The organism is Gordonia sp. PvP123 (genome assembly GCF_040547295.1).
Taxonomy (GTDB): Bacteria; Actinomycetota; Actinomycetes; order Mycobacteriales; family Mycobacteriaceae; genus Gordonia; species Gordonia terrae.
Window position 1 is genome coordinate 173,015 of sequence record NZ_JBEPPN010000001.1, and the last position, 57,671, is coordinate 230,685.

Sequence of the window (57,671 nt, forward strand, 5' to 3'; positions counted from 1 at the left end):
GCGATCACGGTGTAGATCCAGCTGGTCGCCGGGATGAGCAGGAGCGAGCTCACCACGGTGAGCCACGTGTAGATCAGCATCTGCCGGGTGACGCGTTCCTCGGTCGCGATGACCGGGAGCATCGGCACGCCGGCGGCCTTGTAGTCCTCCTTGTAGCGCATCGCGAGCGCCCAGGTGTGCGGCGGCGTCCAGAAGAAGATGACGGCGAAGAGCACGATCGGCTGCCAGCTCAGCGAGCCGGTGACCGCGGCCCAGCCGACCAGGGTCGGCATGCATCCGGCGGCACCGCCCCAGACCACGTTCTGCCAGGTGCGGCGCTTGAGGATGAGCGTGTAGACGCCGACGTAGAAGAGGATCGTCGCCGAGACGAGCAACGCCGAGAGCAGATTGGCGGCGAAGTACAGCACCGCGAACGACGCCGCCCACAGGAGGAGTCCGAAGATGAGGGCGCTGCGGGTCGCGACGGCACGACGCGCCAGCGGACGCCGGGCGGTGCGCTTCATCTTCTTGTCGATGTCCGCGTCGGCCACCATGTTGAGTGTGTTGGCACTCCCGGCTCCGAGCCAGCCGCCGATCAGCGTGAAAGCGATGACCGCGATGTCGACGTGGCCCCGGTCGGCCTGCAGCATGACCGGGATCGTCGCGACGAGAAGCAACTCGATGACACGCGGCTTGGTCAGTGCGATGTAGGCGAGCACCGTCGCACGCACGCGCCCGGCCCACGACTGATCGGCCGGCGCGACCGGATCGGTCGATACCTGCGGATTCGATGCGGTGTCGGTCGAGTGAGATGCGGCGGAACTGTCCCCGCTCACACGCTCCCCTATCCTCACGAACACTCCTCGTCCGCCCGCACAGACGCCCGCGGGCTACTACAGAGCATGGTAGACGTTTGCCTTTGCGAACCGTGAATCGAGGCGGGGCGACGGCGCGAGCGGGCCCACGACCGGCGACGACACCCGAACTCGCCGGTAACCATCGGTCGCCGCGCAGCGTGTCCCCCGCGCCGATTACTCTGGACTCGTACGCGCCGACGATCGTCGGTTGCCCGAATACGGATAGCCCAGTACCGATCGCCCCGAGTACCGATCACCCAGTACAAGACGGACCGAGTACGAATCGCACCGAGCAGGCACAGGAGACAATCAGCATCGTGGCCGACACAGACGAGATCCGCGCATTGACCACCCCCCGTCACCCGGACGACTGGACCGACCTCGACACCCGCGCCGTCGACACCGCCCGGATCCTGGCGGCCGACGCAGTGCAGAAGTGCGGAAGCGGCCACCCCGGCACCGCGATGAGCCTCGCGCCGCTCGCCTACACCTTGTTCCAGCGGGTGATGCGTCACGACCCGACCGACACCGACTGGGCCGGCCGCGACCGCTTCGTGCTCTCGTGTGGACATTCGAGCCTCACGCTCTACATCCAGCTCTATCTCGGTGGGTTCGGGCTCGAACTCTCCGACATCGAGGCGCTGCGGACCTGGGACTCCCTCACACCCGGTCACCCCGAGTTCCGCCACACGCGGGGCGTCGAGATCACCACCGGACCGCTGGGCCAGGGTCTGGCCTCGTCGGTCGGTATGGCGATGGCCGCCCGTCGCGAACGCGGCCTCTTCGACCCCGACGCCGCGCCCGGCAAGAGCCCGTTCGACCACTACATCTACGTCATCGCCTCGGACGGCGACATCGAAGAAGGCGTGACATCGGAGGCCAGCTCGCTGGCCGGCACCCAGCAGCTCGGCAACCTGATCGTGTTCTACGACCAGAACCAGATCTCGATCGAGGACGATACCGACATCGCGCTCTCGGAAGATGTCGCCAAGCGCTACGAGGCCTACGGGTGGCATGTGCAGACCGTGGAGGGCGGCGAGGACGTCGTCGCCATCGAGGCGGCGATCAAGGCAGCCCAGGAGGTCATCGACCGGCCGTCGATCATCTGTCTGCGCACGATCATCGGCTACCCCGCGCCGAACATGATGAACACCGGCATGGCGCACGGCGCGGCCCTCGGCGAAGACGAGGTCGCGGCGACGAAGAAGGTCCTCGGGTTCGACCCGGAGAAGAACTTCGAGGTCACCGACGAGGTGATCGGCCACACCCGCAAGCTGGTCGACCGCGGCGCGGAGGAGCGCACGGCGTGGACGTCGTCGTTCGACGCCTGGGCGGAGAAGAACCCCGACGCGAAGAAGCTGTTCGACCGGCTCACCGCCCACGAACTGCCCGAGGGCTGGACCGATGTGCTGCCCAGCTGGAACGTGGGCGACAAGGACGTCGCGACCCGCAGCGCGTCGGGCAAGGTCCTCGGCGCCCTCGCGCCCGTGCTGCCCGAGCTGTGGGGCGGCTCGGCCGACCTCGCCGGCTCGAACAACACCACGATGGACGGCGAGCCGTCGTTCGGACCGACGTCGATCAGCACCAAGAAGTGGTCGGCGAACCCGTACGGCCGCACCCTGCACTTCGGCGTCCGTGAGCACGCGATGGGATCGATCCTGTCGGGCATCGCCCTGCACGGTCCGACCCGCGCCTACGGCGGCACCTTCCTGCAGTTCGCCGACTACATGCGTCCCGCGGTCCGCCTCGCGGCACTGATGGAGATCGACCCGATCTACGTCTGGACCCACGACTCGATCGGTCTGGGCGAGGACGGCCCGACCCACCAGCCGATCGAGCACCTGGCCGCGCTGCGGGCGATCCCGAATCTCGACGTCGTGCGTCCCGCCGATGCCAACGAGACCGCCTACGCGTGGCAGCACCTGCTGACCCGCCGCAACCACCCGGTCGGCCTGGCGCTCACCCGCCAGAACATCCCGATCCTCGAGGGCACCTCCGCGCAGGGAGTCGCCAACGGCGGATACGTCCTGAGCGACTCCGAGGGCGACCCCCACGTCGTGCTCATCGGCACCGGCTCCGAGGTCCACCTGGCCGTCGATGCGCAGAAGGCGCTGGCGGAGAAGGGAATCAAGGCGCGCGTCGTCTCGATGCCGTGTGTCGAGTGGTTCGACGAGCAGCCGCAGGGCTACCGCGACCACGTGTTGCCGCCGTCGGTTCCGCGCGTGGCGGTCGAAGCCGGCATCGCCATGCCCTGGTACCGCATCGTCGGCGCCGGTGGCGAGATCGTCTCGATCGAGCACTTCGGGGCCTCCGCCGACTACAAGGTGCTGTTCACCAAGTTCGGCATCACCGCCGAGGCCGTGACCGCGGCCGCCGAGCGCGCCGTCGCAGGCTGAGTGCCCACAACCCAAGAGGAGAGAATCGTGACCCAGAACGAGAAGCTCGCCGAACTGTCCGCCGCCGGAGTCTCGGTGTGGCTGGACGACCTGTCCCGGGACCTGATCAGCTCAGGCGATCTCGCGGACCTCATCGCGACCAAGTCGGTCGTCGGGGTGACCACCAACCCGTCGATCTTCCAGGCCGCGCTCTCGAAGGGCAATGCCTACGACGACCAGGTCAACGAACTGGCCGCACGGGGCGCCGACGTCGACGCGACCATCCGGACGGTCACCACCGACGACGTGCGCAACGCCTGTGACGTCCTCGCCCCGACCTTCGAGTCGACCGATGGCGTCGACGGACGCGTGTCGATCGAGGTCGATCCCCGCCTGGCCCACGACACCGACGCGACGGTGGCACAGGCCGTCGAACTGTGGAAGATCGTCGACCGGCCGAACCTGCTCATCAAGATCCCGGCCACCGAGGCGGGGCTCCCCGCGATCAGCAAGGTCATCGCCGAGGGCATCAGCGTGAACGTCACGCTGATCTTCTCGGTCGAGCGCTACGAGAAGGTCATCGAGGCATACCTCGACGGACTCGACGCCGCGGCCCAGGCCGGTCATGACCTCTCGCGCATCCACTCGGTCGCATCGTTCTTCGTGTCTCGGGTCGACACCGAGATCGACAAGCGGCTCGACGCCATCGGCACCCCGGAGGCCGTCGAGCTGAAGGGCAAGGCGGCACTGGCCAACGCGCGCCTCGCATACTCGGCGTACCAGCAGGTCTTCGAGGTCGAATCCCGCTTCCCCGACCTGCTCGCCAAGGGCGCCCGGCCGCAGCGCGCCCTGTGGGCGTCGACGGGTGTGAAGAACCCCGACTACCCGGACACCCTCTACGTGAGCGAGCTCGTCGCACCCAACACGGTCAACACGATGCCGGGCAAGACGATGGACGCCTTCGCCGACCACGGCTGGGTCAACACCGACTCCATCATCGGTCTCGCCGCGGAGTCGCAGGAGATCTTCGACAAGATCGCCGCGATCGGTGTCGACGTCGTCGACGTCTTCAAGGTTCTCGAGGACGAGGGCGTCAGCAAGTTCGAAGACGCCTGGAACGACCTGCTCAGCGCGACCGCCGAACAACTGTCCGCGGCGAACAAGGGCTGAACCCAGGTGGCGGGAGGCGAGGACTCAACCGGGACCGGTCCGTGGACCAACCCGCTCCGTGACCCCCAGGACAAGAGGCTGCCGCGCATCGCGGGACCGTGCAGCCTGGTCATCTTCGGGGTCACCGGCGATCTGGCACGCAAGAAGTTGATGCCTGCGGTCTACGACCTCGCCAACCGGGGCCTCCTGCCACCCTCGTTCGCCCTGGTCGGTTTCGCCCGGCGCGACTGGACCGACGAGGACTTCAGCGCCGTCGTCCACGACGCCGTCCGCGACCACGCGCGAACCGGATTCCGCGAAGAGGTGTGGGAGCGGCTCGCCGAGGGATTCCGGTTCGTGCAAGGCGCTTTCGACGACGACGCCGCCTTCGACAGGCTGCGCGACACGCTCAAGTCACTCGACGCCGAACGCGGGACCGACGGCAATCATGCGTTCTATCTGTCGATCCCGCCCAAGGCGTTCCCCGAGGTCTGCGAGCAGCTCGAGCGCAGTGGGCTCGCCGCCCCGACCGGCGACAGCTGGCGGCGGGTGGTGATCGAGAAGCCGTTCGGTCACGACCTCGAGTCCGCCCGCGAGCTGAACGCGATCGTCAACAACGTCTTCCCGGAGTCGTCGGTGTTCCGGATCGACCACTACCTGGGCAAGGAGACCGTCCAGAACATCCTGGCCCTGCGGTTCGCCAATCAGCTGTTCGACCCGCTGTGGAGTTCGCACTACATCGACCACGTCCAGATCACCATGGCCGAGGACATCGGCCTCGGCGGTCGGGCCGGGTACTACGACGGCATCGGCGCGGCCCGCGACGTCATCCAGAACCACCTGCTCCAGCTGATGGCCCTGATCGCGATGGAGGAGCCGATCTCCTTCGAGCCCAAGCAGTTACAGGCCGAGAAGATCAAGGTCCTCGCCGCGACACGCAACGCCATGCCGATCGACGAGAACACCGCCCGCGGCCAGTACGGCCCCGGTTGGCAGGGCAGCGAGAAGGTGCCGGGCCTCAAGGAGGAGGAGGGTTTCGCGAAGGACTCGACCACAGAGACCTTCGCCGCCATCGCCCTGGAAGTCGACTCCCGCCGCTGGGCGGGCGTGCCGTTCTACCTGCGCACCGGCAAACGGCTGGGGCGGCGGGTCACCGAGATCGCGCTCGTCTTCAAACGCGCGCCGCACCTGCCGTTCGACCAGACCATGACCGAGGAGCTCAGTCAGAACGCGCTGGTCATCCGGGTCCAGCCGGATGAGGGCATCACCCTTCGCTTCGGCTCCAAGGTCCCCGGGTCGGGCATGGAGGTTCGGGACGTCAACATGGACTTCAGCTACGGCACCGCCTTCACCGAGGCCTCCCCGGAGGCCTACGAGCGGCTCATCCTCGACGTCCTCCTGGGTGAACCCTCGCTGTTCCCCGTGAACGAAGAGGTCGAGTTGTCCTGGCGCATCCTCGATCCGGTGCTCGAACACTGGGCCGCGTCGGGGTCGCCCGACACCTACGAGTCCGGGACGTGGGGTCCGCGTTCGGCCGAGGAGATGATGGCCCGCACCGGTCGCGCGTGGCGCCGACCGTGACGAGAAGTCCACACGCCCTCACCGACCGTTCCGTTCAGGAGGCCTCCCGATGATCGTCGAACTGCCCGACACGTCGACCGGAAAGGTCGCGAAGAAGATCATCGAGGTGCGCGCCGCGGGTGGCGCGCTGAGCCTCGGGCGCGTCCTCACCCTGGTCGTGTGCGTCGAACTCGGCGAACCGATGGAAGGTGCCATCGAGGCCGCGGTGGGCGCCAGCCGCGAACATCCCAGCCGCGTGATCGTCGTGTATCGCGGTGTGCGCGAGGGAGACTCTCGGCTCGACGCGCAGATCCGCGTGGGTGGGGATGCCGGGGCCTCGGAGGTGGTGGTGCTGTCGCTTCAGGGTGAGCTCGCCGACCACCCGGACAGTGTCGTGACCCCGTTCCTCCTCCCCGACACCCCCGTCGTCACCTGGTGGCCCGGAAAAGGTCCCGAGAGGCCCGCCGACGATCCACTCGGCAAGCTCGGACACCGGCGCATCGTCGACGCCGGCAAGGCCGACGACTCGGTCGCGGTACTCGCCCAGCGGCTCGCGACCTACTCCCCCGGCGACACCGACCTCGCCTGGACGCACGTCACGCACTGGCGCGCGATCCTCGCCTCCGCATTCGACCGTCCGCCGCACACCCCGGTCACCGAGGTCCAGGTGACGGGCGCGCAGAACTCGCCGTCGGTGGATCTCCTCGCCGGGTGGTTGCGGTCGACCCTGCGGGTTCCGACGCGACGACGCCGCGGCAGTTTCGAGATCCGGCTCCTCCGTGACGACGGCCCGACCATCCTCGCGGTGGACGAGGAGAACAACGCGGTGCTCTCGATGCCGGGCAAACCCGACGGACGCGTGGCGATGGGCCGACGCGAACTGCCCGCCTGTATCGCCGAAGAGTTACGACGACTCGACACCGACGAGGTGTATGTCGAAGCACTCAAGGGAGTGCCCGAGGTCGAGTTCGCAGACGACGCCGAAGGAGTTGCCGCCCGATGACCACCGAGACCCTCGTCTTCGATTCCAAGCAGGAACTGGTCGAGACCGCCGCCACCCGGTTCGTGGACCTCGTCACCCGCGCCCAGGCCGAACGCGGCGTCGCCAGCGTCGTGCTGACCGGTGGCAGCAACGGTATCGGGATCCTCACGGCACTGGCCGCGGACAGCGGCACCATCGACTGGTCCAAGGTCGACATCTACTGGGGCGACGACCGATTCGTCCCCGCCGACGATCCGGAACGCAACTCCGGTCAGGCACGCGAGGCACTCCTCGACAAGGTGCCCGTCGACCCGTCGCGGGTGTTCCCGATGGCACCGTCCGACGGTCCGCTCGGCGACGACATCGAGGCGGCCGCCGCCGACTACGCCGCGATCCTCGCCGGGCGGTCGAGCGACGGCGTGGCACCCGAGTTCGACCTCCACCTGCTCGGCATGGGTGGTGAGGGGCACATCAACTCATTGTTCCCGCACACCGCCGCGACCGCGGAGACCACGAAGTCGGTTGTCGCCGTCGAGGATTCACCGAAGCCGCCGCCCCGCCGGCTCACCCTGACCCTCCCCGTGGTGAACCGCTCGCGGCAGGTGTGGTTCCTCGTCGCCGGGGCCGACAAGTCCGAGGCCGTCGGCGCCGCCCATCGCGGGGCGGATCCGGCCGACTGGCCCGCCGCGGGCGCTCGCGGCACCGAGGAGACGATCTGGTTCCTCGATGACGCGGCCGCTGCCGAACTGACCTGAGTCCCCGGCTAGCCCGAGTTCCGCAGCGCGGTCGCGAGACCGTTCATGGTGAGCTGGATTCCGCGTCGGACGATGGGGGTGTCCTCCCCCGCCCGGAAGCGGCGGAGCAACTCGACCTGCAGCAGGTTCAGCGGTTCGAGGTAGGGGAACCTGTTGTACACCGACCGCTTGAGGGCGGCATTGTCGTGGAGCAGGTCGTCGGTGCCGGTGATCTTCGCGCACATCGCTATCGTGCGTTCGTGCTCGGCGACGATCATGCCGAACACCTTGTCGCGCAACTCCTCGTCGGGAACGAGCTGCGCGTACCGGTGTGCCAGGCCCATGTCGGACTTCGCCAGCACCTGCGCCATGTTCGACATGACGGTGCGGAAGAACGGCCACTTCGCGTAGTAGCGGCGCAGGGTCTCCAGGCGGTCCGGGTCGTCGGCGACCCATTCCTCGAACGCCGACCCCGTGCCGTACCAACCGGGCAGCATCACACGTGACTGCGTCCACGACAGGACCCACGGGATGGCACGCAGATCGGAGATCTTCTCGGTCTGCTTGCGCGACGCCGGACGGCTGCCGATGTTGAGCGCGCCGATCTCCGACAGCGGCGTCGAGGTGGTGAAGTACTCGACGAAACCCGGTGTCTCGTGCACCAGGCGACTGTAGGCGGCGCGGGCCTTCGCCGCGATGTCGTCCATGATCTCGTAGGCCGAGTCGGATTCGTCACCGAGGCCCTCGGTGTCCAGGAGCGAGGACTCGATGGTCGCGGCGAGCAGGGTCTCGAGATTGCGCCGCGCCGCGACCGGCTCGGCGTATTTCGCGGCGATGATCTCACCCTGCTCGGTGATGCGCAGCGAGCCCTGGACCGCGCCCGGCGGTTGGGCCAGGATGGCGTCGTAGCTGGGACCGCCGCCACGGCCGACGGTGCCCCCGCGTCCGTGGAACAGCCGCAACCGAATCCCCGACTGCGAGGCCGCGTCGACCAGATCGAGTTCGGCACGGTAGAGCGCCCAGTTGGCGGCCATGTAGCCGCCGTCCTTGTTGGAATCGGAATAACCGAGCATGATCTCTTGGATCCCGTTCTGGGAGTCCACCATCGCTCGGTAGAACGGGACGTCGAGGACCGCGAGCAGCGTCTGCGCACCCTGCTGGAGATCCTCGATGGTCTCGAAGAGCGGGACCACACGGACCGTACAGCGCGGTGATCCGCCATCGGGGTCGTAGAGGCCGGCCTCCTTGAGGAGGATCAGCGCCTCGAGCATGTCACTCACCGAGGTGCACATGCTGATGATGTAGTTGGGCACCGCCGCCGGCCCGAAGGTCGCAACCGCTCTGGCGGCCGCCCGGACGATACCGAGCTCCTTGGTCGCGAGCTCGCTGAGTTCGGCGTCGGGGCTGGTCAACGGACGACGCGCGCTCAGCTCGGCCGAGAGGATCTCCACCCGCGCGGACTCCTCGAGCGACGCGTAGTCCGGATGCACCCCCGCCCACGCGAGCAGCTCGGCGACCACTTCCTCGTGCGTGTCGGAGTTCTGCCGCATGTCCAGCCCGGACAGGTGAAAGCCGAAGGTGCGCACGGCTTCCCGGAGTGCGAGCAGCCGATCGTCGGCGATCGGGTCGTCGTTGTTGGCGCGGAGTGCGCCGTCGATCACATCGAGGTCGGCGAGCAGTTCGGCCGCGTCGCCGTACGGTTGCCGTCCATCGATCAGATTCTCCTCGCTCGAGGTGAGGAAGTCGCCGTCGAACATGTCCCGCGCGGTCGCCAGCAGACGGGAGCGGATGGCGCGCAGAGCGAGTCGGAAGGGTTCGTCGGCCCCCGGATCGTCGGCGTCGGCCCCGGCGAGGTCGAACAGGGTGTCCGTGGCGTCGATCAGTCGCGCCGACATGCTCAGTTCCTGTGCGAGACTCTCGAGTTCGGACAGGTGGTGTCCGACGGCGGCCTGCGCCGCGAGGGTCGTGGCCAGGGTCACCACGTCGGAGTTCACGAACGGATTGCCGTCGCGGTCGCCGCCGATCCACGACCCCATCCGGATCATCGGATCGTCGGCGAGCCCGGCATCGGGGTATGTCGAGCGCAGCGCGGCGCGCACCGCGGTGTTGATCGCCGGCACGACCTCGAAGAACGACGCGTCGTAATACCGCAGACCCGAACGGATCTCGTCCTGGATGGTGAGACGTTCGAGGCGGATGAGGGCGGTCTGCCAGAGCGTCAGGATCTGACGCCGGATGGACTCGGTGACCTCCGCGTCCTCGTCCGGCATCAGCTCGGTGCGGCCGCGGAATCGCATCAGCTCGGTGATGCGGTTCTGGGCCTCGAAGACGGTGCGGCGGCGAGTCTCGGTGGGGTGTGCGGTGATGACCGGGATCACCGCGGCGTCGGTCAGGGCTCGACCGACCTCGTCGTCGCCGAGACCGGCATCGGCGAGTTTGCGGTAGGTGGCGGCGAGACTGCTGTCCTGGGGCGGATCGCCGGCTCGGACGTGAATGGCCCGGCGCCGCTCGCGGTGGATGTCCTCGGCCAGATTGGCCAGCAACGCGAAGTGACTGAACGCCCGGATGACCGGGACGGCAGTGGAGACGTCGAGATCGACGAACATGTCGGCGAGCTCGGTCCGGTCGATCTCGTTGCGGCGCACGCGGAACGCGGCCACACGGGCGGATTCGACGAGATCGAACACGTCGCGTCCCGAATGTTCTCGGACGACGTCGCCGAGGATTCCGCCGAGGAGGCGAATGTCCTCGCGCAGCGGTTCGGTGAGTGCCCGGCCCTCGTCGTCGACGACGATGTGGTCGACGATGGAGATGGATGGGCGCCAGTCCGGGACTCCCCGTGCGGGGGCGGTTTCACTCATGCCGTCAAGTATCCCGGGACAGCCCGGGCGCGGCATCCCGAGATGCTATCCGGACAGTTTGATGTCGACGCCCACGCCGACGATGAAGATCACCCAGATGAGTCCGACGAAGATGGTCAGCCGGTCGAGGTTGCGTTCGACGACGCTCGAGCCCGACAGGCTCGACTGGACACCGCCGCCGAACAGCGACGACAGACCGCCACCCTTGCCGCGGTGCAGCAGGATGAGCACGATCAGCAACACGCTGGTCACGATCAATCCGATGTCGAGTGCACCTTGCACAGTCACGAGTCGCAACGCCCTTCCGTAAAGCCCCTACATACAGCTGTGGCAGGCCGGCCCGATCGACGAAGTGAATCGACTCGAGGCCAACCTGCCACAGTGTACGCGTGGGTATGACCCGTCAGGGCAAGGGGCCACCCGCGGCGATCGCCGACAGCGTCGCGAACTCGTCGGACTTCAACGATGCGCCGCCGACCAGAGCGCCGTCGACGTCCGGACGTCCGACGAGGTCGCCGACGTTCTTCGCGTTGACCGATCCCCCATAGAGGATGCGCACCGACGCCGCGGTCTCGGCGTCGGCGATCTCCACCAGCGCCTCGCGAATGGCCTTGCAGACCTCCTGGGCGTCGTCCGCGCCGGCCACGCGGCCGGTGCCGATCGCCCAGACCGGCTCGTAGGCGATGACGGTCTTGGCGATCTCGGCCGCGGACAGACCGGCGAGCGAGCCCTTGAGCTGCGCCACGTTGTAGGCCACGTGCTCCCCGGCCTCACGGACGTCGAGTCCCTCTCCGATACAGACGATCGGGGTGAGGTCGTGCTTGAGGGCCGCCTTGGTCTTGGCGAGCACGATCTCGTCGGTCTCGCCGTGCAGCGTGCGACGCTCCGAGTGTCCGACGACCACGAACGTGCAGCCCAGCTTGGCGAGGAACGCTCCGCTGATCTCGCCGGTGTAGGCGCCCGAGTCGTGCTGTGACAGGTCCTGCGCTCCGTAGGTGAGCAGGAGCTTGTCACCGTCGACGACGGTCTGCACGCTGCGGATGTCGGTGAACGGCGGGATCACCGTGACGTCGACCTTGTCGAAGTACTTCGCCGGAAGGGCGAAGGCGATCTTCTGAACCAGCGCGATGGCCTCGAGGTGGTTGAGGTTCATCTTCCAGTTGCCCGCGATGAGCGGTTTACGAGTTGCCATGGTTCAGCTCTCCAGAACCTTCAGTCCGGGGAGTTCCTTGCCCTCGAGGTACTCCAGCGATGCGCCACCTCCGGTGGAGATGTGCGAGAAATCGGAGTCGGGCAGACCCAGGGTGCGCACCGCGGCCGCCGAGTCGCCGCCGCCGACCACGGTGAACGCGCCGTTTCCGGTCGCGCCCGCGATGGCCTCGGCGACACCACGGGTACCGGCCGAGAACTTCTCGAACTCGAACACGCCCGAGGGGCCGTTCCAGAAGATGGTCTTGGCACCCGAGAGGACCGCGGCGAATCGCTTCACCGACTCCGGTCCGATGTCCAGACCCATCCAGCCGTCGGGAATGGAGTCGGAGGCCACCGTGTCCGACTCGGCGTCAGCGGCGAACTTGTCGGCCACCACGACGTCGACGGGCAGGTGGATCACGTCGCCGAACCGCTCCAGCAGGCTCTTGCAGACATCGATCTGATCTTCCTGCAGGAGCGACGTACCGACCGAATGGCCTTGTGCGGCAAGTAATGTAAACGCCATGCCGCCGCCGATGACCAGCGTGTCCACCTTGGGAGCCAAGGCCTCGATGACCCCGAGCTTGTCCGAGACCTTCGACCCGCCGAGGACGACCGCGTAGGGACGGGTCACCTCGTCGGTGAGCTTCGACAGGACGTCGACCTCCGCGGCCACCAGCTCCCCCGCGTAGTGCGGGAGCAGCTTGGCGACGTCGTAGACCGACGCCTGCTTGCGGTGCACCACCCCGAAACCGTCGGAGACGAACGCGCCGTCGTCGCCGACAAGCTCGACGAGCGCCTTGGCGAGCTTCTCGCGTTCGGCGTCGTCCTTGGAGGTCTCCCGCGGATCGAAGCGGATGTTCTCCAGGAGCAGGACGTCACCGTCGGTGAGACCCTCCGCACGGGCGAGCGCGTCGGTTCCGACGACATCACCGGCCAGCTGCACGTTGCGGCCGAGTTCCTCGCCGAGACGGGCGGCGACCGGCGCCAGCGAGAACGCCGGATCCGGCTCACCCTTCGGACGACCCAGGTGCGCGGTGATGATCACCTTGGCACCGGCGTCGATGAGTGCGTTGAGCGTCGGCAGGGACGCGAGGATGCGACCCGGATCGGTGATCGTCGACCCGTCGAGCGGGACGTTGAAATCCGACCGGACCAGCACACCCCTGCCCGAAACACCTTCGTCCAGAAGGTCTTTCAGAGTGGGAACACCCATGAGGCGTTGACTCCTAAGGTCGTTGGGGGCGGGTCAGAGCGACTTGCCGACGAGACCGATGAGGTCGACGAGGCGGTTGGAGTAGCCCCACTCGTTGTCGTACCAGGACACGACCTTGGCCTGGTCGTCGATCACCTTGGTCAGGCCGGCGTCGAACAGCGAGCTGTGCGGGTCGGTGACGATGTCGGACGAGACGATCGGCGCGTCATAGTACTTGAGGATGCCCTTGAGCGGACCGTCGGCAGCCGCCTTGAGCGCCGCGTTGATCTCGTCGGCTGTGGCGGTCTTCGACAGCTGCGCGGTGAGGTCGGTGACCGAACCGGTGGGGATCGGGACGCGCAAGGCGTAGCCGTCGAGCTTGCCCTTCAGCTCCGGGAGCACCAGGCCGATGGCCTTGGCGGCACCGGTCGAGGTCGGCACGATGTTGATGGCCGCGGCGCGGGCGCGACGCAGGTCCTTGTGCGGGCCGTCCTGCAGGTTCTGGTCCTGGGTGTAGGCGTGGATGGTGGTCATCAGGCCCTTGACGATGCCGAACTCGTCGTTGAGGACCTTCGCCAGCGGGCCGAGGCAGTTGGTGGTGCACGACGCGTTGGAGATGATGTTCTGGCTGCCGTCGTACTTGTCGTCGTTGACGCCCATGACGATCGTGATGTCCTCATCCGACGCCGGAGCGGAGATGATGACCTTCTTGGCGCCGGCGTCGAGGTGCCCCTGCGCCTTGGCGCGAGCGGTGAAGATGCCGGTCGACTCGACGACGACGTCGACGCCCAGGTCGCCCCACGGGATCGCGGCCGGGCCTTCCTTGACCTCCAGGGCCTTGATCTTCTGCTCACCGACGACGATGGTGTCGTCGCCCTCGAGGGTGACGTCATCGGCGAGGCGACCGAGGATGGAGTCGAACTTCAGCAGGTGTGCGAGGGTCGCGTTGTCGGTCAGGTCGTTGACCGCGACGATCTCGATGTCGGTGGTGCCCAAAGCCTTTTGCGCTTCGACGGCGCGGAAGAAGTTGCGGCCGATCCGGCCGAATCCGTTGACGCCTACCCGAACAGTCACAGTTGTGCTCCTTAGCGGTATTCATGGTCGGGCCTGGTGGTCAAGCCCTGTCTGGCCGCGCGTGAGCGGTCAGCGAAAGCACACCTGAGTGGTCACGCCTCCGCGCACGTCGCCACCAGCCTAGTAGGCGACCCTGTGCTCGGCACACCGCAGGTCCGGGTCGGGCACACCGGTGGTCCTCCGGCGCGTGACTCAGGCCTCGTCGAGCAGCTCGGAGGTGACCGCGGATTCGGTGTCGGGGATGCCGTCCTGGCGCGCCTTCTTGTCGGCCATCGACAGCAGCCGCCGGATTCGACCGGCGACGGCGTCCTTGGTCATCGGCGGGTCGGCGAGCTGGCCGAGCTCTTCCAGTGACGCCTGCCGGTGCGTGATGCGGAGCTGCCCGGCGGCGATGAGATGGTCGGGCACCTCGTCGCCGAGGATGACCAGCGCGCGTTCCACGCGGGCCGCGGCCGCGACCGCCGCACGCGCCGAGCGACGCAGGTTGGCGTCGTCGAAGTTGGCCAGGCGGTTGGCGGTCGCGCGGACCTCCCGCCGCATCCGGCGTTCCTCCCAGACGAGCCTCGTGTCGTGGGCGCCCATGCGGGTGAGCAGCGCCCCGATGGCCTCGCCGTCGCGGATGACGACCCGATCGGCGCCGCGGACCTCACGCGCCTTGGCCGTGACACCGAGTCGCCGCGCCGCGCCGACCAGGGCGAGCGCCGCCTCCGGTCCGGGGCAACTGACCTCCAGGGCCGACGACCGGCCCGGTTCGGTGAGCGAGCCGTGGGCGAGAAACGCTCCGCGCCAAGCGGCCTCGGCGTCGGCGACACTGCCGCCGACGACCTGTGCGGGCAGGCCGCGCACCGGCCGGCCACGCAGGTCGAGGAGTCCGGTCTGCCGGGCCAGGCCTTCGCCGTCCTTGGTGATCCGCACGATGTAGCGCGCCGACTTGCGCAGTCCGCCGCCCCGCAGGACGTGGACGTCGGAGGCGTAGCCGTACAGGTCGTGGATCTCGCGTCGCAGCCGGCGGGCCACGTTGCCCATGTCGACCTCGGCCTCCACCACCACGCGGCCCGCGACGATGTGCAGGCCACCGGCGAATCGAAGCAACGCCGACACCTCGGCTCTCCGGCAACTCACCTGAGTCACCGACAGGCGACTGAGTTCGTCCTTCACCGCCGCCGTCATCGCCACCGGTACCTGTCCTCCTGTCAACAGACCACACGTCCCTCGAAGAATCGCGGAGACTTCGCCTGGGTCAGGCGTCCGCTCGGCCAGAGTAACGGGTCAGTTCACCTTCGCACAGTTCGTTCACCACGGCGGCGACTTTCGCCGGGTCATGGACCTGTCGGCCGGGCACCGCGACGTCCCCGACATTCAGCTCGGCGCCGAACAATCCGGCCGCCCGCACCAGGTGGTCACGTTCCCGCCCGGCGGGGACCGACGACGCGTCCACGAGGACGTGGTCGACCCGGAACGTGTTCGCGTGCGCGTGCAGCACATGGAGGTGCCGCTCGACCGAGAACCCCGGCGTCTCCCCCGGCTCGGGTGCCAGATTGACCACCAGCACCTTGCGAGCGTGGCTGCGCTGCAGTGCCTTCAGCTGCTCGGGCACCAGCACGTGCGGGATCACACTGGAGAACCAGGAACCCGGCCCCAGCATCACGAGATCGGCCGATTCGATTGCCGCGAGGGCTGATTCGCAGGCCGGCGGATCGTTCGGCAGCAACCGGACCCGGCGAACCTTGCCGGGTGTGGTGGCCACGGCCACCTGGCCGCGGATCTCGCGACTGATCCGCGGGTCCGCCTCGAGTCCGGAGACGTCGGCCTCGATGTCGAGCGGCACGGTCGACATCGGCAGCACGTGCCCCGTGATGCCGAAGATGGCCCGCAACTCGGCGAGCGCCCCGACCGTGTCGCCGAGGACCTCGGTGAGCCCGGCGAGGAGGAGGTTGCCGATGGGATGTCCGGCCAGTGCCCCGCGGCCGCCGAATCGGTGCTGCAGGACCTCGGCCCACAGCTCCTGTCGACGGCGGGCGAGCGGATCGGCGGTCGGCGAGTCCTCGAGCCCCGTGGGGGTACTCATCAACGCGGCGAGCGCCATTCGCAGGTCGCCGGGCGGGATGAGTCCGAGCTCGGCACGCAGCCGCCCGGACGATCCGCCGTCGTCGGCGACGGTGACCACCGCGGTGATGTCGGCGCTGAGGTAGCGCATCGCGGTCAGCGTGGCATAGAGGCCGTGTCCGCCGCCGAGGGCGACGATGCGGGGCTCCCGGGCACTCATTCGCGCCCCAGGTCGCGGTGCATCACCCGGACGTCGTAGGACGCGGTCCCGGCGTCGTCGACGGCGCGGCGCAGGCGAGCCGACAGTTCCTCGGCGATGGCCACACTGCGGTGTTTCCCGCCGGTGCACCCGACGCTGATCGTCATATAGCGCTTGCCTTCCCGGAGATAACCCCGTCCGACGATCGACACCAGACCGGTGTAGAGGTCGAGGAATCCGTCCGCGTCCGGCTGACCGAGGACGTAGTCGCGGACCGGCGCCTCCCGGCCGTTGTGATCGCGCAACTCGTCGATCCAGTGCGGGTTGGGCAGGAACCGGACGTCGGCGACGAGATCGGAATCGATGGGCAGCCCGTACTTGAAGCCGAACGACTGCACCGCGATCGAGAGCCGGGGTTCGGTGTCACCGGGCGCGACGCCCTCGACGATCGCGCGGAGTTTGGCCGCGGTCAGCGCGGAGGTCTCCACGACCAGGTCGGCGACGTTCTTGATCGGGGCCAGGATCGCGCGCTCGCGGGCGATCCCTTCGACGAGGGTCTCCTTGCCCTGCAACGGGTGCCGCCGGCGTACCTGTTCGAAGCGCCGGACCAGCACCTGGTCACTGGCGTCGAGGTACAGCAGCCGGGTGCGAATCCCGGACTGCCCCAGGCTGTCCCGCAGTTGTTCGAGCTGGTGGGCGAGGTTGTCGTCGGAGGCGCGGAGCACCATGGCGAGCCGGGTGATGGCGGGATCGTCCGCCCGGACCATCCCGACCATCGTCGAGATCAGTGACGGGGGCACGTTGTCGGCGACGTACCAGCCGTCGTCCTCCAGCACGTTCGCCGCGGTGGACCGCCCCGCACCGGACATCCCCGTCACGAACAGCACCGTGAAATCGGTTCCGGTCTGCGTCGCGGTCACCGTGCTCTCCCCTTCGGTGTGGTCACTCATCGCCACCACGTCCCGCGTCACCGGTCGCCACCGTCATCTCCTTCTCGGCTCCCGCCGGGGCCGGGGTCGGGGTCTGTTCGGGCGCCGGGGTCTCGTCGGAGAGCGCGGTCTTGACCGCACGCGCCGTGGTGAGACCGATTCCGGGCACCTGGGATATCTCGTCCAAGGATGCCTCACGGAGCCGCGCCACCGACCCGAAGTGGGTCACGAGCGCGGTGCGGCGGGTCCGGCCCAGACCGGGGACGCCGTCGAGCACCGACTCGGTCATCCGCTTGCTGCGCTTGCTGCGGTGGAACGTGATGGCGAAGCGATGCGCCTCGTCGCGCACGCGCTGCAGCAGGAACAGGGCCTGGCTGTTGCGCGGCAGGATCATCGGGTCGTCGTCGCCGGGCACCCACACCTCCTCGAGGCGTTTGGCGAGTCCGATCACCGAGACATCGGTGATGCCGAGCTCGTCGAGCACCGCCGCCGCGGCGTGCACCTGGGGCGCGCCACCGTCGACGACGAAGAGGTTCGGCGGGTAGGCGAACTTCCGGGGCTGGGCCGGCGTGTCGGCGGCGGCGCTGATCTCCCCGGACACCGGAGGCGGCGCGTCGGAGTCGGCGCGGTGCCGGAGGAACCGGCGTCGCGTGACCTCGGCGATGGACGCGACGTCGTCGGAGTGCCCCTCGCCGGCCGCATGCCGGATCGAGTAGTGCCGATAGTCGGACTTGCGCGGCAGACCGTCTTCGAAGACCACGAGCGAGGCGACCACGTCGGTGCCCTGGACGTGCGAGATGTCGACACACTCGATGCGCAGCGGCGCCTGGTCGAGCAACAGGGACTCCTGTAGCTCGGTGAGGGCCGCCGAGCGGGTCGTGAGGTCGCCCGCGCGCCGGAGCTTGTGCTGCGCAAGGGCTTCGCCCGCGTTCCGGGCGACGGTCTCGAACAGCGCCTTCTTGTCGCCGCGCTGCGGCACCCGCAGCCGCACCCGGCTGCCCCGGAGACCGGACAGCCACTCCTCGAGTTCCCCGGCGTCGGACGGCAACTCCGGGACCAGCACCTCGCGCGGGATCGACTCGCCGTGTGCACGGTCGGTACCGACGTCGACCGTGGCATCGAAATCGACCTGGGCGCCGTAGAACTGGGTGACGAACTCCCCCACCACATCGCCGTCGGTGCCGTTGTCGCTGCGCTCGACGACCCATCCGCGCTGACCGCGCACCCGTCCGTCCCGGACGTGGAAGACCTGGACCGACACCTCGAGCTGGTCGCCGGCGAGCGCGATGACGTCGGCGGTGGTGCCGTCGCCGAGCACGACGGCCTGCTTCTCCATCGCGCGTCGCATCGCACCGATGTCGTCACGCAGCCGGGCGGCACGCTCGAAGTCGAGGTCCTCGGCCGCGGCGGACATGTCTCGTTCCATCCTGCGGATCATCAGGTCGGTGCGGCCGGCGAGGAAGTCGCAGAAGTCCTCGACGATCTCGCGATGTTCCTCGGCGTCCACCCGTCCCACACAGGGAGCCGAACACTTGTCGATGTAGCCGAGCAGGCACGGCCGGTCGATCTGCCGGTGCCGTTTGAACACCCCGGCCGAACAGGTGCGGGCCGGGAACACCCGGGTCAGCAGGTCGACCGTCTCGCGGATCGCCCAGGCGTGGGCGTACGGGCCGAAGTACCGCACGCCGCGCCGACGCGGCCCCCGGTACACGAACAGGCGCGGGTACTCCTCGTTCAGCGTGACCGCGAGCATCGGATAGCTCTTGTCGTCGCGATACCGAACGTTGAAGCGCGGATCGAATTCCTTGATCCAGTTGTATTCGAGCTGGAGCGCCTCCACCTCGGTGCCGACGACGGTCCACTCGACCGACGCGGCCGTCGTCACCATCTGGCGGGTGCGGGGGTGCAGCGAGGTGATGTCGGCGAAGTACGACGTCAACCTCGACCGGAGGTTCTTGGCCTTGCCCACGTAGATGACGCGACGATGCTCGTCGCGGAACTTGTACACCCCGGGATCGGTCGGGATGGACCCCGGCGCGGGGCGGTAGGTAGTCGGGTCGGCCACGTGTTCCAGGCTAGTGGCCGGGCCGGACAGTCCCGCGGTAGCGCTCCTCCAGCTCGCGGAACCGGCCCATCGCGTCGATGGCGCGCTGACCGTCACCGGCCTGAACAGCCAGGACGGTGATGTGTTCGTCGGCGGGGAACAACAGCCACGCTCCGAAACCCTTCTCCGGGTACGTGAGACCGAGAACACGATCCCACTCGAAGAGTCGGACCGTCGCGAGATTGCGGACCTCGACACCGGCGGCGCCGACGCGCAGCCGCGGCCGGGTGAACAGCAGGATGGCCGCCGAGACCAGCACCCCGATGAGGATGATCGCGACCTGGTCGGAACCGCCGAGGTTGCGGACGCCGACGTCGTCGATCGTCAGCAGCAGACCGAACGTGATGTGGATCGCGAGCACCACCACGGCCGCCGCGATGGCCCACCGGGGCAGGTTGCGGGGCCGGTAGACCAGGTCCCACCCGGCCGCGTCGGAGCCGGTCGGCGGGGTGTCCGCAGGACTCACGCCGATGCTCCTCCGACGGCCGCCGGGAGGGTCTCGCCGCGCTGCAGTGCGCGCAGGGTCAGCGCCGACGCCAGCGCGGCGACGGTTGCCTGGGCGCCCTTGTCCTCCGTCGAGCCCGGGAGGCCGGCACGTGCGATCGCCTGGTCCTCGGTGAGCACCGTGAGCACGCCGTTGCCGACCGGTGTCGACTCGTCGAGCGACACCCGCGTGAGACCAGCGGTGACGGCGTCACACACGTAGTCGAAATGCGGTGTCTCGCCCTTGATCACGACACCGAGGGCGACCACCGCGTCGTGGGTGCGGGCCAGCGCCTGCACGATCACGGGCAGTTCGATGGCGCCCGCGACCTGCACGATCGTCGGTTCGGTCACGCCGTTGTCGCGCGCGGCCCGGATGGCCCCGTCGAGCAGTGCGCCACAGACGGTCTCGTGCCACTGCGACGAGACGATGGCGAGACGCAGGGCCCCGGCGTCGGCGAGTTCGAGGGTCGGCTCTCCGTGGCCGCTCATGCAGGTGCTCCTTCGGATGCGCCGTCGGTGGGCTGTGCGTGATCGTCGAGGCCGACGAGGTCGTGGCCCATCCGATCCCGCTTGGTGCGTAGGTAGCGCAGGTTCTCGGCGTTGGCGCGCACCGGCATCGGGACGCGGTCGACGATGTGCAGGCCGTATCCGTCGAGCCCGACGCGCTTCGCCGGGTTGTTGGTCAGCAGTCGCATGGACCGCACCCCGAGGTCGACCAGGATCTGGGCACCGAGTCCGTAGTCGCGCGAATCCGCGGGCAGACCGAGTTCGAGGTTGGCGTCGACGGTGTCGGAGCCGGCGTCCTGCAGCTGGTAGGCCTGCAGCTTGTGCAGCAGGCCGATGCCGCGGCCCTCGTGGCCCCGCATGTACAGGATGATGCCCCGGCCCTCGGCGGCCACCATCTCCATCGCCGCATCGAGTTGCGGACCGCAGTCGCAGCGGAGCGAACCGAAGACGTCACCCGTCAGGCACTCCGAGTGCACGCGCACCAGCACGTCGTGTCCGTCGGCGTCACCGCCGCCGATGTCGCCCTTCACGAGCGCGACATGTTCGACGTCGTCGTAGACGCTGGAGTACCCGACCGCGCGGAAATCGCCGTGGCGCGTGGGGATCCGGGCGTCGGCGACACGCACCACATGCTTTTCGTGACGACGACGCCAGGCGATGAGGTCGGCGATCGAGATCAGCGCCAGGTCGTGTTCGTCGGCGAACACACGCAGCTCGTCGGTCTGCGCCATCGAGCCGACGTCCTTCTGGCTGACGATCTCGCAGATCACCCCGGCCGGCGCCAGATCGGCGAGGCGGGCGAGGTCGACCGCTGCCTCGGTGTGCCCGGGACGGCGCAGCACGCCGCCTTCCTTCGCCCGCAACGGGACCACGTGGCCGGGGCGGGTGAAGTCGGCCGCGGCGGCGTCGGGATCGGCCAGCAGGCGCATCGTCGTGGCACGGTCGGCGGCACTGATGCCGGTCCCGATGCCCTCGCGGGCGTCGACGGTCACGGTGTAGGCCGTGCCGTGCTTGTCCTGGTTCATCGAGTACATCGGCGGCAGACCGAGTCGGTCGCAGGCGTCGCCGTCGAGCGGGACGCACAGGTAGCCGGAGGTGTAGCGCACCATGAAGGCCACCAGCTCGGGGGTCGCCTTCTCGGCCGCGAAGATCAGATCGCCCTCGTTCTCGCGGTCCTCGTCGTCGACGACGACGACGGCCTTGCCCGCCGCGATGTCGGCGATGGCGCGTTCGATCGTGTCGAACGCGACGCCGGTCTGCCCGGCTGCGGTCACGTCATCACCGTCATTTGGCGACTCGCTCATCAGAACCTCACTCGTTGTGCTCATTTCGTCCCCGCAACATCAGGAGTACCAGTCGTGTCCGAACCCAGATGAAGGCGCTCGACGTATTTGGCGATGACGTCGACCTCGAGATTGACCACAGTGCCGGGCCGGGCGGCGCCGAGATTGGTCTCGTTGAGGGTCGTCGGGATCAGGGAGATCTCGAACCAGGAGTCGTCGCCCGATCCGCCGACCGCCGACACGGTGAGGGAGACACCGTCGACGGTGATCGATCCCTTCTCGACGAGGTAGCGCGTGAGCGTCGCGGGAACGGCGATCCGCACGACCGTCCAGTTCTCCGACGGGCTGACCGCAGCTATCGTTCCCGTGCCGTCGACGTGTCCCTGCACGATGTGGCCGCCGAAACGACCGTTCGCGGGCATGGCGCGCTCGAGGTTGACGGTGCTTCCGGCGGCGAGGTCGGACAGCGAACTGCGGCGCAGCGTCTCGCCCATCACGTCGACGGTGAACTCACCGGGACGGAGGTCGACGACGGTCAGACACACGCCGTTGACGGCGATCGAGTCGCCATGACCGGCGTCGGCGGTGACCACTGGGCCGCGCACGGTGAATCGGGCGGCGTCGGAGAGATCCTCGCGGTCGGCGATGACGCCGAGTTCTTCCACGATTCCGGTGAACACGCACTCCTCCTGCTCGCTCGGAGCAGACAGGGCGGCCTCGTGTCGCCTGTTCTCTCGCATCCGGACTGTGACCGTCGGCTTCGGATTCGCACCGAATCTGCTGTCCCTGCCTGGTGGCAGGCGCTCGCGGGCTGGACGATGCGGATCCACCGCACCCTCATCACCGCCGGTGGGGAATCTCACCCCGCCCCGAGAACTGGTGACATCGACGCTAGCACGGTCCGCGATGTCAGTCGCATTGCGATTCCGGTGAGTGAAAAGCGTCGCCGACATGTCGCGTCGCTCAGTTGTCGCGCGAGGTTGTCGACGGTCGCGCCAGGGTGACGAGGACGTCCTCGCCGAGCCGGGTCACCGAGCTCGTTCGGAAGCGCAGGCCGTCGGCGAGGGTGGTCACCCCCGGGATCTCGACCGAGCTGCGACCGGCGCCCAGCACCAGCGGGGCGACGTAGGTGTGTACCTCGTCGACGAGTCCGGCCGCGAAGAACGCCCCCAGGATGTGTGGCCCGCCCTCGACCAGCACCCACAACGCGTCGGGCAGTGCTGTGAGGACGTCGGCGGGATCGTGGGAGTCGACCTGGATCAGCGGGCCGCCGGCGGGCTCGCGGAGACGGGCGTCGGCCGGGAGGTCGCGATGGCCGAGAACGACCCGCGCCGGCTGGTGCGGATACAGCATGCCGTCGGCCGTGCGCGCGGTGAGCGTGGGGTTGTCGGCCAGCGCGGTGCCGGTACCGATGACGATGGCGTCGATCCGGGCGCGCTGTGCGTGCGCGTGATCGCGGGCCGCCGGACCGGTGATCCACTGGCTGGTGCCGTCGGGCGCGGCGATCCGGCCGTCGATTCCGGCGGCGATCTTCGCGGTGACGTGCGGGCGGCCGAGACGCTGCCGGGTGAGCCAGGGGCGGAGCGGACCGTTCTCGACGTCGGCGGTGCCGACTCCCCCGGTGACGCGCACCCCGGCGGCCCGCAGTGTGTCGGCGCCGCCGGCGGCGACCGGGTTGGGGTCGCTCACCGCGTAGTGGACCTCGGCGATGCCCGCCTCGACGAGGGCCTGCGCGCACGGGCCGGTCCGACCGGTGTGGTTGCACGGTTCGAGGGTGACGATCGCGGTGCCACCGCGCGCGGCGTCGCCCGCGGCTCGTAGTGCCATCACCTCGGCGTGCGGTCCGCCGGGTGGTTGGGTCGACCCGACGCCGACGACAGAGCCGTCGGCGTCGAGGATGATCGCGCCGACGGGCGGATTCGGTGAGCTGATCCCCATCGCCTCCCGGGACGCGCTGATCGCGCGTTCCATGGCGGCGGCGATGTCCATCGGGTCAGCCCTGGCTCTGAGCCCGAGCGGTGGCGGCCGATTCGCGGAGCGCGGCGACGGCCTGTCCGGGGTCGTCCGCACCGTAGACGGCCGATCCGGCGACGAAGCAGTCGATGCCGGCCTCGGCGGCCTCTTCGATCGTGTCCGCGTTGATGCCACCGTCGATCTCGACGAGCAGTCGCAGATCCTCGGAGTCGATGAATTTCCGGATGGCGCGGGCCTTCTCGAGGACCTCAGGAATGAACTTCTGACCACCGAAGCCCGGTTCGACGCTCATGATCAGCAGGGTGTCGAAGTCGCGCAGGATCTCCAGGTACGGTTCCAGCGCGGTTCCCGGCTTGATCGAGAGCCCCGCCTTCGCCCCCGCCGCGCGGATGTCACGGGCGACGCCGATCGGGTTCTCGGTGGCCTCGGCGTGGAAGGTGACGTTGTGCGCGCCGGCCTCGGCATACGGCGGCGCCCAGCGCTCCGGGTTCTCGATCATCAGATGGCAGTCGAGCGGGATGTCGGTGGCCTTCAGCAGGCTCTCGACGATGGGGAGTCCCAGGGTCAGGTTCGGCACGAAGTGCGCGTCCATGACATCGACGTGCAACCAATCGGCGCGGGTCTCGCCCGGCCGCGCCACGGCAGCGGCCTCGGCCGCGAGGTTCGCGAAGTCCGCGGAGAGGATGGACGGGGCGATCATGGGCGCGGTACCAGCGGTGCACATGGTCGACAAGTGTAGGGCGCGGGGTTCGTACGGACGAAAGCGCTCCGGGGTCTCAGAGGCCGTTGGCAGGCCAGCCGGGTGTGGGTGGCAGCACCGGCCACGGCTCGGGTCCCGTCTCGACCCCGACTCTCGGAAGGTCGGGGTTCGGCGGCAAAGCGTTGCAGGCGACGACATCAGCTCGATTCTCGGGGCCGACTCCCAATCGGTTGAAGTACGACGCCTTCCAGCTGCCGAACATCGACGTGAGGGGCGTGGTCTGAGAACCTCGTCGATCAGCGGGTGGCAACCTCTGTCCCGTGCGCACGAATTCGATCGTTATCGGAGGACCCCATGGAAATCGAACGTTGCGCCACTCGACACCGCCACCGTCCGATCGTTGCTCGATCGACAGCAGCTCGCTGCGGCAAATTATCAATCGACTTCGGTCAGCCGCGTCTTCGCGCCGAAGGGGAAACAAAAAGAGCGTATTCACCACTCGACTTGTCTGACTGTTGCTCGCCACCAAACGGATTTGCTCGTCGGTGCCTGGTGGCGATGCCGCTGCGAATCCGGGATATCCCCACTCCATCGATTGCCCCTCAAACGCAAGTTCGAACGACTCCGTGTACGCGCGGACAAACGTCCCCTCCGAACTCGCGAGGTCAAGGACATCTGTCGGACTCCAGCGGAAGGACATATTCAAATCTGGCGGTAGTCGCTTCCCAGGCGGCTCCGCCGGAGAACTACTCGCCGGCTGCTCGACTGGTGACGGTGTCGCACCACAGCCGGCGACGAACAATGCCGTAAGAAGGAAAGCCGACACACAGACCAGACGAAGTCTCGGCGAACGCCCCTCGTCGCCCCTACCGCTTGTAAGCATCTTCTAAGTTCTCGTTGTGCCGAAGCGCGAATGAGTTGATGTCTGATTGCAGCTTCTGCTGGATGAAGGTTGCAGCTCGACTTTCGTCGGTGCCGTCGGCCATCACGCCGGAGCGCTTCATCTCGCCAAAGTCTGGGTTGCTCTCCGGCGAGTACAGAATCTGAAACTCAGGATCATCCGCGAGCTCCGGGTGGCTTTCGAAATACCCGCGGAGAATTTGAAGGTATTTGGCGTTGGGATCAATCTCGTCGTCGAACATGTCTTTACGTAGCTGCTGGAGTTCTGGATCGGGCTTGATCGTGTCCGGATCGGTCGGTAGTCCGGACAGATCCAACTTCACCTGTGGCGCCGCGGTGTCGATGAGCAGCTTGACAGCCGGATCAAGACCTGGAACCGCGGTGAGAAGCGCCTTCGCGCTGTCGAACATGGCGCCGGCGACCGCCGCGTCGTGGGCGGCCAGGTGTCTGCCGTCGATCTTCGTTTCCTCGATGTGTGCATCCAGTCCGCCGATCATGGCTCCTTCGAGGCGTCCGGTGACCTCTCCGAGCCCGTAGTCGTGCGGGTTCTTGCCGAACTCCTGTTGCATCACATCGATCTGCAGGGCGGTCAAGGAGTTGACAATCCTTCCTGCGGCTGCATCCGAGTTCAGTATTTCGAAGGTCGACTTCAAGTCGCTCGCGTCGACTTCCGACACTCCATGCGTGTGAAAGAGCTGTGGATCGGCGCCTGCCAGAACTGCAGTGTGCGAGCCGATCGCGGAGGCCAGCGTGCGAGTGAGCTCGGGGTTGAGTTCGCCCAGCGCCGGTTTCCGATCTCCGATGTCGATCAGCGCATCTTTGTTGTCGCCGAAGTACTGCGTGAGCGCAGTCGAAATATTGCCGGCTCGCTGGCTTTCGAGTATTGCCTCCGGAGAACTGCCGTCCGGCGCATATGCCGCGCCTGGCATCCAGTTGAAGAGTTTGTTGATGCCGTCGCTCTCACGCCCCGCCTCATCGGTCCAATCGAACGTCAGTAGATGCTTGAGGGCTTCGGCATCCTTGAATGACCGCTCGGTGCCGTCCATATCGAACGTCGTCGGCATCGTGCTGCTGGACGGATTGCCGGTTGCCGACATCACTGCGTCGTGTACCGCGATGTGATCACTGCCCGCGACCCCGAGCATGTGAACCAGGAGACTTTCGACTTCGCCCTTACCGACGAGATTGTGATCCAACAGGCCCGGATTGGAGGCATATTCAGTGGCACCTGCACCTGCGATCTCACTGGCTCTCGCGATCAATGCCCGGTCTACGTCGCTTCCCAACTGCACGGACTCCGAACCGTACACTCCACCTGCCGGATCGACCGAGCGATGTTCCAAGATGTCCATCACCGACGTGAGGTCGTCGAAGGTCTTCAGATCGGTGACCGACCTGTGGCCGCCGGAGTGCGCGCCTGAGTCCGGAACCGTCAGCCGCCCCTTACTCGCAGCAGATTCGGTCAGCGCGTCTCGGATCGGCGTCGGGAGCTGACTCATCCCGCCGGTCACGAATGGTGCTTGAGTCCCCCAGATCTCGGCAAACACATTCGAGTCGGTCTGCCCGGTCCGCAGGTTGCGGTTCCCGAGCATGTACACACCGTCAGCGAGACTCTGCTTCAGAGTTTCTCGCTCAGCGCCGGTGTACTTGTCGCCGAACGACACCAAGGCGCCGAGGGACAGTGGGTGCCCTTCGGGACCGCCACCCCAGTTCGGCGTATAGATCGCCTTCAGGTAGTCGAACTGCTCCTTGGGAATGACCGCAGAATCTCCGCGGGCCAGCGCTGCACGCTGTTCCGGGGTCAGGCTGGTCGCGCTGAAGAACCGATCCTTCTGCTCCCTCGTGGCGGTCCCACTCATGATGGCTTGGACATCGATACTGGCCTGGCCCGGTGAGTAGCTCGACGCCAACGGCGCATTGCCCTCCGCGTCCCCGAAGGCCGTCGCGAGCACTCGCGCCCCATTGCGATCGTCCTCACCCATCTGGTCTGCCAGTGACTGAAGCGAGAGGGTGGCCGTTTTGGCTTCTTCAGAACGCGACGCCTGGTCGGCGAGAATCGCACTTTCGGTCGCGCTCCCCGCCTCCACGCCCTTGAGCTCGGCCGCATAGTCCCGGGTGTCTCGTACAGTCCAGTCGTCGGCAACGCTGAATTTGTCCCGTTCCAGTCCGAGCGCGCGAAGCAGCGCCGTGGTGCGATTCGGGCCGATCGCTGACGAGGTATTTCGTAGGACGTTGGCAGCGTGGGTGAGGTCGGCGCCGAGCTTGTTGATCTCGACCCGATCAGAGCCGGCGCGGGCTTCACATCCGAGCTGTGAGGCGCCGACCCACCCCTTCGAGTCACCGGCCCTCATCGGCGCGTCCGCCATCGCCTGCGTCTGTTTCCGTAGACCATCCACCCCGGCGTCGAGCGCGTTCGCCGCAGCATCCAGCGACATCACGTCCCACCCATTGACAATGGACCTCGATGGTCGTGACATCAGAACTCGCTGATCGCGCGGAAGCCGCTGGCCAGTGACTCCTCCGTGTCGGCAACGTCTCCGGCTGCCTGGTAGCAGGTCTGCGACACCTGGTCCATCCTCGCCGCCGCGCGACCCAACAACGAACGAACAGTGCCGTCTTTGCCTGCGCACGCCGCGCCGATCGCCGACGCCGGCATCGCGGCCGACGCATCATCGAACGCAGACTTCCCCGACCACAACGCTCGCGTCTCCGACGAGCATCGAGCCAGTGTGTCGCCGACGCCGGTGATGATTCCCAGCTCCTCGACCCCGAACCGCTCAGCCATACAAACCCCCGAGTTTGCAGCAATCTACGACATGGCACACCGCCACGACGAACAACCTAGTACGACATCACCCCGCCACGCGTCCTCTATCCACACTCAGGACGCGGCGAGAATCTGGATCAGGCGCGTTTCGACGCCACTCCGTGTCCTCGGCCGGTGCCCGACCGCAGGTGGAGGCGCGTTCCGATGTCGGGCCCTGGTCGGTGTGATCACGTCGATCACGCGCACGCCGTCGACGACCTTCACGTCGTAGTACCAACCGCGGGCCTCCTTCGCGCGGTTGTGCACGACGCAGGTTCCGTCGGCGTTGACGGCGCTGGTCGGGCCGTGGCGGCGATGCGGTGTGGCGTGGTCGATCTCAGCGACCGGCGCACCGCAATACGGGGTGCGGCACCGTTGATCTCGTAGACGGATGTATCCGGCGAGTGCGGTCGGAAAGCCGCGCGATCGCGATTCCATCGTCACCAGCGCCCCGTTCGACGGTCGGGCATACAGGCGGCGGAGCGTCGACGCGGTCTCACCCTCCGGTGTCACCGAATCAGCGACCAGGTGTCGGGCGACGGTCGCCGGGATGGGTCCATACCCGAGGACGTCCGCAGCCGAATCGTCGAACCCCAGCAAGGACTGCTCGGAAAGGACGAGATTCAGCGCCACCGGCGTCGGCTCGGCGACGGAACGACCGGTGACGCGTTCAACCAGGGTGTCGGCCATGACTTCTGCGTGCGAGCGGCCATCGGACCCGCGCACCGAGTCGGCGTGTTTCTTGAGCGCCGCGTACACCGCGATGCCGTCCGTCATCGGCAGAAGTGCCGAGAACTGCGTCATCAGGTCGGGTGCCGGCCGGACGCTCACGTGACGATCCTTTTCCGCCTTGGCCTTCCGAGCCACCACTGCTTCGGGTTCCAACTCATAGGCATGAGACTTGGCGAGCGCCTCGATCTCGCGGTCGGACATACCCACCAGCGCCGCTGGATCACCGCAGATGCGACGGTCGACCTCCTCACGCGATTCACGTATCAGGAAGGCGGTCTCACGAACCAGGATCGTCGCGCGCCACTCGGTGAGGACTCCTGCGGTGAGCGCCGCCAGAGTATGCGGCATCTCGTGCGCCAGGGCGCGGGCGAACCCGAGGCACTGACTCCCCTTGCGAGGCGACACCTTCCGTGCCAGACCCACTTCGGCAGCCAGGCCGCGCCCGCGCCGCCGTTGAGGGACGTTGCGCGCGGCCTCGTCAGCCGCGCGTAGGTCATCGAGATTCGCAGTCTCACGCACCTGAGCCGCGGTGCAGGCCGACTTGATCTCCTCGAGAAGGGTGAGCCTGCCCACCGATTCCGACTCGTCGAGGCCGACCGGCATCGCTGACAAGCCATCCACGATGGCCCGCAGATGGTCGGTACCCAAGAAGGATTTTATGTCCGGAGATGCCTCGTACATACATTCGATAGTACCTGAATATGCGCTGTTTGGGAGCAAGTTTACGCAGCTCCGAGCAGTCTCTTTCATTTAGCCGTTGAGTTCAGTGAACAATCCTGCAACACTTAGCCACATGGCACATGGTTCGGCACCTCTGGACGACATCTTCGGCGCTCTGTCGGATCCAACGCGCCGCGCAGTCGTCGAACGACTGGGTCATGGGCCGGCGAGTGTCGGCGAACTCGCCGACCCCTTCCCCATCACCCTGCCGTCGTTCATGAAGCATCTCCGCGTTCTGGAGGACAGCGGGCTCGTCTTGACCAAGAAGGTCGGACGCACGCGGATGTGCACGCTCGACAGGCGCCGTATGCGCCGTCTGTCCACGTGGCTCGAACACCAACGCACCGTGTGGACCGAACGCACCGACCGTCTCGAAGACTTCGTCACCGACACCGAGGAGACACCATGATCGACCCCGAACTCGACCTCACGCTGCACCGGGTGATCCGCGCTCCGCGACAACGGATCTGGGATGCCTGGACCCGACCGGAGCTGTTCGCCAAGTGGTGGACGCCGGCTCCGACGGTCACCCGCGTCGACCGACTCGAAGCCAAGCCCGGCGGCGCGCTCGTGACCCGGATGAGCGAGGACGGAACCACTTTCGTCCCACACATGGACGCTGTCTTCCTGGTCGCGGACGCCCACGAGCGCCTGGTGTTCACCAATGCCGTCGACAGCTCATGGCGTCCCGCCGATCCATCGCCGGTTCCCATGACCGCGGAGATCACCCTCGGCGAACACGAGGACGGGACCGAATACAACGTCGTGGTGCGCCATCGCAGCCCGTCCGACCGTGACCGACACGACGAGCTGGGGTTCTACGACGGCTGGGGTTCGGTCACCGCTGCGCTCGCGGCCATCGTCGAAAACGAAGTCGTGCAGTGAAGATCACCGTCACCGAGTTCGTCACGCTCGACGGGGTCACCCAGGGTCCCGGCGCCGCCGACGAAGACACCTCCAACGGATTTCACGCGGGCGGGTGGCTGGTACCTCACATGGACGAGTACTTCATCCGCCAGGCGTCGGAGTGGCTCGATCTGGCCGACGGACTGCTTCTCGGGCGGCGCACCTATGAGGCATTCGCCCGCGATTGGCCCGCGATCACCGATCCCGACGACCCGTTCACCGCTCGGATGAACGGGCTGCCGAGGTACGTGGTGAGCACGTCGCTCACCGATACGGAACTGGAGTGGCAACCGGCTACCCTGCTGTCCGACCACCCCATCGACGCGATCCGGGACCTGCGCGCGGACTCCGATCGAGAACTGCAGGTGCACGGGAGCGCGATGCTGGCGGCCGCACTGCTCGAGGCCGGCGTCGTGGACGTTCTCCGTCTCGTCGTGGCTCCGACCGCACTCGGCTGCGGGTGATCGCTGTTCGGACGCAACGAGATCGGACTCGGATTCCGGCTGATTCGGCACGATGCCACTGCCGGGGGGGCTGTTGATCCTGGAGTACGAGCCGGTGGGTCCGGCCGCGGTCGCGGACTACGCGGGGGCCCGTTCCGTGATGGGCACCTAGTCCCGCGTCAACGCCGCCAGGAACATGGCGTCGGTGCCGTGGACATGTGGCCAGAGCTGTACGTGGGGGCCGTCGCCCAACAGGTCCGGGCCGAGTTTGCCCACCGTCACGAGCGGGCGGGCATCGAGTTGGCGCACGCCGTCGACCGATGCCACCACGTCGGCCACCACCGCGGTCGTCTCGGCCGGGTGTGGCGAACACGTCGAATAGACCACCACACCACCGGGTTTGACCAACCGCAGGGCTTCGGTGAGCAGTTGCTGCTGGAGGACGACGAGTTCGTCGACGTCGGCAGCGGTCCGGCGCCACCGGGATTCGGGGCGTCGGCGGAGCGACCCCAGCCCCGAGCACGGGGCGTCGAGCAGGATCCGGTCGTAACCACCATCGAGCCCACTGGACCGGGCGTCGGCGACATGGATGGTCACCGGCAGGTCGGACACGACCTTGCGGATCAGGCCGGCACGATGCTCGGATACCTCGACCGCATCGAGTCGGGCACCGTCGATCTCGGCGAGCGAACCGATGAGTGCGGCCTTTCCGCCGGGGCCGGCGCACATGTCGAGCCATCGACCGCCGTCGTCGGCGACCTCCGCCACGGTCACCGCACGAGCGATCAGCTGACTGCCCTCGTCCTGCACGCCCGCGTACCCCTCGCGAATCGCGGCGACGTCGCCGGGATCGCCGCCCGGCAGGTAGACGCAGTACGGGGAGAAGTCGCCGACCTCGCCCTCGCTGGTGAGAGCGAGTTCCTCGGCGGTGATGAGACCGGGACGCGCCACGAGATGCACCGGCGGTCGCTCGTCATCGGCGGCCAGCGCAGCCTGCAGCTGTCCCGCCGAACCGCCCAGCGCATCGCGGAACACCTCCGCGATCCATCGTGGATGCGCGTACTGGAAGGCGAGGTAGCCGACGAGGTCGTCGGCAGGTGACGGAGCGAGCTCCTCCACCCACATGTCCTCGTCCTTCTGCGATACCTTGCGCAGCACGGCATTCGCGAAACCCGACGGCCCCATTCCGTTCTCGGAACGCACCAGATCGACCGACGTGGACACCGCGGCGTGCGCACCGACCCTCGTCCGCAACAGCTGATAGGTACCCAGGCGCAAGACGTCGAGAACCGTGCCGTCGATGTCGGCGATGGGCCGTTTCGCGGCGGCCGAGATCACCGCGTCCAGCAAACCCTGTGCTCGCGCCGCACCGTAGGCCAGTTCCGTGGCGAAGGCAGCGTCGCGTCCTTCGATTCTTCTGTCCCGCAGCATCTTCGGAAGAACGAGGTTGGCGTAGGCGTCGCGTTCGCGCACTGCGCGCAAGGTGTCGCGGGCCGCCACGCGGGCGGGATCGAGATCCTTCTGCCGGAACTTCCCGCTCATCCCAGTACCGTCCCGTCGGTCAGACGCGCGCCGCGGGCCCAGTCGGGCGCGGGCATCGGCTTCTTTCCGGGCGGTTGCACGGTGCCCAGTGTCACCGGCTGCGAGCCCGTTCCGACGAACACCGCCTTCTTGCTGACCGCGAGAGCACCGGGCGCGAGTGAACCATCCCGCACCGCCTCGGGCAGACCGGGATCATCGGTCGACGACACGATCGACACCGACCCCACCTTGATCCGCGCGTCGTCGAGACTCGTCCACGGTCCGGGGGCGGGGGTGTACGCGCGGATCAGTCGATCGATGATGTGCGCCGGCAGGTCCCATCGGACCTTGGCGTCGTCGACCTCGATCTTGGGCGCGTGGCTCACGCCGGCCGTGGGCTGTGGTTCGGGGGCGAGTTCGCCGGCCTCCAGGCCGTCGAGGGTGGACAGCAACAACCCCGAGCCGGCATCGGCCAGCCGTGCCAGGAGGTCGCCGCTGGTGTCGGTGGGCCGGATGGTCTCGGTCAGCACGCCGAAGACCGGGCCGGTGTCGAGGCCCTTCTCGAGCCGGAACGTGCTGGCGCCCGTCACCTCGTCGCCGGCCGCGATGGCGGCCTGGACCGGAGCCGCACCGCGCCAGGCGGGCAGCACCGAGAAATGCAGATTGATCCAGCCGTGTCGCGGGAGGTCGAGCAGTCCGGGTGGTACGAGCCCGCCGTAGGCCACGACGGCGCCGCAGTCGGGAGCCCAGCGCCGGAGCACGTCGTCGACCTCCGGCTCGGACAGCCGACGCGGGGTGATCACCTCGAGCGAGTGTTCGTCGGCGAGTAGGCCGACGGGAGACCGCATCACCTTGCGGCCGCGGCCGGACACCGCATCGGGGCGGGTGATGACCCCGACGACCTCATGCGACGGCGAGTCGATGAGGGCCTGCAACGACGGCACGGCGACCTCGGGGGTCCCGGCGAAAACGATGCGCATTCATCCGATCGTAGGCGGGTCGATCTGCACCCGGATCGGCCCGGTCTGCCGATGCGTGTTCCGGCGGACCTGGCCCGCGACGAGTGCCTCCGCGAGGAACCGTCCGTCCTTGCGCGGCAACCGCACCAGAATTCGATCCATCTCGTCATCTGCCGCGGCCTCCCAGTCAGCGCTTCCGGCGGGGGGCCGCACTCCTGGAGGTAGGGGCACGGGTCCGAGAACGTCCGCGTCAGTGGGCAATTCGAGATGCTCGACGAAGTCCGTGATCACCCCGGTCGGTCCGTCGACCGAGGCCATCGTGACGGCCGGCGGAAAGCCGAGTTCCACCCGCTGCCGCAACTGGATCGACGCGAATCCCACCGGGTCCCAACGGATCAGCGCTTGCACGGGAGCCAGTGACGAGTCGGCGACGATCACCACCCGACCGCCATCGCCGTGCGGCGTGACCATCGCGGCGAGTGCCATCCAGCGGCGGACCGCGTGCTCCTCGGCGCGCAGGTCGGCACGGTCGAGCTGCGCCCAGGTGTCGACGACGACCGCCGCGCCGTACCCGCCCGGAGCCACCGGTTCGGCGCCCGGTGTCGCGACCACGAGCCGCGCACCGGGTTCGATCTCGTCGAGGATCGTGTCGCCCCCGCTGGTCAGGACGGGCACACCGGCGAACGCGCGGCCCAGCTCCTCGGCCGTCCGGCGGGCGCCGGTCACCGTCGCCCGCACCGAGGTGTTGCCGCACTCCGGGCAGCGGAAGGACCGTTCGGGACGCCCACACCATCGGCAGCTCAGCCGCTGGTCGGCGTCGAGTTGGAGGGGACCGTGACAGGCGCGGCAGCGCGCGTGTTCCCGGCAGCGCGTGCACGCCAGCGACGGCACATACCCGCGCCGCGGGACGCTGAACACCACCGGACGATCGGCCGCGAACGCCGAGCGTGCCGCGTCGAACGCGACTTCGGGGATACGTGCCGACCTCGCCATGGGGTCGCGTGCGATCTGGCGGTCGTCGTCGGAGATGGCCTGGACGCGTGGGCTGCGGCCACGGACGGTCGCGCGATCGGCGACGAGATCGTGCGCCCAGCCCGACGCGACCAGCGCCTGGGCCTCGGCGGTCCGGGCGAAACCGCCGAGCAGCAGGCCGCATCGCTCGTGGTGCGAGCGCAGCACCGCAACCTCGCGGGGGTGCGGATACGGCGCCCGCGGGTCCGACATGCTGTCGTCGCCGTCATCCCACACCACGACGAGGCCGAGATCGGCGACCGGCGCGAACACCGCGCTGCGGGTGCCGATCACCAGTTGCGCGGCGCCCCGCCGCACGGCCAGCCACCTGCGATAGCGCGCGGTGGGTCCGAGACCGGCCGACAGCGCGACACCACGATCGCCGATCAGCGGCTCACACTCCGCCCATACGCGATCGAGATCCCGCTGATCGGGGACGATGAGAATGCACCCGCGCCCGGACGCGAGCGTCGCCGCGGCGAGCTCGGCGAGACGACGTGGCCAGTCCTCCCCCGGCAGGGCCTGCCAGACGGCGCGCGGATGGCCGTCGACGAGATTCTCGACGTAGGAATCGGCGAGCGGATACCGATGCCAGTCGGCGAGCTCGGGCGTCTCCACGACGGAAGTCGGTTCTGGAGTCGTCTCCTTCTCGGTGCGCGCGTGCCGCGGCGGGATCGCCAGACGCACGACGTCGCCCATGGTCCCCGCATACCGATCGGCCACGGCGCGACATAGCGTCGCCAGTTGCGGGGTCAGCACCGGTTCCGCGGACACGACACGGTCGAGCCATCCCAGCTTGCCGGGGTGATCGCTCTTCTCGATGCGATCGAGAAGGTAACCGTCGACGAGCCGGCCGGAGAATCGCACGCGGACGCGCACGCCGGGCTGCGCGGCCTCGTCCTGGTCGGCGTCGATCAGGTAGTCGAACGGCCGGTCGAGATGCGCGAGTCCCAGAACAGGCAGAACACGGGCCACCGGCAGCTCAGCGGCCGGGACCCGTGCTCCTTTGGGTGTCAGTGAGAGTACTTCCGCAGAGGGTCTACAGACCCGCGGCGGCCCGCAGCTTCTCCGCGCGGTCGGTCCGCTCCCACGGCAGGTCGACGTCGGTGCGGCCGAAGTGGCCGTAGGCAGCGGTCGGCGCGTAGATCGGGCGCAACAGGTCCAGGTCGCGGATGATCGCGAGCGGACGCAGGTCGAAGTTCTCCTTGATGACGCGCTCGATGACGGCCGGATCGACCTTCTCGGTGCCGAAGGTCTCGACGAACAACCCGACCGGTGCGGCCTTGCCGATGGCATAGGCGACCTGGACCTCGATGCGGTTGGCGAGCCCCGCCGCCACGGCGTTCTTGGCGACCCAGCGCATCGCGTAGGCGGCGCTGCGGTCGACCTTCGAGGGATCCTTGCCGGAGAACGCGCCACCCCCGTGGCGGGCCATGCCGCCGTAGGTGTCGACGATGATCTTGCGACCGGTCAGCCCGGCGTCACCCATCGGACCGCCGAGGACGAACTTGCCGGTGGGGTTGACCAGGAGGCGGTAGTCGGTGGTGTCGAGGGTCGGCAGGTCGATCTCGGCGAGTACCGCGTCGACGACCTGCTTCTTGATGTCCGGGGTGAGGAGGTTGTCGAGGTCGATGTCGGCCGCGTGCTGCGTCGACAGGACCACGGTGTCCAGACGAACCGGCGTGTCACCGTCGTACTCGATGGTGACCTGTGTCTTGCCGTCCGGGCGCAGGTACGGCAGCGTGCCGTTCTTGCGCACCTCGGTGAGGCGGCGCGACAGGCGGTGGGCCAGCGCGATCGGCACCGGCATGAGCTCGGGGGTCTCGTTGGTGGCGTAGCCGAACATGAGGCCCTGGTCGCCGGCGCCCTGGCTGTCGATCTCGTCCTCCGAGATGCCGCTGCGGCTCTCGTGCGAGTTGAAGACGCCGCCGGCGATGTCCGGGGACTGCGCACCGATGGCGACGTTCACGCCGCATGACGCACCGTCGAATCCCTTCGTCGAGGAGTCGTAGCCGATCTCGAGGACCTTGTCGCGCACGATCTTGGGGATGTCGGCGTAGGCGGTGGTGGTGACCTCGCCGGCGACGTGCACCTGCCCGGTGGTCACGAGGGTCTCGACCGCGACACGCGCCTTCGGATCGTCGGTGAGGATGGCGTCGAGAATCGAGTCGCTGATCGCGTCACAGATCTTGTCGGGGTGTCCCTCGGTGACGGATTCGCTCGTGAACAGGCGTGACGAGGTGGTCATCAGATCCTCTCGAGATCTACGCGCGTCGGTGGTCGACGCGCCGCTGGCAGTGTCGGCCAGGTCCGACTGGCCGGGTGAATACATCCAACCTAATCGGTCGGTCGAGCTCCTCGACCATCAGGCACCAGTTGGCGCACTTCGTCAAGTATCCGGCTCGACATGAGTGTTTTCGACCCGAAGGGCAATGCGGTCTCGTCGCCGGTGGCGGCGAGCAACCAACCGGTGTTGTCCGCGGTCCCGAAGGCCTTGCCGTCGCCGACGGCGTTGACGACGAGCAGGTCACAGCCCTTGCGAGCGAGTTTTGCGCGACCGTGGTCGAGGACTCCGCCCGTCTCGTCGCCGGTCTCGGCGGCGAAGCCGACGATCACCGTCTCGCGGGGGATCCGGCCCTCGTCGCGGGCGGTGACCAGCCCGCGCAGGATGTCGGGGTTGGTGGTGAGTTCGATGGGCGCCGGGCCCGTGTCGCCCTTCTTGATCTTGGCGTCGGCGACGGCGATCGGGCGGAAGTCCGCGACCGCGGCGGCCATGATGACGACGTCGGCGTCGGCCGCGCGCTTGGTCATCTCGTCGGCGAGTTGTTCGGCGGTCGAGATCCGCACGATCGACACACCGGCCGGGTCACCCGGGTCGGCGGTGGACCCGGCGACGACGGTGACGCTCGCACCGCGTTGCGCAGCGGCGCGGGCAAGCGCGAAGCCCTGCTTGCCGGAGCTGTGATTGCCGAGGTAGCGGACCGGGTCGAGTGGTTCTCGGGTGCCGCCGGCACTGATGAGCACCCGGACCCCGGCGAGGTCGTATGGGAGTGCATCGGACCGGGCGAGGAGCAGTTCACCGATCAGTGCGATCTCCTGCGGGTCCGGGAGGCGGCCGCGGCCGGAGTCGGTACCCGTCAGGCGCCCCGACGCCGGGGTCATCACGACCGAGCCGTGGGACCGGAGCGTCGCCACATTGGCCTGCGTGGCGGGGTGCTCCCACATCTCGGTGTGCATGGCCGGGACGAACAGCACCGGACAGCGGACGGTCAGCAGCGACGCGGTCAGCAGATCGTCGGCGCGTCCCTGGGCGGCGCGGGCCATGAGGTCGGCGGTGGCCGGGGCGATGACGACCAGGTCGGCACCCTGCCCGAGGCGGACGTGGGCGACCTCGTCGACGTCGTCGAACACGGTCGTGGAGACGGGATTACCGCTCAGCGCCTCGAAGGTCGCCTTGCCGACGAACTCGAGTGCTGCCGGCGTCGGCACGACACGGACGTCGTTGCCGGCCTCGGTGAAGTGCCGGATCACCGAACAGACCTTGTAGGCCGCGATCCCGCCGCCGACGCCGATCAGGACGCGACGCCGGGTTCCGGTCGCTGTCGTCATCAGGGGGCCGGGACTATTCGCCCTCGGTGTGCTCGAGCAGGTCGGAGTGGATCTCGCGCATGGCGATCGAGAGCGGCTTCTCCTGGAGGCCGGGCTCGACCAGCGGGCCGACGTATTCGAGGATGCCGTCGCCGAGCTGGTTGTAGTAGTCGTTGATCTGGCGTGCACGCTTGGCCGCGTAGATCACGAGCGCGTACTTCGACGACGCGCGATCGAGCAGGTCGTCGATCGGCGGATTCGTGATGCCCAACGGCGTGTCGTAGGCCGGTGCGTCGGCGATCTCGGTGATGTCGAAATTGGTCGGGGTGCTCACACGAACTCCTGCGTCGAGGTCTGGGTGTCGGAAAGGGCCGGTCAGGTCGCGGATGCGGCCGGCTGTTCAGGTCCGACCAGCAAGGATACCAACTGATCGGCTGCTCGGTCGACTTCGCTGTTCACGATGACGTGGTCGAACTCGTCCTGAGCGGCCATCTCGGTGCGTGCGGTGGCCAGTCGGCGCTCGATGGCCTCGGGCGTCTCGGTGGCCCGGCCGGTCAGTCGGGACACGAGTTCGTCCCAGCTCGGCGGTGCGAGGAACACGGTGACCGCCTCGGGGAGTCGGGCGACGACATTGCGTGCGCCGACCAGGTCGACCTCGACCAGAACCGGCTTGCCGGCCTCCAGTGCGGCCAGGACCGGGGCGATCGGGGTGCCCGAACGCTGCAGGCCGCCGTGGATCTCGGCCCACTCCAGGAGCTCGTCGGCGGCGATCATCTTGTCGAAGTCGGCGGCGGAGACGAAGTGGTAGTCGCGGCCGTCGACCTCGCCGGGCCGCGGATCGCGGGTCGTCGCCGACACGCTGAAGTAGACATCGGGCATCGCGGCGCAGACCTTGGCGACCACGGTGGACTTGCCGACGGCCGAGGGGCCGACCAAAACGATCAGTCGACCCCTCGTGCGTCCGGTTCCCTCGCGGTCCGGGCGGTTGTTCACCGTCCGGACCACGGGTTCGTCCCGCTGCCGTATTCGGTTCGCTTGCTCACGCTCAGGAGCTGAACTTCTCGAGCAGAGCCTTGCGCTGACGGTCGCCGAGACCGCGCAGGCGGCGGGTCGGGGCGATCTCGAGCTCGGTCATGATCTCCTGCGCCTTGACCTTGCCGACCTTGGGCAGGGCCTCGAGCAGGGCCGAGACCTTCATCTTGCCCAGGATCTCGTCGTTCTCGGCATCCTTGAGCACCTGCTGGAGATCGGTGCCACCGCGCTTGAGGCGCTCCTTGAGCTCCGCGCGGACACGACGAGCGGCAGCTGCCTTCTCCAACGCAGCGGCGCGCTGCTCATCGGTCAACTGGGGAAGGGCCACGGGGTTCCTCCGTCTTTCGTTCTCGAGTGGGACTGCATCGTTCGCCCAGAAGGCGTCCGAGGCGCTGTTGCCGTGCGACCGCGGCTGGATCGCCATCGCCGGCCTGTCAGCCGGGTGTGCACCCGGCCGACGCCATCAAATGTTGGCGGCGACTGCGACCGTACCGACGTGAGCAGGCATTTGCGAGTGCGACCCCCCGTTTTCGCGGTCTTTTCTCATGTTGTAGGGCTCTCGGTGCGTTCACGCGGGCACAGCGCCGATTCACTGTTCGCGCCATCGCCCTGACTACGTGTTTTGCATCATCACCGCAGGTCAGCGCGGCATCGCGCAGCCAGCGGTTCGCTAGCAACGCGAAAGACCCGCGTCCGGACCCCGGACGCGCTGATACGCGTGTGACACGAGTGGTGTGACCTGAATTTCTGCGATTGAGGTGGGGGGTCGCGCGTGTCGCGCCGTCCGGGGGGCCGGCGGACGTGCGGGTGACGGGCAGGCCCGCCACCGGTGTCTCAGCCCAGCGCGGCCTCGACCTCGTCGCGAGTCCTGACGAACGCGTCGCGCAACGAGGTCGGGTCCGGCCCGGCGCGAAGAACCCCGCGAGAACTGGCAGGCAGCACCCAGGCCGGATCGGCGCCGTCGAACACCACGGGCAGATCGGCGGCCGTGGCACCCTGGGCGCCCAGACCGGGCGCCAGGATCGGGCCGCGTAGATCCGCCAGATCCAGGCCGTGCTCGCGGGTGGCTCCGACGACCAGACCGACCGTCGCGGTGCCGTCAGTGTTCTCGGCGGCGGCGGCATCGACGATCGACTGAGCGACCGTCTGCTCCCCCGCTCGCGCCCGCTGGATGTCGCCGCCCTCGGGGTTGGAGGTCCGCGCCAACACGAACACTCCCCGGGAGCCCTCGCGAGCGAGGTCGAGCGCGGGGCGGAGGGACTCGTAGCCGAGGTACGGCGACGCGGTCACCGAGTCGGCGCACAGCGGCGACGACTCCGACAACCACGCCTGCGCGTAGGCCGCCATCGTCGATCCGATGTCACCGCGTTTGGCGTCGGCGATCACCAGCGCACCCGCATCCCGGCAACCCGCGATGACCCGCTCGAGCACCGCGAAACCGGCCGCGCCGAACGGCTCGAAGAACGCGACCTGAGGTTTGATCACCGCGGCCACCGGCCCGAGCGAATCGACGCAGATGTCGGCGAAGCGGGACAGGCCGTCGACGGTGACCGGCAGCCCCCACTCCTCGAGCAGCGCCCCGTGCGGATCGATCCCCGCACACAGACGCCCGCGCTCGGCGACCACACGTGCGTAGCGGTCTCCGAACCCGGACGCGTCGATCACGACCGGCCGGCCAGGTCGGCGTGCCGATTCTGCAGTGACCGCACCCCGATGTCTCCGGTCATCGCGGCCTCGATGCCCTGCACGGCGGCGGAGGCCCCCTGCACGGTGGTGATACACGGGATGTTGACCGACACCGCCGCGCTGCGGATCTCGTAGCCGTCGACGCGCGGACCGGAGTTGCCGTACGGGGTGTTGATGACCATCGTCACCTCGCCGCCCCGGATGATGTCGACGATCGTGCGCTGCCCCTCGGCGGCCTCGAAGTGCTTGCGCACCGTCTCACACTTGATCCCGTTGCGCCGCAACACGTCCGCGGTGCCCTCGGTGGCCAGGATCTCGAATCCGAGGTCGGCGAGGTGCTTGACCGGGAAGATCAGCGCCCGCTTGTCCTTGTTGGCCACCGACACGAAGATCTTGCCGCTGGTGGGCAGAGACCCGTAGGCGGCGGTCTGCGACTTGGCGAAGGCGCGCCCGAAGTCGGCGTCGATGCCCATGACCTCACCGGTCGACTTCATCTCGGGGCTGAGCAGGTTGTCGACGCCGCTTCCGTCGTGTCGCCGGAACCGGTTGAACGGCAGGACCGCTTCTTTCACCGAGATGGGTGCGGTGGCCGGGGCCTCGCCCCCGTCGCCGGTGGCCGGCAGGATGCCCTGCTCGCGCAGGTCGGCGATCGACGCGCCGAGCATGACCCGGGCACATGCCTTGGCCAGCGGCACCGCGGTCGCCTTGGAGACGAACGGAACCGTCCGGCTCGCACGCGGATTCGCCTCGAGCACGTAGAGGATGTCGTCCTTCAGCGCGTACTGGACGTTGAGCAGCCCCTTCACGCCGATGCCCTTGGCGAGCGCCTCGGTCGAGGAACGCACCATCTCCAGATCGGCGCGCCCGAGAGTCACCGGCGGCAACGCACAGGCGGAGTCACCGGAGTGGATACCGGCCTCCTCGATGTGCTCCATCACGCCGCCGATGTAGACCTCGTCACCGTCGCACAGGGCGTCGACGTCGATCTCCACCGCATCCTCGAGGAACCGGTCGACCAGCACCGGGTGATCCGGGGTCAGCTCGGTCGCCCGAGAGATGTAGTCCTCCAGGGACTTCTCGTCGTAGACGATCTCCATGCCGCGTCCACCGAGAACGTACGACGGCCGGACGAGCACCGGATAACCGATCCGGGCGGCCGTGTCGCGCGCCTCGGCGAAGCTCGTCGCGGTGCCGAACGCCGGTGCCGGTAGCCCGGCAGCGGTGAGGACCTTGCCGAACTCACCGCGGTCCTCGGCCAGGTCGATGGCGGCCGGACTGGTGCCGACGATCGGTACGCCGGCCTCCTCGAGCCGATGCGCCAGTCCGAGCGGGGTCTGTCCGCCGAGCTGCACGATGACTCCGGCGACCGTCCCCGACTGCGACTCGGCGTGGTACACCTCGAGCACGTCTTCGAAGGTCAGCGGCTCGAAGTACAGGCGATCGGCGGTGTCGTAGTCCGTCGACACGGTCTCCGGGTTGCAGTTGACCATCACGGTCTCGTACCCGGCCTCCGACAGCGTGAGCGCGGCGTGCACACACGAGTAGTCGAACTCGATGCCCTGTCCGATGCGGTTGGGGCCCGACCCCAGGATCAGGACCTTCTCCCGATCGGTCTGCGGTGCGATCTCGCTGGTCGCCGCCGGATCGAGCTCGTAGCTGGAGTAGTGGTACGGCGTCTTCGCCTCGAACTCGGCCGCGCAGGTGTCCACGGTCTTGTAGACCGGACGCACGCCCAGCTCGATCCGATGCGCGCGCACGGCCGCCTCGTCGGCGAAATCCGTGCGCAGCGCGGCGATCTGACGGTCCGAGAAGCCGGTCGACTTCGCCTCGCGGAGCAAAGCCTCGTCGAGGGTGTCGGCATCGCGCAGCTCTGCTCCCAGAGCGGCGATGCCCCCGATCTCGGCGAGGAACCACGGGTCGATCGCGGTGGCCTCGTAGAGGTCCTCGATCGTCGCGCCCGCGTCGAAGGCCAGCATCAGCTTGTACAGCCGACCGTCCTTCGGGGTCCTGATGTCCTCCAGCAGCGCGGGCAGGTCGACCGTGGCCGGGTCCGGGCGGTTCGGCTCGGCCCAGAATCCACCGGCCTTCGTCTCGAGCGAGCGCATGACCTTGCCGAGCGCCTCGGCGAAGCTGCGGCCGAGGCTCATCGCCTCACCCACCGACTTCATGGTGGTGGTGAGCGTGTCGTCCGCGCCCGGGAACTTCTCGAACGCGAACCGCGGAGCCTTCACCACCACGTAGTCGAGCGTCGGCTCGAAGCAGGCCGGGGTCTCCTTGGTGATGTCGTTGACGATCTCGTCGAGGCTGTAGCCGATGGCCAGCTTGGCGGCGATCTTCGCGATCGGGAAGCCGGTGGCCTTCGACGCCAGTGCCGACGACCGCGACACGCGCGGGTTCATCTCGATGACGACGAGCCGGCCGTCGCGCGGGTCCTGCGCGAACTGGATGTTGCAACCGCCTGTGTCGACGCCGACCTCGCGGAGGATGTCGATGGAGAGGTCACGCATGATCTGGTACTCGCGATCGGTCAGCGTCATCGCCGGGGCGACCGTCACCGAGTCGCCGGTGTGTACGCCGACCGGGTCGAGATTCTCGATCGAGCAGACGACCACGACGTTGTCGCGGTTGTCGCGCATGAGCTCGAGTTCGTATTCCTTCCACCCGAGGATCGACTCCTCGATGAGGACGTTGGCCGTCGGCGACGCGGCCAGGCCGCCGCCGGCGATGCGGTCGAGGTCCGCGTCGTCGTAGGCCATGCCGGAACCGAGGCCGCCCATGGTGAACGAGGGTCGGACGACCACCGGGAAGCCGAGTTCGGCGACGGTGTCGCGCACCTCGTCCATGGTGTGGCAGACCCGCGACCGGGCGCTCTCACCGCCGACCTTCTCCACGATGTCCTTGAACATCTGGCGGTCCTCACCACGCTGGATCGCGTCGAAGTCGGCACCGATCAGTTCGATGTCGTACTTCTCCAGCGAACCCCGATCATGCAGTGCGACAGCGGTGTTCAGCGCTGTCTGCCCGCCGAGGGTGGCCAGCACCGCGTCGATGGGATGTCCGGCGTCGCGTTCGGCCTCGATGACCTTCTCCACGTACTCGGCCGTGATCGGCTCGATGTAGGTCGCGTCGGCGAATTCCGGGTCGGTCATGATCGTCGCCGGGTTGGAGTTCACCAGGGACACGCGCAGGCCTTCGGCCTTGAGCACACGGCACGCCTGGGTCCCGGAGTAGTCGAACTCGCAGGCCTGACCGATGACGATCGGCCCGGACCCGATGACGAGGACGTGGTTGATGTCTTCGCGGCGCGGCATCAGGCACTCGCTCCTTGGTTCTTGGTCTTGCGGGACTCACGGTCGCCCTCGAGCAGGGTGACGAACTTGTCGAACAGATACGCGGCATCGTGGGGGCCGGCCGCCGCTTCCGGGTGGTACTGCACGGAGAAGGCGCGACCGGAGAGCAGTTCGACGCCCTCCACGGTGCCGTCGTTGGCGCAGACATGGCTGACGCGGGCGCGGCCGAAGTCGGAGTCGAACTCCTCCCCCGCCTCGCCTTCGAGTGCGAAGCCATGGTTCTGCGAGGTGATCGAGACCTTGCCGGTGGTGTGGTCGACGACCGGGATGTTGATGCCGCGGTGTCCGAACTTCATCTTGTACGTCGAACGGCCGAGCGCGCGGCCCAGGATCTGGTTGCCGAAGCAGATGCCGAACAGCGGGATGTCCCGGCCGAGAACCCCGCGGGTGAGTTCGACGATGTCGTCGGCGGTGGCCGGGTCGCCGGGACCGTTCGAGAGGAAGACGCCGTCGGGCTCGAGGTCGGCGATCGCGTCGAGCGCGACCGTCGCGGGCAGCACGTGGGTGCGCACTCCCCGTTCGGCGAACATCCGCGGCGTGTTCGTCTTGATCCCCAGATCGATGGCGGCCACCGTGAAACGGTGCTGATCGAGGGGTTCGACGACGTAGCCGTCGCTGGTGGTGACCTCGTCGGCCAGCCGGGCGCCCTTCATGTCCGGCTGATTGCGGACCCGGGCGACGAGTTCGTCGGTGTCGGCCAGGGCCGGACCGGAGAAGATGCCGGCCTTCATCGAGCCGTGGTCGCGGAGGATGCGGACGACGGTGCGGGTGTCGATGCCGCCGATGCCGACGACGCCCTGGCGGTCCAGCTCCTCCTCCAGGGAGGTCGTCGCACGCCAGTTGGAGACGCGTCGGGTGGGGTTGCGCACGGCATAACCGGCGACCCAGATCTTGCCCGAGTCACCGTCGACGCCGGTGCTCCCGGCGCTACCGGTGCTCTCGCCGTCCTCGGTGTTCCAACCGGTGTTGCCGATCTGCGGCGCGGTGGCCACCACGATCTGCCGGTGGTAGCTCGGATCGGTCAGGGTCTCCTGATAGCCGGTCATCGCGGTGCAGAACACCGCCTCGCCAAGGGTCTCGCCGACTGCGCCGTAGCTCCGGCCGGTGAACACCTGACCGTTCTCCAGCACCAAGACCGCTGTGTTCATTCCTGTGCCCCTTGTCCCTGTGGACCGTGTCCACTGTCATGCGTCCCGGCGAAGGCGTTCACCCAGCCGGGGTAGATCGATTTGTCGTCGGCGCGCACCCCGGAGTCGATCTCGGTTCCGCTGGGCAGGACCCAGCGGATGGCGAGGACGCCGTCGGCGGTCATCACCTTGCCCGCGATGCCGCGCTCCGTCCGGACCGCGGTGACCGACTCGCGCGGAATCCAGATGTCACTCGCACCCTGGCGCGCGATGAGGATGCCTGTCTCGAATTCGGTCAGCACCGACGACGCACGATCACCGATGTCACCGACTGTCACCCGGTTCTGCCAGCTCGGCGCGACGGTGCTGCCGAGGTAGAGGCCGGTGTCCGGGCCTCGGAGCACTGTGCCCGGGTCGGCGGGGATCGTCGGGAGTGCGCCGATGAGGTCGGCCTGCGCCGCGGTCTTCTTCCGGTTCCCCGTCACCAGCAGGTAGAACACTGAGAGGATCCCGATGGCGAGCAGTGCGACGACGCCGATGAACCAGGCGTTGAAGACGATCTTGCCGTATCCGAGCAGCGAGGCGATCACCGAGGCGACGACCAGGACCGCGAGAATCCCCGGGATCAGTCCGCGCCTTGTCCTCGCGGGTCTGGTTCGGCCCGCTCGCTTCGCTCCCGGCGCCGGGGTCATCGGGTCACCTGCCCGTCGCGAGCGGTCACCACGCCGCGCAGCACGGTCGCGGTGATCGTGGCGGGCATGGTCATCGCTTCGAACGGGGTGTTGTCCGACAGGCTCGCCAGGTCGGGACCATGGACCACCCAGGACGTGTCCGGATCGACAACGGCGAGGTTCGCGGGTTCACCCACCTCGATCGGCCGGCCCTGATCGGTGAGCTCGACGATCTGCGCCGGTCGCTCACTCATGACCCGCGCGACGCCGCGCCAGTCCAGCAGGCCGGGCTTCACCAGGATCTCCACGATGATCGGCAGCGCCGTCTGCAGGCCGAGCATCCCGGGCTTGGCCTGGGCGAACTCGCAGCATTTCTCCTGCGCGGCGTGCGGGGCGTGGTCGGTGGCCACACAGTCGACGATCCCCTCGGCGAGCGCCTGCCGCAACGCCTGCTTGTCGCGGACCTCGCGCAACGGCGGATTCACCTTGTTCACCGGGTCGTAGGTGTGCAGGACCGAGTCGTCGAGGAGCAGGTGGTGCGGTGTCACCTCGGCGGTGATCGCGATCCCCTGTTCCTTCGCCCACCGCAACAGTTCGACGGTGCCCTCCGTGGAGGCGTGGCAGATGTGGATACGCGCCCCGGCATCGCGCGCGAGAAGGGCGTCGCGGATGACGATGGACTCCTCGGCGGCGCGCGGCCAGCCCGCCAGGCCGAGACGCGAGGCCGTCGGCCCTTCGTTGGCGACCGCACCGACGGTCAGCCGCGGTTCTTCGGCGTGCTGGGCGATGAGGACCCCGAGCCCGGTGGCGTATTCCAGAGCACGACGCATCAGCAGCGGATCGTCGACGCACTTGCCGTCGTCGCTGAACATCCGCACGCCCGCGGCGCCGGCCGCCATCATGCCCATCTCGGCGAGCTGCTTGCCGCCGAGACCGACGGTCACCGCGCCGACCGGGTAGACGTCGACGAGCCCGACCTCGCGCCCCGACCGCCACACGTTGTCGGTGACGGTCGAGTTGTCGGCCACCGGGCTGGTGTTGGCCATCGCGAAGACGGCGGTGTAGCCGCCGAGCGCCGCGGCTGCCGAACCCGAGCGGATCGTCTCGGTGTCCTCGCGGCCCGGCTCACGCAGGTGGGTGTGCAGGTCGACGAAGCCGGGCAGGAGCACTCCGCCCTTGCCGTCGATCACCTCGGCCCCCTCGGGTGCGGTGACCGCCGAGCCCAGCTCGCTGATGACACCGTCGACGACGAGGACGTCGATCGGGTCTCCCTCGCCGTACGGGCGGACGGCTCTGATGAGAACGGACCCGGTCGGCGGTACGGATCCGGTTGTGGCGCTCACTGTCCAACTCCTGCAATGGTTGTGAGGGGGGTCATAGGTGGGCTCCCGCGGAATCGGAACCCACGAGCAGACGGAACAGGACCGCCATCCGGACGTGCACGCCGTTGCGGACCTGTTCGAGCACGGTGGCCTTGGGCGAATCGGCCACCGAGTAGCCGATCTCCATGCCGCGCAGCATCGGTCCCGGATGCAGGACGACCGCGTCATCGGGCAGCAGAGACAGTCGGCGGTCGTTCAGCCCGAACCGGACCGAGTACTCGCGGGCACTCGGGAAGAACCCGCCGTTCATGCGCTCGGCCTGGACCCGGAGCATCATGACGGCGTCGACGGCGGGGAGTTCGGCGTCGAGGCTGCCGGAGACGCTCACCGGCCACTGCTCGACCCCGACCGGCAGCAGTGTCGGCGGTGCGACCAGCACGACCTCGGCTCCGAGTGTCGAGAGCAGATGCGCATTGGACCGGGCGACACGGGAATGGATGATGTCGCCGACGATGGCGATGCGCCGACCGTCGAGTGATCCGAGGCGCTGACGCAGGGTCAGCGCGTCGAGGAGTGCCTGCGTGGGATGCTCGTGCGTGCCGTCCCCGGCGTTGATGACCGCGGGGCCGTCACCGTCGGGAGTCGTCGTCCAGTCGGCGATCTGGGCCGGCGCACCCGAGGCCGGGTGCCGGACGATCAGCGCGTCGGCGCCCGCGGCGTGCAGGGTCTTGGCCGTGTCGCGCAGCGACTCCCCTTTGCCCGCAGAGGAACTCGAGGCGCTGACGTTGATGACGTCGGCGCTCATCCACTTGCCCGCGACCTCGAAGGAGACCCGGGTACGGGTCGAGTTCTCGTAGAACACGGTCATCACCGTGCGCCCGCGCAGTGTCGGCAGCTTGCGCACCTCGCGCCCGGTGAGCGCCTGCTCGAAGCGCTCGGCGTCGTCGAGGAGAGCAGTGGCATCGTCGCGGCTGAGGTCCTGCGTCGACAGCAGATGCCGCATCACGAATCACTCTCCGCCGCAGCCGAACTCGATGTCGACGCGAGGACGACCTCGTCGATGCCGTCGTGCTCGACGAGATGGACCGAGACCTGCTCGTCCCGGGCCGTCGGGATGTTCTTGCCGACATAGTCTGCGCGCAACGGGAGTTCGCGATGGCCGCGGTCGACGAGGACCGCGAGCTGGACGGCCGCGGGACGACCGAGATCGCGCAGGGCGTCGAGCGCCGCGCGCACCGTCCGGCCCGAGTAGAGGACATCATCGACCAGGATCACGATGGCGTTGTCGACGCCACCCGCGGGCACCATCGTCCGCTCCAGCGGACGGTGCGGCTTGCCGCGCAGATCGTCGCGGTACAGCGTGATGTCGAGGTAACCGACCGGCACGTCGACACCCGCGAACTCACCGATCTTGGCACCCAGCCGGGTGGCGAGAGATGTTCCGCGAGTGGGGATTCCGATGAGAACGACGCGGGGTGCGTCGGGCGAGTCCAGAGCAGTCTTCTCGATGACCTGGTGCGCGACACGAGCAATCGTGCGCGACACGTCGGCGGCATCGAGCAGCACCCTGGGAGCGGGGCTGGCCAAAGCCGACCTCCTTCTCCGCCTCGCAGGACGGATCGTTAAAGGATGTCTGTCTCGCGACACTCTACACCGGGCGGCGACGCCGACGAATTCCCGCGACGTACGCCACACCCGGTGCGGATCAGTTCTGCTCCGGCCGTCCGGGTGCGGGTTCGGCGGACGCGGCCGCCCGGACCTGGGGAGCGAGTTCGGCGATCTTGGCCAGCACCCCGTTGACGAAGGCGGGCGAGTCGTCGGTGGAGAGTTCCTTGGCGAGCTCGACCGCCTCGTCGACGACCACGATCGTGTCGACGTCGAGCGAGTTGAACAGCTCCCAGGTCGCCAGGCGCATGATGGCGCGGTCGACGGCAGGGAGCCGTTCGAGGGTCCAGTCCCGCAGATACGACGAGATGACCGCGTCGATCTGGGACTGGTCGTCGGCCAGTCCCTGGATCACGGTCGCGGTGTAGTCGTGGATGGAGCCGACGCTCTCGTCCGATCGGACGTACTCGCGTCGTTCGGTGACCAGCTGGGCGGGACTGACGCCCTTGGCCTCCGCCTCGAAGAGGAGGTCCACCGCGCGGCGTCGGGCCTTGTGTCGGGTTCCGGGTTGTTTCACAGGTCAGGAGTTGACGCGGCCGAGATAGCTGCCGTCGCGCGAATCGACCTTGAGCTTGTCCCCGGTGTTGATGAACAGCGGCACCTGGATCTCGGCTCCGGTCTCCAGCGTGGCGGGCTTGGTCCCGCCGGTGGAACGATCGCCCTGCAGGCCGGGATCGGTCTGGGCGACGATCAGCTCGACGGTGACCGGCAACTCGACGAACAGCGGATTGCCCTCGTTCAGCGAGACCTGCACGGTCATGTTCTCCAGCAGGAAGCGCGCGCCGTCGCCGACGGTGGCCGGCGGCAGCGAGAACTGCTCGTAGTCCTGCGCGTCCATGAACACGTAGTCGGTGCCGTCGTTGTAGAGGAAGGTCATGTCACGACGGTCGACGGTCGCGGTCTCGACCTTCACGCCCGCGTTGAAGGTCTTGTCCACGGTCTTGCCGCTCAGCACGTTCTTGATCTTGGTGCGCACGAACGCGGGACCCTTGCCCGGCTTCACGTGCTGGAACTCCTGGATCTGCCAGAGCTGGTCGTCCATGCGCAGCACGAGGCCGTTCTTGAAGTCGGCGGTGGATGCCATGTGGTTTGTGTTCCCTTGCAGTCAGATGACGGTGAATGTCTTGTCGGTGGCGGTCAGCAGGTCGGGGTCGCCGTCGGTGACCACCAGTGTGTCCTCGATCCGGACCCCGCCCCATCCGGGCAGGTACACACCGGGCTCCACGGTGACCGCTGCACCGCATGGCAGTGTACCCGCCGCGAGTTTGCCGATTCCCGGTGCTTCGTGGATCTCCAGCCCCACCCCGTGGCCCAGGCCGTGCACGTAGTGCTCCCCGTGCCCGGCGCGGTCGATCACGTCGCGCGCCGCCGCGTCGACCGAACGGAGGTCGGCGCCCGGGGTCAGCGCCGCCCGGCCGGCGGCCTGCGCGGTCTCGACGAGCTGGTAGAGGTCACGCTGCCACGATGCGGCGCGCCGCAGGACGAAGGTCCTGGTCATGTCCGAGTGGTACCCGCCGACGACGGAGCCGAAGTCGATCTTGACGAGGTCGCCGTCGGCCAGCGCGGTGTGCGTCGGCCGGTGATGCGGGATCGCGGAGTGGGCGCCGGCCGCCACGATGGTCTCGAACGCGATCCCGTCGGCCCCGAGGCGGTACATCTCCCATTCGAGGGCCCGCGCGACCTCGCGTTCGGTCGTCCCGGCCCGCAGGACGCCGTCCGCGATGATCTGCGCCAGGGCCGCATCCCCGATCGCGCACGCCACCCGGAGCAGCTCGATCTCCCCCGGCTCTTTGACGGCCCGGAGGTTCTGCACCAGACCCGACGTGCCGATCAGTTCGACCCCGGAGTCCCCGACGGCGGCGGAGAGTGCCCGGTGCCCGGCCACGGTCTCGGTGTCGGACTCGAAGCCGATTCGATCGGCCCCGCCGGAGCGGGCGTGATCGACGAGGGCCCGCGCCACAGCGCGTTCGATGATCGGTTCGACGTCGGGCACCTGCTGGGCGACCTGGGTGAGATAGCGGCCGTCGGTGGCGATGCGGTCACCCGCCGGGTCGTCCGCATCGATCAGCACAGCGGCATTGGAGCCGGTGAAACCCGTCAGATAGCGGACGTTGACGAGGTCGGAGACGACGAGGAACGAGACCGGGTCGTCGGCGGCCCGCAGTTCGGTACGCAACCGGGCGCGACGCCCGGCCGTGTCATGGTTGATCGGCACCCCCGCCACGCTACGGCGGGCACCCGAACCGCGCGAACCGGACCACTTCGACCAGGTGTGTCCGCTGTCACCAGCACCGTGCGTAAGATGACGCGCATGTCTTCGTGGTTGGTGCGCGGTCTGACGATGACCGCAGTTCACGTCCTCGCCCGGGTGTTGCTCGGATTCGCAGTGGTCCAGGCGCCGCTGAACTCCACCGTCTGGCGCACCATCGCGATCGCCGTCGTCGTCCTCATCGCCCTGCTGTGGGGTGGTTACGACGGCATCCGTGACGCGCGCGCCAACCCGGACCCCGACGACTACGAGGACCTCACGGTGCGGTGGCTGCAGGCCGGTGTCCTGGCCGGCGTCCTCGCCGGACTGATCTCCTGGATCCTCGGCACGGTCGTCCTCGCCGGGATCGGACAGGCCAGCCTGTTCGTCGAACTCGTCGCGGGTGCGTCGTTCACCGCGCTGCTCGTCTTCGTCCCGGCCTTCGTCGGCGCGGCCATCGGCCGCTTCCTCGTGCGGCGCGACCAGAACAAGGGCGCCGCCGACGACGACTGGTCGGTCCACGAGGATCGCTCGACCCATCACGAGGACGGCATCCCGGCCGACGCGGACGCGCCGACCCAGCGCATTCGCTGAGTCGGCGCAAAGGGTGACCGGCAGCTGAGCGAGCGTCAGGCCTACAGCAGCACCGACGTGCTCTTCGCCGCCGGGCCACCCGCCACCGCGGAGTAGGCGGCCGCGATCAATCCGGGATCGGGCCCCTCGAGACGACCCGGCTTGGCCAGGCCGTCCAGGACCACGAAGCGCAGAACGCCCGAGCGGTTCTTCTTGTCCCCCGCCATGCCCTGCAGGAGATCGGCGAACGCGTCGGGGTCATACGTCGTGGGGAGCCCGACGAGATCCAGGATGGTCTTGTGCCGATCCGCGGTCGCATCGTCGAGGCGGCCGGCCAGGCGCGAGAGCTCGGCCGCGAACACGAGGCCCACCGACACCGCCGCGCCGTGACGCCACCGGTAGCGCTCCCGCCGCTCGATCGCATGTCCCAGGGTGTGGCCGTAGTTCAGGATCTCGCGCAGCGACGACTCCTTGAGATCGGCCGACACCACATCCGCCTTCACCTGGACCGAGCGCCGGATGAGATCGGGCAGCACCGGCGACGTCGGGTCGAGGGCGGCCTCGGGATCCGCCTCGATGATGTCGAGGATGGTGGGATCGGCGATGAACCCGGTCTTGATGACCTCGGCGAGTCCGGCGACGATCTCGTTGCGCGGGACGGTCTCCAGGGTGCCGGTGTCGATGAGCACGGCGTCGGGTTCGTGGAACGACCCGACGAGGTTCTTGCCGGCCTCGGTGTTGATGCCGGTCTTGCCGCCGACGGCGGCGTCGACCATCGCCAGCAGCGTCGTCGGGATGTGGATGACCCCGATGCCGCGCATCCAGGTGGCCGCGACGAAGCCGGCGAGATCGGTGGCGGCGCCACCGCCGAGGCTGATGACCTTGTCGTTGCGCTTGAGGCCGATGCGGCCGAACACCTCCCAGCAGAAGGACGCGACCGACAGGTCCTTGCCGGCCTCCGCATCCGGGATCTCCACGCGATGGGCGTCGAATCCCTTGCCCGCCAGGTACTCTCGAACCTGCTCGGCGGTCTTGGCCAGCGGCGGCTGATACAGGATCGCGATGCGGTCGGCGCCCTGTGCCGCGGCGGCCACCTCGCCGAGGAGTCCCCGGCCGATGGTCACGTCATAGGGCGCGCCGGCGTTGACCCGGATGGCGATGGGTTCGGTTTCGGACATTCTCGGCTTCCTCACATCAGTTCGCGGGCGAGTCGGACGACGACGGCGTCGGCAACCGTGTCGGGGTCGGCATCGGCATCGACGTCGAAGGTGCACACCGCCTCGTAGACGGCCGTCCGCCCGGCCAGCAGTTCGGCATATCGGGCGGCGGGGTCGGCGGTCGCCAGCAGTGGGCGGTCGGTACCGGACACGCGTTCGTATCCGCGCTCGGGCGAGACTCGCAGGTACACGACGCGCTGATCGGTCAGGGCGTCGCGCACGCCTGCGGTCGTCACCGCACCGCCGCCCAGCGACACCACCCCACCGTGGTTGTCCAGGACATCGGTGACGACGTTCTCCTCGATCGTCCGGAACGCCTCGACGCCATCGGATTCGAAGATCTCCGGGATGCTGCGTCCGGTGCGGCGGACGAGCTCGACATCGGTGTCGATGAAGTCGACACCGAGCCGGTCGGCGAGCACGCGGCCGACCGTGGACTTACCCGCCCCCATGAAACCGATCAGCACGGCCGCCGGACGACGACCGGTCGTCGCACGCGTCGGGGTCGGGGGCTGGGTCATGCCCGGGGCGGACGCGCGTCGACCGCGGCCCGGTAGGCGGCGAGGTTCGCGGCGGTCTCGCCGACCGAGTCACCGCCGAACTTCTCCAGGGCGGCCTGGGCGACGACGAGTGCGACCATCGCTTCGGCGACCACACCCGCCGCGGGCACGGCGCAGACGTCGGAACGCTGATGGATCGCGCTGGCCGTCTCCCCCGTCGACATGTCGATCGTCGACAGTGCGCGCGGCACCGTCGAGATCGGCTTCATGGCGATGCGCACGCGGAGGTCCTCGCCGTTGGTCATGCCGCCCTCGAGCCCGCCCGCGCGGTTGGTCGAGCGCAGTACGCCGTCGGCGCCGGGCACCATCTCGTCGTGGGCCTCGCTGCCGCGACGGCGCGCGGTGGTGAATCCGTCGCCCACCTCGACGCCCTTGATGGCCTGGATGCCCATCAGCGCGGCCGCGAGCTTGGCGTCCAGGCGGGTCTCACCGCTCACGTGCGAGCCGAGCCCGACCGGTACCCCGGTCGCGACGATCTCGACGACGCCACCGAGCGTGTCGCCGTCCTTCTTCGCCGCCTCGATCTCGGCGATCATCGACTTCTCGGCATCGGCGTCGAAGGCCCGGACCGGGCTGGCGTCGATGGCCTCGAGGTCGGAGATGCGCGGCGGGGGGCCGACATAGGGATCGCTCGCGCCGATCGAGATGACATGGGAGACGACGTCGATGCCGAGCACCTGACGGAGGAAGTTGCGGGCGACCGTGCCCGCTGCGACGCGGGCCGCGGTCTCTCGCGCGCTGGCACGCTCGAGCACCGGCCGGGCGTCGTCGAAGCCGTACTTGAGCATGCCCGAGTAGTCGGCGTGGCCGGGCCGGGGACGGGTCAGCGGCGCGTTGCGCGCGCTGCCTTCGAGCTCGGCCTCGTCCACGGGGTCGGCGGCCATCACCGTCTCCCATTTGGGCCACTCGGTGTTGCCGATCTCGATGGCGACCGGACCGCCCATGGTCTGACCGTGGCGGACCCCGCCGAGCACGGTGACCTTGTCGGCCTCGAACTTCATCCGCGCTCCGCGGCCGTAGCCGAGCCGGCGGCGAGCCAGTTGCTCGCCGATGTCGGACGAGGTGACCTCGACACCGGCCACCATGCCCTCGACGATGGCGACCAGGGCGGGGCCGTGGGATTCTCCGGCAGTTATCCAGCGCAACACAGTGGTCGATTGTTCCATGCGGCCGTGCCCCGTCCGACGGCGGCGCCGCCGAATCACGGGTAGCACGCGTCACAGCAGACCGGCGACGACGATCGTCGCGGCGACGAGCGCCGGCCCGTGCGGATGCGCGGCGGTACCGGCCGGCTCCCGGCGGGCCACTCGGTCGGCGAGTACCACGCCCACCGCGATGAGCGACGCGAGTGTGACGACGAGAAGCGCGGCGCCCCAGTCGAGGGCGAGCGCACCGCACGCCGCGGCGAATTTGACGTCCCCGCCGCCGCACCATCGCCTTCCGAACGCCAGCGCGTACGGGGTCGCGGCCGTCAGGACGGCCACCGCCACCCCCGGGTGGACCATGCACGCGCCCATGGCACCGCAGATCCCCGGCCAGACGAGCGTATTCGGGATCCGGCGGGTCTCGGCGTCGGTCACCGCGACCACCGACAGCCACACCAGGATTGCGCATTCACCCATCCGCCGAGCATGACGCGGGACCGACGCATCACCGCACCTCTGTCCACACGCCATTCGTCGTGTGGACGACCTCGAACGTCGCGGCGTCAGTCGGCGGTGAGGGCCTCGATCATCGCCTCGCGGGGTGCGGGGAGCCCGGTGAAGAGTTCGACCTGCCGGAACGCCTGGTTCACCAGCATGACCAGACCGCCGACGACGGTTCCGCCGGCCGCACCGACCGCCGTCGCGAGCGGCGTCGGCCAGGGGTCGTAGATCACGTCCACGACCTTGCGGGCCTGCGCCAGCGTCGACGCCAGTCCGGAGGCCGCCTCGGCGGGCACGGTCGACACGACGACGGCGGAGTCCCGACACCGGCGGTCCAGGGCCTCGGCGGGTTCGAAGGGCAGGACCTCGCCACTCAGGCCCAGCCGTTCACAGAGGTCGAGGACGGGCGCGGCGCGGCCGGCGTCACGGGCGACGACCACGACGTCGGTGACGCCCGCGCCGGCGAGGGCCATGATCGTCGGCAGGGCCGTCCCGCCCGCCCCGACGACCACGGCGAGGGGCGTGGTCCCGGACGCGATGTCGGCGCCGACCGCGAGATCGGTGAGTGCACCGGCCATTCCGTCGATGTCGGTGCAGTCGGCGCGCCATCCGGACGGCACCCGCACGAGGGTGTTGGCCGACCCGACGAGCTCGGCGCGCTCGGTGCGCTCGGCCGCGAAGTCGAGGGCCGCCCGCTTGTTGGGCATGGTGACCGAGAAGCCGATGAAGTCGGCGTCGGCGCCGGACACGATCTCGGGCAGACGATCGGCGGTGCACTCGATCCGGTCGTATCGCCAGTCGGCCAGCCCCAACGTCCGGTAAGCGGCCAGATGGATACGCGGCGAGCGCGAGTGGGTGATCGGCGAACCCAGGACCGCGGCCCGGCGGTGAGCGCCGTACGGGGAGCGGATGTCGGCGGGCACGGTGTTCACGGCGGGTCCGCCGGTCGCTGACTACATCCCGTGGCCACCAGCTTGTTACGGCAGGCGACCTCGCGATTGCGCTTGTGGTCTTCGAAGGTGTTGGCGAACAGCGTCGTCCCGGCGGTGTCGACCGTGACGAAGTACAGCCATCCGCCCGGGGCCGGGTCGAGCATCGCCTCGAGGGCCGGTACGCCGACCGCCGCGATCGGTGTCGGCGGCAACCCCTTGTAGCGGTAGGTGTTCCACTCGTTGTCGTTCTTGTAGGCCTCGCCGTGGACGTCGATGTTCGTGATGTCGGCGGTGTAGTTCTGCGTGGAGTCCATCTGCAGCAACTGGTCGCGGTCGAGGCGGTTGCGGATGACCCGCGCCACCTTCGGCGCGTCCTCGACGTGACGGACCTCGCGTTCCACGATCGACGCCGCGATGAGGGTCTCGTACGGCTCGAGCCCGGAGTTGTTGCGGTCCAGCAGCCCCCACTGCTCGAACATCGCCCCGCTCTTGGAGATCATCTCCTGCAGGATCTGTGTGGCGGTGTGATCGGGTTCGACCCGCTCCCAGGTGGTGGGCGCGATGAGTCCTTCGATCCGCCGGTGGTCGCCCGTCATCGCGGCGACGTTCTGGCGGGCCCACTCGGGTACGCCGAGCTCCTCCGGGGTGGCCTGCGCCGCGGCCTTCTCGAGGTCGGCGACGGTCACCCCCTCCTGCTGTCCGTTGACCGAGAACGACGTCGCGTTCTCGATGAGCTGGAAGATGCCCGGGGTGACCTTGCCGTCGATACCCGTCTTCGAATCGAGCTGCAGTCCCGGCGGGATCACCACCCGCCCGACCCGGTGTTCGGCACCGTCGTCGGTCAGCATCTCGACGGCGGTGGTCGCCGGGATCTGGGTGCGCATCTTGTACAGCCCACCCGACATCGGCTGTCCGCCTGCGGCATCGACGAAGGCGCGCACGCTGCCGACCACGTCGGCGTCGACGAGGATGCGGCCGAAATCGGCGAGTGTGGAGTTGTCCGGGATGTCGACGACCACGTCGCCGGCACCCGCCGCGTTGGTGTAGTCCTTGCGCGACTCGAGCAGGCCGGTGGCGCGCACGCCGTAGTAGCCGACGCCGGTGATGAGCGCGAGCATGAAGACGATCGCGAGAGCCAGCACCGCACGACGTCTACCCCGGCTGCGCGTGCGGCGCGGGGCACGGCGCGTCTGCGGCTCGGACTCGGTGTCGTCGACCCCGGCCCACCAGTCGTCGGGCTCGTCGACACCCCGGCCCGATGCCGGGGCCGCCGGAGCGGGGTCGTGAACCTGACGTGCGGTCTCGACAGGCGGGCCGTACCGCGAGTCGTCGTATGATTCGTCGGCGTAGCGATCCTGCTCGTACCCGGCGGGTTCGTAAGCGACTGGAGCAGAACGGAATCCGTCGTCGCGGGACCCGCGGACGGGCGGCTCCGGGGCAGGCGGCTCCGGGGCGGGCCGCTCGGGGGCGGGCCGCTTCGGGGCGGGCTGCTCGGGGGCGGGCGGACGAGCCATCGTGGCATCGGTGTCGGACTGCGGCGGCGCGGGGCGCGGCGCGACCGGCGGCGGGGTCGGCGTCTGTCCCGGCGGGATGCGGACCGGCGTCGCGCGCGGCCGCGGCGAGCCGGCCACCGGACGCGCCTGCTCGGCGGGCGGGACGGGCGGCGGGACCGGCCGACGGCCGGCCGGGTCCGCGGAGTCCGGACCGGTCCGGCGGCGACGATGCCGCGTGTGCGGGGACCCCTCGGCGGACTGGGTGAAATACCGCAGACGCTCCGGATCCATGCCCTCGGTTCGGCGTCCCTGGCCGTCGCGGTGGCGTGTGCGACGCCGATCGTCGGTCACCGGAGGCTCCCCTGACTCACCGTCGTG

Annotated in this window: 53 protein-coding genes and 1 riboswitch (3 of these 54 only partly in view); of the genes, 9 read left to right on the plus strand and 44 right to left on the minus strand. The window is 68.5% G+C overall.

Features of this window, described 5'->3' with window-relative positions; genetic code table 11:
- On the minus strand, positions 1–815 hold the 5' portion of the coding sequence (locus tag ABIC25_RS00770) for a heme o synthase (protein WP_086535445.1). It extends 181 nt beyond the left edge of the window; only the first 815 of its 996 coding nucleotides appear in the window; its start codon is at positions 813–815; the stop codon falls past the left edge of the window.
- Positions 816–1,153: 338 nt separating this feature from the next.
- On the opposite strand from ABIC25_RS00770, the gene tkt reads away from it, so the two are divergent.
- The 5 genes from tkt to pgl are packed head-to-tail and all read left to right on the plus strand — an operon-like array spanning position 1,154 to position 7,657.
- Positions 1,154–3,232, plus strand: a complete 2,079-nt coding sequence (tkt, locus tag ABIC25_RS00775) for a transketolase (RefSeq protein ID WP_004021954.1) — start codon at positions 1,154–1,156, stop codon at positions 3,230–3,232.
- A gap of 27 nt (positions 3,233–3,259) precedes the next feature.
- The gene (gene tal, locus ABIC25_RS00780; RefSeq protein WP_239398617.1) at positions 3,260–4,381 is read left to right on the plus strand and encodes a transaldolase; all 1,122 of its coding nucleotides are present in this window, start codon (positions 3,260–3,262) and stop codon (positions 4,379–4,381) included.
- Positions 4,382–4,387: 6 nt separating this feature from the next.
- A complete protein-coding gene (zwf, locus tag ABIC25_RS00785; RefSeq protein WP_354559544.1) occupies positions 4,388–5,941 on the plus strand; it encodes a glucose-6-phosphate dehydrogenase in 1,554 nt (517 codons plus the stop codon).
- Positions 5,942–5,990: 49 nt separating this feature from the next.
- Positions 5,991–6,923, plus strand: a complete 933-nt coding sequence (locus ABIC25_RS00790) for a glucose-6-phosphate dehydrogenase assembly protein OpcA (protein ID WP_064570779.1) — start codon at positions 5,991–5,993, stop codon at positions 6,921–6,923.
- Positions 6,920–7,657, plus strand: a complete 738-nt coding sequence (gene pgl / locus ABIC25_RS00795; protein ID WP_064570778.1) for a 6-phosphogluconolactonase — start codon at positions 6,920–6,922, stop codon at positions 7,655–7,657. Before ABIC25_RS00790 ends, pgl begins: the two co-directional genes overlap by 4 nt.
- A gap of 8 nt (positions 7,658–7,665) precedes the next feature.
- On the opposite strand, the gene ppc is transcribed toward pgl, so the two are convergent.
- From ppc to ABIC25_RS00885, 18 genes are all read right to left on the minus strand, one after another.
- Positions 7,666–10,497: a phosphoenolpyruvate carboxylase gene (gene ppc, locus ABIC25_RS00800; RefSeq protein ID WP_354559545.1), complete on the minus strand. Its 2,832-nt coding sequence runs from the start codon at positions 10,495–10,497 to the stop codon at positions 7,666–7,668.
- Positions 10,498–10,542: 45 nt separating this feature from the next.
- The gene (secG, locus tag ABIC25_RS00805) at positions 10,543–10,779 is read right to left on the minus strand and encodes a preprotein translocase subunit SecG (protein WP_010841002.1); all 237 of its coding nucleotides are present in this window, start codon (positions 10,777–10,779) and stop codon (positions 10,543–10,545) included.
- Between the two features lie 121 nt (positions 10,780–10,900).
- Complete coding sequence (tpiA, locus tag ABIC25_RS00810; RefSeq protein ID WP_064570776.1) at positions 10,901–11,689, minus strand: triose-phosphate isomerase; 789 nt, start codon at positions 11,687–11,689, stop codon at positions 10,901–10,903.
- A 3-nt stretch (positions 11,690–11,692) separates the two neighbouring features.
- Entirely contained in the window at positions 11,693–12,904 is a 1,212-nt protein-coding gene (locus ABIC25_RS00815) for a phosphoglycerate kinase (protein WP_354559547.1), read from the minus strand.
- Positions 12,905–12,937: 33 nt separating this feature from the next.
- Complete coding sequence (gene gap, locus ABIC25_RS00820) at positions 12,938–13,957, minus strand: type I glyceraldehyde-3-phosphate dehydrogenase (RefSeq protein ID WP_004021964.1); 1,020 nt, start codon at positions 13,955–13,957, stop codon at positions 12,938–12,940.
- A 192-nt stretch (positions 13,958–14,149) separates the two neighbouring features.
- A complete protein-coding gene (gene whiA, locus ABIC25_RS00825) occupies positions 14,150–15,127 on the minus strand; it encodes a DNA-binding protein WhiA (protein ID WP_354559842.1) in 978 nt (325 codons plus the stop codon).
- A 70-nt stretch (positions 15,128–15,197) separates the two neighbouring features.
- On the minus strand, positions 15,198–16,223 hold the full coding sequence (locus ABIC25_RS00830; protein WP_101818829.1) for a gluconeogenesis factor YvcK family protein: 1,026 nt from the start codon (positions 16,221–16,223) through the stop codon (positions 15,198–15,200).
- Complete coding sequence (gene rapZ, locus ABIC25_RS00835) at positions 16,220–17,152, minus strand: RNase adapter RapZ (RefSeq protein WP_248645384.1); 933 nt, start codon at positions 17,150–17,152, stop codon at positions 16,220–16,222. The genes ABIC25_RS00830 and rapZ overlap by 4 nt, the downstream gene beginning before the upstream one ends.
- The gene (gene uvrC, locus ABIC25_RS00840; protein ID WP_354559549.1) at positions 17,145–19,196 is read right to left on the minus strand and encodes an excinuclease ABC subunit UvrC; all 2,052 of its coding nucleotides are present in this window, start codon (positions 19,194–19,196) and stop codon (positions 17,145–17,147) included. Before uvrC ends, rapZ begins: the two co-directional genes overlap by 8 nt.
- Before the next feature lie 10 nt (positions 19,197–19,206).
- On the minus strand, positions 19,207–19,701 hold the full coding sequence (locus ABIC25_RS00845; protein WP_004021969.1) for a PH domain-containing protein: 495 nt from the start codon (positions 19,699–19,701) through the stop codon (positions 19,207–19,209).
- Positions 19,698–20,210 carry a 6,7-dimethyl-8-ribityllumazine synthase gene (gene ribH / locus ABIC25_RS00850; RefSeq protein ID WP_004021970.1) on the minus strand — a complete coding sequence of 171 codons (513 nt, stop codon included), beginning with the start codon at positions 20,208–20,210 and terminating at the stop codon, positions 19,698–19,700. Before ribH ends, ABIC25_RS00845 begins: the two co-directional genes overlap by 4 nt.
- On the minus strand, positions 20,207–21,532 hold the full coding sequence (locus tag ABIC25_RS00855) for a bifunctional 3,4-dihydroxy-2-butanone-4-phosphate synthase/GTP cyclohydrolase II (RefSeq protein WP_101818826.1): 1,326 nt from the start codon (positions 21,530–21,532) through the stop codon (positions 20,207–20,209). Before ABIC25_RS00855 ends, ribH begins: the two co-directional genes overlap by 4 nt.
- A 20-nt stretch (positions 21,533–21,552) precedes the next feature.
- The gene (locus ABIC25_RS00860) at positions 21,553–22,191 is read right to left on the minus strand and encodes a riboflavin synthase (RefSeq protein WP_101818961.1); all 639 of its coding nucleotides are present in this window, start codon (positions 22,189–22,191) and stop codon (positions 21,553–21,555) included.
- Between the two features lie 44 nt (positions 22,192–22,235).
- A riboswitch (FMN riboswitch) is annotated at positions 22,236–22,392 on the minus strand.
- An 82-nt stretch (positions 22,393–22,474) separates the two neighbouring features.
- Positions 22,475–23,500 (minus strand): bifunctional diaminohydroxyphosphoribosylaminopyrimidine deaminase/5-amino-6-(5-phosphoribosylamino)uracil reductase RibD, encoded by a 1,026-nt coding sequence (gene ribD, locus ABIC25_RS00865; protein WP_354559551.1) that lies wholly within the window; start codon positions 23,498–23,500, stop codon positions 22,475–22,477.
- 4 nt (positions 23,501–23,504) lie between these two features.
- A complete protein-coding gene (rpe, locus tag ABIC25_RS00870; RefSeq protein WP_239398599.1) occupies positions 23,505–24,209 on the minus strand; it encodes a ribulose-phosphate 3-epimerase in 705 nt (234 codons plus the stop codon).
- Between the two features lie 842 nt (positions 24,210–25,051).
- Positions 25,052–27,520: a TPR repeat domain-containing protein gene (locus ABIC25_RS00875; protein ID WP_354559843.1), complete on the minus strand. Its 2,469-nt coding sequence runs from the start codon at positions 27,518–27,520 to the stop codon at positions 25,052–25,054.
- Positions 27,521–27,561: 41 nt separating this feature from the next.
- Entirely contained in the window at positions 27,562–27,870 is a 309-nt protein-coding gene (locus ABIC25_RS00880) for a hypothetical protein (RefSeq protein WP_064570767.1), read from the minus strand.
- Between the two features lie 96 nt (positions 27,871–27,966).
- Complete coding sequence (locus ABIC25_RS00885) at positions 27,967–29,226, minus strand: DUF222 domain-containing protein (protein ID WP_354559845.1); 1,260 nt, start codon at positions 29,224–29,226, stop codon at positions 27,967–27,969.
- Between the two features lie 190 nt (positions 29,227–29,416).
- On the opposite strand from ABIC25_RS00885, the gene ABIC25_RS00890 reads away from it, so the two are divergent.
- From ABIC25_RS00890 to ABIC25_RS00900, 3 genes are read left to right on the plus strand one after another with little or no spacing between them, the layout of a single operon-like run.
- The gene (locus ABIC25_RS00890; protein ID WP_064570765.1) at positions 29,417–29,752 is read left to right on the plus strand and encodes an ArsR/SmtB family transcription factor; all 336 of its coding nucleotides are present in this window, start codon (positions 29,417–29,419) and stop codon (positions 29,750–29,752) included.
- Positions 29,749–30,228, plus strand: a complete 480-nt coding sequence (locus tag ABIC25_RS00895; protein WP_354559553.1) for an SRPBCC domain-containing protein — start codon at positions 29,749–29,751, stop codon at positions 30,226–30,228. Before ABIC25_RS00890 ends, ABIC25_RS00895 begins: the two co-directional genes overlap by 4 nt.
- Positions 30,225–30,713 carry a dihydrofolate reductase family protein gene (locus ABIC25_RS00900; RefSeq protein ID WP_354559555.1) on the plus strand — a complete coding sequence of 163 codons (489 nt, stop codon included), beginning with the start codon at positions 30,225–30,227 and terminating at the stop codon, positions 30,711–30,713. The genes ABIC25_RS00895 and ABIC25_RS00900 overlap by 4 nt, the downstream gene beginning before the upstream one ends.
- Before the next feature lie 147 nt (positions 30,714–30,860).
- Here ABIC25_RS00900 and ABIC25_RS00905 read toward each other — a convergent pair whose 3' ends face one another.
- The 18 genes from ABIC25_RS00905 to ABIC25_RS00990 all read right to left on the minus strand — a co-directional run bounded on the left by ABIC25_RS00905 (position 30,861) and on the right by ABIC25_RS00990 (position 50,839).
- Positions 30,861–32,234 (minus strand): RsmB/NOP family class I SAM-dependent RNA methyltransferase, encoded by a 1,374-nt coding sequence (locus tag ABIC25_RS00905; protein WP_354559557.1) that lies wholly within the window; start codon positions 32,232–32,234, stop codon positions 30,861–30,863.
- Entirely contained in the window at positions 32,231–33,193 is a 963-nt protein-coding gene (fmt, locus tag ABIC25_RS00910; RefSeq protein ID WP_354559559.1) for a methionyl-tRNA formyltransferase, read from the minus strand. Before fmt ends, ABIC25_RS00905 begins: the two co-directional genes overlap by 4 nt.
- A complete protein-coding gene (locus tag ABIC25_RS00915) occupies positions 33,194–35,158 on the minus strand; it encodes a primosomal protein N' (protein WP_004021984.1) in 1,965 nt (654 codons plus the stop codon).
- Positions 35,159–35,222: 64 nt separating this feature from the next.
- Positions 35,223–36,431, minus strand: a complete 1,209-nt coding sequence (metK, locus tag ABIC25_RS00920) for a methionine adenosyltransferase (protein WP_004021985.1) — start codon at positions 36,429–36,431, stop codon at positions 35,223–35,225.
- An 89-nt stretch (positions 36,432–36,520) separates the two neighbouring features.
- Complete coding sequence (gene coaBC, locus ABIC25_RS00925; RefSeq protein ID WP_354559560.1) at positions 36,521–37,792, minus strand: bifunctional phosphopantothenoylcysteine decarboxylase/phosphopantothenate--cysteine ligase CoaBC; 1,272 nt, start codon at positions 37,790–37,792, stop codon at positions 36,521–36,523.
- A 13-nt stretch (positions 37,793–37,805) separates the two neighbouring features.
- Positions 37,806–38,105, minus strand: a complete 300-nt coding sequence (gene rpoZ, locus ABIC25_RS00930; protein WP_004021987.1) for a DNA-directed RNA polymerase subunit omega — start codon at positions 38,103–38,105, stop codon at positions 37,806–37,808.
- Positions 38,106–38,146: 41 nt separating this feature from the next.
- Positions 38,147–38,776 carry a guanylate kinase gene (gmk, locus tag ABIC25_RS00935; RefSeq protein ID WP_180819267.1) on the minus strand — a complete coding sequence of 210 codons (630 nt, stop codon included), beginning with the start codon at positions 38,774–38,776 and terminating at the stop codon, positions 38,147–38,149.
- A gap of 40 nt (positions 38,777–38,816) precedes the next feature.
- Positions 38,817–39,131 (minus strand): integration host factor, actinobacterial type, encoded by a 315-nt coding sequence (gene mihF, locus ABIC25_RS00940; RefSeq protein WP_004021989.1) that lies wholly within the window; start codon positions 39,129–39,131, stop codon positions 38,817–38,819.
- 506 nt (positions 39,132–39,637) lie between these two features.
- Positions 39,638–40,468, minus strand: coding sequence for an orotidine-5'-phosphate decarboxylase (pyrF, locus tag ABIC25_RS00945; RefSeq protein WP_239398581.1), 831 nt, complete (start codon positions 40,466–40,468; stop codon positions 39,638–39,640).
- Positions 40,465–43,800 (minus strand): carbamoyl-phosphate synthase large subunit, encoded by a 3,336-nt coding sequence (carB, locus tag ABIC25_RS00950; protein WP_239398579.1) that lies wholly within the window; start codon positions 43,798–43,800, stop codon positions 40,465–40,467. The genes pyrF and carB overlap by 4 nt, the downstream gene beginning before the upstream one ends.
- A complete protein-coding gene (carA, locus tag ABIC25_RS00955; protein WP_354559563.1) occupies positions 43,800–44,987 on the minus strand; it encodes a glutamine-hydrolyzing carbamoyl-phosphate synthase small subunit in 1,188 nt (395 codons plus the stop codon). Before carA ends, carB begins: the two co-directional genes overlap by 1 nt.
- Complete coding sequence (locus ABIC25_RS00960) at positions 44,984–45,658, minus strand: PH-like domain-containing protein (RefSeq protein WP_248645369.1); 675 nt, start codon at positions 45,656–45,658, stop codon at positions 44,984–44,986. The genes carA and ABIC25_RS00960 overlap by 4 nt, the downstream gene beginning before the upstream one ends.
- Positions 45,655–46,980, minus strand: a complete 1,326-nt coding sequence (locus ABIC25_RS00965) for a dihydroorotase (RefSeq protein WP_354559565.1) — start codon at positions 46,978–46,980, stop codon at positions 45,655–45,657. Before ABIC25_RS00965 ends, ABIC25_RS00960 begins: the two co-directional genes overlap by 4 nt.
- A 31-nt stretch (positions 46,981–47,011) precedes the next feature.
- Entirely contained in the window at positions 47,012–47,962 is a 951-nt protein-coding gene (locus tag ABIC25_RS00970) for an aspartate carbamoyltransferase catalytic subunit (protein ID WP_354559846.1), read from the minus strand.
- Positions 47,962–48,546 carry a bifunctional pyr operon transcriptional regulator/uracil phosphoribosyltransferase PyrR gene (gene pyrR, locus ABIC25_RS00975; protein ID WP_354559567.1) on the minus strand — a complete coding sequence of 195 codons (585 nt, stop codon included), beginning with the start codon at positions 48,544–48,546 and terminating at the stop codon, positions 47,962–47,964. The genes ABIC25_RS00970 and pyrR overlap by 1 nt, the downstream gene beginning before the upstream one ends.
- A 118-nt stretch (positions 48,547–48,664) precedes the next feature.
- Complete coding sequence (nusB, locus tag ABIC25_RS00980; protein WP_004020881.1) at positions 48,665–49,141, minus strand: transcription antitermination factor NusB; 477 nt, start codon at positions 49,139–49,141, stop codon at positions 48,665–48,667.
- Between the two features lie 3 nt (positions 49,142–49,144).
- Positions 49,145–49,708, minus strand: a complete 564-nt coding sequence (efp, locus tag ABIC25_RS00985) for an elongation factor P (protein WP_004020880.1) — start codon at positions 49,706–49,708, stop codon at positions 49,145–49,147.
- Between the two features lie 21 nt (positions 49,709–49,729).
- A complete protein-coding gene (locus tag ABIC25_RS00990) occupies positions 49,730–50,839 on the minus strand; it encodes a M24 family metallopeptidase (protein WP_354559568.1) in 1,110 nt (369 codons plus the stop codon).
- 96 nt (positions 50,840–50,935) lie between these two features.
- Between ABIC25_RS00990 and ABIC25_RS00995 the strand changes: the two genes are divergently transcribed.
- The gene (locus tag ABIC25_RS00995) at positions 50,936–51,466 is read left to right on the plus strand and encodes a B-4DMT family transporter (RefSeq protein ID WP_004020878.1); all 531 of its coding nucleotides are present in this window, start codon (positions 50,936–50,938) and stop codon (positions 51,464–51,466) included.
- Between the two features lie 41 nt (positions 51,467–51,507).
- Here ABIC25_RS00995 and aroB read toward each other — a convergent pair whose 3' ends face one another.
- Positions 51,508–52,623 carry a 3-dehydroquinate synthase gene (aroB, locus tag ABIC25_RS01000; RefSeq protein ID WP_248645366.1) on the minus strand — a complete coding sequence of 372 codons (1,116 nt, stop codon included), beginning with the start codon at positions 52,621–52,623 and terminating at the stop codon, positions 51,508–51,510.
- An 11-nt stretch (positions 52,624–52,634) separates the two neighbouring features.
- Positions 52,635–53,183 (minus strand): shikimate kinase, encoded by a 549-nt coding sequence (locus ABIC25_RS01005; protein ID WP_004020876.1) that lies wholly within the window; start codon positions 53,181–53,183, stop codon positions 52,635–52,637.
- On the minus strand, positions 53,180–54,388 hold the full coding sequence (gene aroC / locus ABIC25_RS01010; RefSeq protein WP_004020875.1) for a chorismate synthase: 1,209 nt from the start codon (positions 54,386–54,388) through the stop codon (positions 53,180–53,182). The genes ABIC25_RS01005 and aroC overlap by 4 nt, the downstream gene beginning before the upstream one ends.
- Positions 54,389–54,439: 51 nt before the next feature.
- The gene (locus tag ABIC25_RS01015; RefSeq protein WP_239398569.1) at positions 54,440–54,844 is read right to left on the minus strand and encodes a prepilin peptidase; all 405 of its coding nucleotides are present in this window, start codon (positions 54,842–54,844) and stop codon (positions 54,440–54,442) included.
- An 86-nt stretch (positions 54,845–54,930) separates the two neighbouring features.
- A complete protein-coding gene (locus ABIC25_RS01020) occupies positions 54,931–55,800 on the minus strand; it encodes a shikimate dehydrogenase (protein WP_354559570.1) in 870 nt (289 codons plus the stop codon).
- Positions 55,797–57,671, minus strand: partial view of an endolytic transglycosylase MltG gene (gene mltG / locus ABIC25_RS01025; protein ID WP_354559572.1) — the 3' portion only. 3 nt of this gene lie beyond the right edge of the window; the window shows 1,875 of its 1,878 coding nt (coding positions 4–1,878); the start codon falls outside the window, past its right edge; it ends in the stop codon at positions 55,797–55,799. Before mltG ends, ABIC25_RS01020 begins: the two co-directional genes overlap by 4 nt.
- A protein-coding gene (gene ruvX, locus ABIC25_RS01030) for a Holliday junction resolvase RuvX (protein ID WP_239403930.1) crosses the window boundary here: on the minus strand, positions 57,661–57,671 show its 3' portion. It continues 451 nt past the right edge of the window; only the last 11 of its 462 coding nucleotides appear in the window; its start codon lies beyond the right edge, outside the window; its stop codon occupies positions 57,661–57,663. The genes mltG and ruvX overlap by 14 nt, the downstream gene beginning before the upstream one ends.

What these genes read in the sequence shown, in the direction of transcription:
- ABIC25_RS00790 (WP_064570779.1), top strand. Translation starts at nt 5,991, where the DNA reads ATGATCGTCGAACTGCCCGACACGTCGACCGGAAAGGTCGCGAAGAAG.
- pgl (WP_064570778.1), top strand. Translation starts at nt 6,920, where the DNA reads ATGACCACCGAGACCCTCGTCTTCGATTCCAAGCAGGAACTGGTCGAG.
- ppc (WP_354559545.1), bottom strand. Translation starts at nt 10,497, where the DNA reads ATGAGTGAAACCGCCCCCGCACGGGGAGTCCCGGACTGGCGCCCATCC.
- tpiA (WP_064570776.1), bottom strand. Translation starts at nt 11,689, where the DNA reads ATGGCAACTCGTAAACCGCTCATCGCGGGCAACTGGAAGATGAACCTC.
- ABIC25_RS00815 (WP_354559547.1), bottom strand. Translation starts at nt 12,904, where the DNA reads ATGGGTGTTCCCACTCTGAAAGACCTTCTGGACGAAGGTGTTTCGGGC.
- whiA (WP_354559842.1), bottom strand. Translation starts at nt 15,127, where the DNA reads ATGACGGCGGCGGTGAAGGACGAACTCAGTCGCCTGTCGGTGACTCAG.
- ABIC25_RS00830 (WP_101818829.1), bottom strand. Translation starts at nt 16,223, where the DNA reads ATGAGTGCCCGGGAGCCCCGCATCGTCGCCCTCGGCGGCGGACACGGC.
- rapZ (WP_248645384.1), bottom strand. Translation starts at nt 17,152, where the DNA reads ATGAGTGACCACACCGAAGGGGAGAGCACGGTGACCGCGACGCAGACC.
- ribH (WP_004021970.1), bottom strand. Translation starts at nt 20,210, where the DNA reads ATGAGCGGCCACGGAGAGCCGACCCTCGAACTCGCCGACGCCGGGGCC.
- ABIC25_RS00855 (WP_101818826.1), bottom strand. Translation starts at nt 21,532, where the DNA reads ATGAGCGAGTCGCCAAATGACGGTGATGACGTGACCGCAGCCGGGCAG.
- ribD (WP_354559551.1), bottom strand. Translation starts at nt 23,500, where the DNA reads ATGGACATCGCCGCCGCCATGGAACGCGCGATCAGCGCGTCCCGGGAG.
- rpe (WP_239398599.1), bottom strand. Translation starts at nt 24,209, where the DNA reads ATGTGCACCGCTGGTACCGCGCCCATGATCGCCCCGTCCATCCTCTCC.
- ABIC25_RS00875 (WP_354559843.1), bottom strand. Translation starts at nt 27,520, where the DNA reads ATGTCGCTGGATGCTGCGGCGAACGCGCTCGACGCCGGGGTGGATGGT.
- ABIC25_RS00880 (WP_064570767.1), bottom strand. Translation starts at nt 27,870, where the DNA reads ATGGCTGAGCGGTTCGGGGTCGAGGAGCTGGGAATCATCACCGGCGTC.
- ABIC25_RS00885 (WP_354559845.1), bottom strand. Translation starts at nt 29,226, where the DNA reads ATGCCGGTCGGCCTCGACGAGTCGGAATCGGTGGGCAGGCTCACCCTT.
- ABIC25_RS00890 (WP_064570765.1), top strand. Translation starts at nt 29,417, where the DNA reads ATGGCACATGGTTCGGCACCTCTGGACGACATCTTCGGCGCTCTGTCG.
- ABIC25_RS00895 (WP_354559553.1), top strand. Translation starts at nt 29,749, where the DNA reads ATGATCGACCCCGAACTCGACCTCACGCTGCACCGGGTGATCCGCGCT.
- ABIC25_RS00905 (WP_354559557.1), bottom strand. Translation starts at nt 32,234, where the DNA reads ATGAGCGGGAAGTTCCGGCAGAAGGATCTCGATCCCGCCCGCGTGGCG.
- fmt (WP_354559559.1), bottom strand. Translation starts at nt 33,193, where the DNA reads ATGCGCATCGTTTTCGCCGGGACCCCCGAGGTCGCCGTGCCGTCGTTG.
- metK (WP_004021985.1), bottom strand. Translation starts at nt 36,431, where the DNA reads ATGACCACCTCGTCACGCCTGTTCACGAGCGAATCCGTCACCGAGGGA.
- coaBC (WP_354559560.1), bottom strand. Translation starts at nt 37,792, where the DNA reads ATGACGACAGCGACCGGAACCCGGCGTCGCGTCCTGATCGGCGTCGGC.
- carB (WP_239398579.1), bottom strand. Translation starts at nt 43,800, where the DNA reads ATGCCGCGCCGCGAAGACATCAACCACGTCCTCGTCATCGGGTCCGGG.
- carA (WP_354559563.1), bottom strand. Translation starts at nt 44,987, where the DNA reads ATGAACACAGCGGTCTTGGTGCTGGAGAACGGTCAGGTGTTCACCGGC.
- ABIC25_RS00960 (WP_248645369.1), bottom strand. Translation starts at nt 45,658, where the DNA reads ATGACCCCGGCGCCGGGAGCGAAGCGAGCGGGCCGAACCAGACCCGCG.
- ABIC25_RS00970 (WP_354559846.1), bottom strand. Translation starts at nt 47,962, where the DNA reads ATGCGGCATCTGCTGTCGACGCAGGACCTCAGCCGCGACGATGCCACT.
- efp (WP_004020880.1), bottom strand. Translation starts at nt 49,708, where the DNA reads ATGGCATCCACCGCCGACTTCAAGAACGGCCTCGTGCTGCGCATGGAC.
- ABIC25_RS00995 (WP_004020878.1), top strand. Translation starts at nt 50,936, where the DNA reads ATGTCTTCGTGGTTGGTGCGCGGTCTGACGATGACCGCAGTTCACGTC.
- aroB (WP_248645366.1), bottom strand. Translation starts at nt 52,623, where the DNA reads ATGTCCGAAACCGAACCCATCGCCATCCGGGTCAACGCCGGCGCGCCC.
- ABIC25_RS01005 (WP_004020876.1), bottom strand. Translation starts at nt 53,183, where the DNA reads ATGACCCAGCCCCCGACCCCGACGCGTGCGACGACCGGTCGTCGTCCG.
- aroC (WP_004020875.1), bottom strand. Translation starts at nt 54,388, where the DNA reads ATGGAACAATCGACCACTGTGTTGCGCTGGATAACTGCCGGAGAATCC.
- ABIC25_RS01015 (WP_239398569.1), bottom strand. Translation starts at nt 54,844, where the DNA reads ATGGGTGAATGCGCAATCCTGGTGTGGCTGTCGGTGGTCGCGGTGACC.